38 protein-coding genes are annotated in these 51917 nt (G+C 71.7%); 11 read left to right on the plus strand and 27 right to left on the minus strand.

Features of this window, described 5'->3' with window-relative positions:
• Positions 1-312: 312 nt before the first annotated feature.
• From whiA to rsgA, 8 genes are all read right to left on the minus strand, one after another.
• Entirely contained in the window at positions 313-1293 is a 981-nt protein-coding gene (gene whiA / locus BC793_RS45855) for a DNA-binding protein WhiA (protein WP_093610439.1), read from the minus strand.
• 142 nt (positions 1294-1435) lie between these two features.
• On the minus strand, positions 1436-2455 hold the full coding sequence (locus BC793_RS45860) for a gluconeogenesis factor YvcK family protein (protein ID WP_109602946.1): 1020 nt from the start codon (positions 2453-2455) through the stop codon (positions 1436-1438).
• Positions 2452-3354 (minus strand): RNase adapter RapZ, encoded by a 903-nt coding sequence (gene rapZ, locus BC793_RS45865; protein ID WP_109602976.1) that lies wholly within the window; start codon positions 3352-3354, stop codon positions 2452-2454. Before rapZ ends, BC793_RS45860 begins: the two co-directional genes overlap by 4 nt.
• A gap of 75 nt (positions 3355-3429) precedes the next feature.
• The gene (gene uvrC, locus BC793_RS45870) at positions 3430-5385 is read right to left on the minus strand and encodes an excinuclease ABC subunit UvrC (RefSeq protein WP_109602947.1); all 1956 of its coding nucleotides are present in this window, start codon (positions 5383-5385) and stop codon (positions 3430-3432) included.
• Between the two features lie 144 nt (positions 5386-5529).
• Positions 5530-6054: a Rieske (2Fe-2S) protein gene (locus BC793_RS45875; RefSeq protein ID WP_109602948.1), complete on the minus strand. Its 525-nt coding sequence runs from the start codon at positions 6052-6054 to the stop codon at positions 5530-5532.
• 224 nt (positions 6055-6278) lie between these two features.
• On the minus strand, positions 6279-9215 hold the full coding sequence (uvrA, locus tag BC793_RS45880) for an excinuclease ABC subunit UvrA (protein WP_109602949.1): 2937 nt from the start codon (positions 9213-9215) through the stop codon (positions 6279-6281).
• Between the two features lie 102 nt (positions 9216-9317).
• Positions 9318-11123 (minus strand): YfhO family protein, encoded by a 1806-nt coding sequence (locus tag BC793_RS45885; protein WP_239170714.1) that lies wholly within the window; start codon positions 11121-11123, stop codon positions 9318-9320.
• Between the two features lie 273 nt (positions 11124-11396).
• Positions 11397-12446 carry a ribosome small subunit-dependent GTPase A gene (rsgA, locus tag BC793_RS45890; RefSeq protein WP_109602950.1) on the minus strand — a complete coding sequence of 350 codons (1050 nt, stop codon included), beginning with the start codon at positions 12444-12446 and terminating at the stop codon, positions 11397-11399.
• Between the two features lie 196 nt (positions 12447-12642).
• Between rsgA and BC793_RS45895 the strand changes: the two genes are divergently transcribed.
• A complete protein-coding gene (locus BC793_RS45895; protein ID WP_109602951.1) occupies positions 12643-13287 on the plus strand; it encodes an MBL fold metallo-hydrolase in 645 nt (214 codons plus the stop codon).
• A gap of 6 nt (positions 13288-13293) precedes the next feature.
• Here the strand turns inward: BC793_RS45895 and BC793_RS45900 are convergent, their stop codons facing one another.
• The 9 genes from BC793_RS45900 to BC793_RS45930 form a co-directional block, all read right to left on the minus strand.
• Positions 13294-13704 (minus strand): type II toxin-antitoxin system VapC family toxin, encoded by a 411-nt coding sequence (locus BC793_RS45900; RefSeq protein ID WP_109602952.1) that lies wholly within the window; start codon positions 13702-13704, stop codon positions 13294-13296.
• A 2-nt stretch (positions 13705-13706) separates the two neighbouring features.
• Positions 13707-13964, minus strand: coding sequence for a type II toxin-antitoxin system Phd/YefM family antitoxin (locus BC793_RS45905; RefSeq protein ID WP_109602953.1), 258 nt, complete (start codon positions 13962-13964; stop codon positions 13707-13709).
• A 40-nt stretch (positions 13965-14004) separates the two neighbouring features.
• Positions 14005-16893 carry an ATP-binding protein gene (locus BC793_RS45910; protein WP_109602954.1) on the minus strand — a complete coding sequence of 963 codons (2889 nt, stop codon included), beginning with the start codon at positions 16891-16893 and terminating at the stop codon, positions 14005-14007.
• 98 nt (positions 16894-16991) lie between these two features.
• Positions 16992-17147 carry a hypothetical protein gene (locus BC793_RS50035; RefSeq protein WP_158319566.1) on the minus strand — a complete coding sequence of 52 codons (156 nt, stop codon included), beginning with the start codon at positions 17145-17147 and terminating at the stop codon, positions 16992-16994.
• 58 nt (positions 17148-17205) lie between these two features.
• Entirely contained in the window at positions 17206-19350 is a 2145-nt protein-coding gene (locus BC793_RS45915; RefSeq protein ID WP_109602955.1) for a B12-binding domain-containing radical SAM protein, read from the minus strand.
• The gene (locus tag BC793_RS45920; protein ID WP_109602956.1) at positions 19347-20672 is read right to left on the minus strand and encodes a TfuA domain-containing protein; all 1326 of its coding nucleotides are present in this window, start codon (positions 20670-20672) and stop codon (positions 19347-19349) included. The genes BC793_RS45915 and BC793_RS45920 overlap by 4 nt, the downstream gene beginning before the upstream one ends.
• Positions 20665-21888, minus strand: a complete 1224-nt coding sequence (locus BC793_RS45925; protein ID WP_158319567.1) for a YcaO-like family protein — start codon at positions 21886-21888, stop codon at positions 20665-20667. Before BC793_RS45925 ends, BC793_RS45920 begins: the two co-directional genes overlap by 8 nt.
• Positions 21889-21944: 56 nt before the next feature.
• Positions 21945-22292, minus strand: a complete 348-nt coding sequence (locus tag BC793_RS50040; RefSeq protein WP_158319568.1) for a hypothetical protein — start codon at positions 22290-22292, stop codon at positions 21945-21947.
• A 214-nt stretch (positions 22293-22506) separates the two neighbouring features.
• A complete protein-coding gene (locus BC793_RS45930) occupies positions 22507-22872 on the minus strand; it encodes a hypothetical protein (RefSeq protein WP_109602958.1) in 366 nt (121 codons plus the stop codon).
• Positions 22873-23080: 208 nt separating this feature from the next.
• On the opposite strand from BC793_RS45930, the gene BC793_RS45935 reads away from it, so the two are divergent.
• From BC793_RS45935 to BC793_RS45960, 6 genes are all read left to right on the plus strand, one after another.
• Complete coding sequence (locus tag BC793_RS45935; protein ID WP_146246758.1) at positions 23081-24067, plus strand: hypothetical protein; 987 nt, start codon at positions 23081-23083, stop codon at positions 24065-24067.
• Between the two features lie 107 nt (positions 24068-24174).
• Entirely contained in the window at positions 24175-26457 is a 2283-nt protein-coding gene (locus BC793_RS45940) for a TOMM precursor leader peptide-binding protein (protein WP_109602960.1), read from the plus strand.
• A 16-nt stretch (positions 26458-26473) separates the two neighbouring features.
• Positions 26474-27940 (plus strand): SagB family peptide dehydrogenase, encoded by a 1467-nt coding sequence (locus BC793_RS45945; protein WP_146246759.1) that lies wholly within the window; start codon positions 26474-26476, stop codon positions 27938-27940.
• Positions 27937-28746, plus strand: coding sequence for an HlyD family efflux transporter periplasmic adaptor subunit (locus BC793_RS45950; protein WP_109602962.1), 810 nt, complete (start codon positions 27937-27939; stop codon positions 28744-28746). The genes BC793_RS45945 and BC793_RS45950 overlap by 4 nt, the downstream gene beginning before the upstream one ends.
• On the plus strand, positions 28743-30917 hold the full coding sequence (locus BC793_RS45955; RefSeq protein WP_203896641.1) for an NHLP family bacteriocin export ABC transporter peptidase/permease/ATPase subunit: 2175 nt from the start codon (positions 28743-28745) through the stop codon (positions 30915-30917). The genes BC793_RS45950 and BC793_RS45955 overlap by 4 nt, the downstream gene beginning before the upstream one ends.
• 13 nt (positions 30918-30930) lie before the next feature.
• Positions 30931-33768, plus strand: coding sequence for an ATP-binding cassette domain-containing protein (locus BC793_RS45960; protein WP_109602963.1), 2838 nt, complete (start codon positions 30931-30933; stop codon positions 33766-33768).
• A gap of 1 nt (position 33769) precedes the next feature.
• Here the strand turns inward: BC793_RS45960 and BC793_RS45965 are convergent, their stop codons facing one another.
• The 3 genes from BC793_RS45965 to BC793_RS45975 all read right to left on the minus strand — a co-directional run bounded on the left by BC793_RS45965 (position 33770) and on the right by BC793_RS45975 (position 35865).
• Positions 33770-34519, minus strand: coding sequence for a MerR family transcriptional regulator (locus tag BC793_RS45965; protein WP_109602964.1), 750 nt, complete (start codon positions 34517-34519; stop codon positions 33770-33772).
• A 152-nt stretch (positions 34520-34671) separates the two neighbouring features.
• Positions 34672-35340 (minus strand): hypothetical protein, encoded by a 669-nt coding sequence (locus BC793_RS45970; RefSeq protein WP_109602965.1) that lies wholly within the window; start codon positions 35338-35340, stop codon positions 34672-34674.
• Positions 35341-35355: 15 nt separating this feature from the next.
• Positions 35356-35865, minus strand: a complete 510-nt coding sequence (locus tag BC793_RS45975; protein ID WP_109602966.1) for a SigE family RNA polymerase sigma factor — start codon at positions 35863-35865, stop codon at positions 35356-35358.
• A 181-nt stretch (positions 35866-36046) separates the two neighbouring features.
• Between BC793_RS45975 and BC793_RS45980 the strand changes: the two genes are divergently transcribed.
• A complete protein-coding gene (locus BC793_RS45980; RefSeq protein ID WP_109602967.1) occupies positions 36047-37363 on the plus strand; it encodes an acyltransferase family protein in 1317 nt (438 codons plus the stop codon).
• Here the strand turns inward: BC793_RS45980 and BC793_RS45985 are convergent.
• The 4 genes from BC793_RS45985 to BC793_RS46000 are packed head-to-tail and all read right to left on the minus strand — an operon-like array spanning position 37330 to position 45166.
• Positions 37330-38058: an aspartate/glutamate racemase family protein gene (locus tag BC793_RS45985; protein ID WP_109602968.1), complete on the minus strand. Its 729-nt coding sequence runs from the start codon at positions 38056-38058 to the stop codon at positions 37330-37332. The genes BC793_RS45980 and BC793_RS45985 overlap by 34 nt on opposite strands.
• The gene (locus BC793_RS45990; protein WP_109602979.1) at positions 38058-39587 is read right to left on the minus strand and encodes an NCS1 family nucleobase:cation symporter-1; all 1530 of its coding nucleotides are present in this window, start codon (positions 39585-39587) and stop codon (positions 38058-38060) included. The genes BC793_RS45985 and BC793_RS45990 overlap by 1 nt, the downstream gene beginning before the upstream one ends.
• Before the next feature lie 10 nt (positions 39588-39597).
• On the minus strand, positions 39598-44418 hold the full coding sequence (locus BC793_RS45995) for a sensor histidine kinase (protein WP_239170716.1): 4821 nt from the start codon (positions 44416-44418) through the stop codon (positions 39598-39600).
• Positions 44419-44431: 13 nt separating this feature from the next.
• Positions 44432-45166 carry a GntR family transcriptional regulator gene (locus BC793_RS46000; RefSeq protein ID WP_109602969.1) on the minus strand — a complete coding sequence of 245 codons (735 nt, stop codon included), beginning with the start codon at positions 45164-45166 and terminating at the stop codon, positions 44432-44434.
• Positions 45167-45253: 87 nt separating this feature from the next.
• On the opposite strand from BC793_RS46000, the gene BC793_RS46005 reads away from it, so the two are divergent.
• The gene (locus BC793_RS46005) at positions 45254-45874 is read left to right on the plus strand and encodes an ATP-dependent Clp protease proteolytic subunit (RefSeq protein ID WP_109602970.1); all 621 of its coding nucleotides are present in this window, start codon (positions 45254-45256) and stop codon (positions 45872-45874) included.
• A gap of 33 nt (positions 45875-45907) precedes the next feature.
• Here the strand turns inward: BC793_RS46005 and BC793_RS46010 are convergent, their stop codons facing one another.
• On the minus strand, positions 45908-46333 hold the full coding sequence (locus tag BC793_RS46010) for an uL11 family ribosomal protein (RefSeq protein ID WP_109602971.1): 426 nt from the start codon (positions 46331-46333) through the stop codon (positions 45908-45910).
• A gap of 185 nt (positions 46334-46518) precedes the next feature.
• Positions 46519-47301 (minus strand): transglycosylase SLT domain-containing protein, encoded by a 783-nt coding sequence (locus BC793_RS46015; RefSeq protein ID WP_109602972.1) that lies wholly within the window; start codon positions 47299-47301, stop codon positions 46519-46521.
• Positions 47302-47451: 150 nt separating this feature from the next.
• Between BC793_RS46015 and typA the strand changes: the two genes are divergently transcribed.
• The gene (typA, locus tag BC793_RS46020) at positions 47452-49314 is read left to right on the plus strand and encodes a translational GTPase TypA (RefSeq protein ID WP_109602981.1); all 1863 of its coding nucleotides are present in this window, start codon (positions 47452-47454) and stop codon (positions 49312-49314) included.
• A gap of 743 nt (positions 49315-50057) precedes the next feature.
• On the opposite strand, the gene BC793_RS46030 is transcribed toward typA, so the two are convergent.
• Positions 50058-51053 carry a TerC family protein gene (locus BC793_RS46030; RefSeq protein WP_109602974.1) on the minus strand — a complete coding sequence of 332 codons (996 nt, stop codon included), beginning with the start codon at positions 51051-51053 and terminating at the stop codon, positions 50058-50060.
• Positions 51054-51486: 433 nt separating this feature from the next.
• Here BC793_RS46030 and BC793_RS46035 point away from each other — a divergent pair, with 433 nt between their 5' ends.
• Positions 51487-51786 carry an antibiotic biosynthesis monooxygenase family protein gene (locus BC793_RS46035; protein WP_109602975.1) on the plus strand — a complete coding sequence of 100 codons (300 nt, stop codon included), beginning with the start codon at positions 51487-51489 and terminating at the stop codon, positions 51784-51786.
• Positions 51787-51917: the final 131 nt, after the last annotated feature.

Below are 51917 nucleotides of genomic sequence, written 5' to 3' on the forward strand. Positions count from 1 at the left end.
CTCCTCGTTTCGGTCCGCCGGATTCTGCGACCGGCGGAGGGGTCTGCATGCCGACCGTAGGGACGGCCGACAAAAAGGCGTCCGGCGCCGCACCCAGAACTTCGATGACGGGGGGCTCGGCCGGACTGCCGGCAGCGTCGCCGTCACCCGTGACACTATCCGAGTCCACACACCCCCGAAGCGGCGGGGCGCGACCTGAACGTTACCTAAACGGATCACAGCGACGTTACCGACGACGTCATCAGCCTGGCCCGGGTGGCCGCACCCGATAAGGTCCGAAGGTCCCCCGATCGAGGTGATCGGGATCACCTCTCAGCAGGCCATCATCTCCGGGGTGACGGCCGCCTCGGTGTCCGGGATCCCGAGGTCGCGGGCCCGCTTGTCGGCCAGGGCCAGCAGCCGCCGGATCCGGCCGGCGATGGCGTCCTTGGTCAGCGGCGGATCGGCCAGCGCGCCCAGTTCCTCCAGCGACGCCTGCCGGTGCTCCAGGCGCAGCCGGCCGGCGGACGTCAGATGGTTCGGCGCGTCCTCGGAGAGGATCTCCAGCGCCCGGGTGACCCGGGCCGCGGCCGCGACCGCCGCGCGGGCCGAGCGCCGCAGGTTCGCGTCGTCGAAGTTGGCCAGCCGGTTCGCGGTGGCGCGCACCTCACGGCGTACCCTCCGCTCCTCCCAGGCCAGCACGCTGGAGTGCGCGCCGACCCGGGTGAGCAGCGCGGCGATCGCGTCGCCGTCCTTGATCACCACCCGGTCCACGCCGCGCACCTCGCGGTCCTTCGCGGTGATGCCGATACGGCGCGCCGCACCGCGCAGCGCGAGCGCCGCCTCCGGGCCCGGGCAGGTGATCTCCAGCGCGCTGGAGCGGCCCGGCTCGGTGAGCGATCCGTGCGCCATGAATGCGCCCCGCCAGGCCGCCACCGAGCAGCACACGTTGCCGCTCACCACGTGCTGCGGCAGGCCGCGGACCGGACGGCCGCGCACGTCGAGCAGCCCCGTCTGGCGGGCCAGCACCTCGCCGTCCTTGACGATCCGGACGATGTAGTGGCTGCCCTTGCGCAGCCCACCGGAGGCCAGCACGTGCACCTCGCTGGGGTATCCGTAGACGTCGGCGATCTCCCGCCGCAGCCGCCGGGCCACCGCGCCGGTGTCCAGTTCCGCCTCGACGACCACGCGGCCGGAGACGATGTGCAACCCCCCGGCGAAGCGCAGCAGAGCCGCCATCTCCGCCCGCCGGCAGCAGGGCTTGGGCACGTCGACCCGGCTCAGCTCGTCTTTGACCGCTGCCGTCATCGCCATCGTGTTGTCACCTCATGCGCCGGATCTTGAACAACTGAGCCTCGTTCACGACGGTGGAGACCGTCGTTTTCCACTTTCGGCAGCACCGGGGCCCGGGGTGGGTCGAGAACAAGCCTCGGTGTGTGCCGCACTACGTCAGTAATCAACGAGTGGCGCCCAATACTGGCACCAGGGCCGCACCCAATGACTGAGGATCATGCCGTGGGCTGCCGTCCGCAACGGCCACGGGTACCAGAACGAGGTCCGCTCCGAGCGCCTGCGCGGCGACCCGAACCGGCTCCGGCTCGCCGACCCACTTCGCGTCGGCCAGAACCGTGTCGACCCGGAGCTGTGGAAGGTACCAGTGCAGGGCCGCCAGATGATCGGCGGTGGACAGCCCGGCCGTCTCCCGGTCGGGACTGAGATTGAGGGTGACCAGCCGGCGCGCCGGGCTCGCCACGATCGCCGCGGCCAGCTCCGGCACCAGCAGATGCGGCAGGACACTCGTATACCAACTGCCCGGCCCGAAGATCAGCCAGTCGGCGGCGCGCACCGCCTCGATCGCCTCCGGGCACGCCGGCGGGTCCTCCGGCACCAGCCGCAACGACGCCACCCGCCCGTCCGCGACGGCCACCGAGTGCTGGCCGGAGACGGTGACCCGGCTGCCGTCGGCGGCCAGCACGTCGGCCTCGATGCCGACCGCGTGCCGGGCCATCGGCAGCACCCGGCCCCGCGCGCCGACCATCTCGGCGGCGTGGTCCAGCGCGGCCACCGGGTCGCCGAGCATCTCGATCAGCCCGAGCAGCAGCAGGTTGCCGACCGCGTGCCCGGCCAGGCTGTCCTGGCTGCGGTCGGCCCGGCGCTCGATCCGCGGCCCGCGCCCGGCGGCGGCGTGCTCCGGCATCGCCATCGACATCGCGGCGAACCGGTGCTGCATCAGTCTCGCGGTGAGCCGGTGCGTGGGGTGGTCGTCGGCCAGCGCGGCCAGCGCCTGCCGCAGGTCGCCGGGCGGCAGCAGCGCGTCCCGTTCGACCCGCAGACGGCCGCTGGAGCCACCGTCGTCACCGACGGTGACGATCGCCGTGATCTCCAGGTCCAGTTCGTGGGCGCTGTGCCGCAGGGCTCGCAGCGAAGCGCCCAGACCGTGTCCGCCGCCGAAGGCGACCACCCGGATCGCCGTCACTCGCGCCCCAGGTCACGGTGCGAGGTGTGCGCGGACAGGCGCATGTCGTCCAGCCGGGAGGCGAGCTCCTCGGCGATCGCGACACTGCGGTGCTTGCCGCCGGTACAGCCGATCGCGACGGTCAGGTAACGCTTGCCCTCGCGCTCGAAACCGGGGGCGGTGGCCGCGATCAGGCCGGCATACGTGGCGACGAAGTCGGTCGCCCCCTCCTGGCCCAGAACGTAGCTGCTCACCCCCTCCTCCAGGCCGGTGTGCTCGCGCAGCTCCGGCACCCAGAACGGGTTCGGCAGGAACCGGGCGTCCAGCACGTAGTCGGCGTCCGGGGGAAGGCCGTACTTGAAGCCGAAGGACAGCACGGTGATCCGCAGCCGGCGCGAGTCCTCCCCGCCGAACAGCTCCTCCACCCGGCGGCGGAGCTGATTCACGTTCAGGTGACTGGTGTCGATGATCACATCCGACTGCTCGCGGGCCTCCGCCAGCAGCTTGCGCTCGGCGGCGATCCCGTCGGCCAGCCGCCCGTCACCCTGGAGCGGGTGCGAGCGCCGCACCGACTCGAACCGCCGGATCAGCACCTCGTCGTCGGCGTCCACGAACACCACCCGCGGCGAGTAGCCGCGCTCCTTCAGCGCACGCACCGCGCCGGCCAGGTCGGTGGAGAAGGCACGGCTGCGCACGTCCAGCACCATCGCGGTACGCCGTGCGGCGCCCCCGGCGGCGAAGGCCAGCTCGGCCATCTCCAGCATCAAGGCCTGCGGCAGGTTGTCGACCACGTAGAAGCCGACATTCTCCAGCGCACGTGCCACCGTGCTGCGGCCACCGCCGGACAGACCGGTCACCACCACCAGGTCGGTCCCCGCCTCGTCGGGCTCCACCACCTCGTCGGGCCCGAGGTCCGGCATCGCTTCGGTCACCACGCCTCCTGCGTCATCACGCCCGCGCTGATCGGCGGACACAACATGGTAGGCCGCCGGGCGTCACCGCCCCGCAGTCTTCCCCGTCTCGGGTGAACGCAGCGCCGCCAGCACCGATTCCGCCGTCTTCAGACCGATGCCGGGAACCTCGGCGATCTCCTCGGGAGTGGCGTCGGCCACCCGTTTCAGCGACCCGAAGTGCCGCAGCAGAGCCTTGCGGCGAACCTCGCCCAGACCGGCCACCTCGTCCAGCGCCGACTCGGTCATCCGCTTGGACCGGCGCTGCCGGTGGAAGGTGATGGCGAACCGGTGTGCCTCGTCACGCACCCGCTGGAGCAGGTAGAGCGCCTCCGAGGTGCGCGGCAGGATGACCGGGAAATCGTCGGCCGGCAGCCACACCTCCTCCAGCCGCTTGGCCAGCCCGCACAGCGCCACGTCGGTGACACCCATCTCGGCCAGGACCGCGGCGACCGCGTTGACCTGCGGCTGACCGCCGTCGACCACGATCAGCTGCGGAGGGTACGCAAACCGGCGCGCCTTGCCGGTCAGCGGGTCGATGCCGGGCAGCTCCCCCTCGGCCAAGGGCTCGCCGTCGGTCTCCCCGGCCGGTGCGAGCGCCTTGTAACGGGCGAACCGCCGCCGCATCACCTCGCTCATCGCGGACAGGTCGTCCATCCCGCTGCCGTCGGCGTTGCCGCGGACGATGAAGCGACGATACTCACTCTTGCGCTCCAGCCCGTCCTCGAAGACCACCATCGACGCGACCACGTCGGTGCCCTGGATCTGCGACACGTCGAAGCACTCGATGCGCAGCGGCACACCCTCCATGGCGAGCGCCTCGGCGATCTCCTCCAGCGCCTTGTTACGGGTGGTCAGGTCACCGGCCCGGCGCAGCTTGTGCCGCTGGAGCACCTCGGCGGCGTTGCGCGCCACCGTCTCCATCAGCGACCGCTTGTCGCCGCGCTGCGGGACCCGCAGGCTGACCCGGCTGCCACGGTGCTCGGAGAGCCAGTCGGAGAGTGCCTCGGCGTCGTCGGGCAGCGCCGGCACCAGCAGCTCACGGGGCACGTCGTTCTCGCCGTGCTCCTCGCCGTACATCTGGGTGCAGAAGTGGTGGACCAGGTCGCCGGTGGTCAGGTCCTCCACCTTCTCCACCACCCAGCCGCGCTGGCCGCGGACCCGGCCGCCGCGCACGTGGAACACCTGGACGGCCGCTTCGAGCGGGTCCTCCGCGAAGGCCACGATGTCGGCGTCGGTGCCGTCGCCGAGGACGACGGTCTGTTTCTCCAGGGCACGGCGCAGGGCCACCAGGTCGTCACGGAGGCGGGCCGCGCGCTCGAACTCCAGCTCCTCGGAGGCCTGCAACATCTCCCGCTCGACCCGCTTGAGGAACAGGTCGGTCCGCCCGGCCATGAAGTCGCAGAAGTCGTCGACGATGTCGCGGTGCTCGGCCGGGCTGACCCGGCCGACACACGGGGCCGAACACTTGCCGATGTCGCCGAGCAGGCAGGGCCGGCCGATCTGGTGGGCCCGTTTGAAGACGCCGGCCGAGCAGGTGCGCGCCGGGAAGACCCGCAGCAGCAGGTCGAGGGTCTCGCGGATGGCCCAGGCGTGCGAGTAGGGCCCGAAATAGCGCACGCCCTTGCGCTTGGCGCCGCGCATCACCTGCAGGCGGGGGAAATCCTCGTCCAGGGTGACGGCGAGGAACGGATACGACTTGTCGTCCCGGTACTTGACGTTGAAGCGGGGGTCGAACTCCTTGATCCAGGAGAACTCGAGCTGCAGCGCCTCGACCTCGGTGCCGACGGTGACCCAGTCCACACTGCCGGCAGTGGTGACCATCTGCTGGGTGCGCGCGTGCAGCGACCAGACGTCGGCGAAGTAGGAATTCAGCCGGTTGCGCAGGCTCTTGGCCTTGCCCACGTAGATGACGCGGCCGGTCGGGTCGCGGAAACGGTAGACGCCGGGAGCGTCCGGAATGGTCCCGGGCGCTGGCCGGTAGCTGGACGGGTCAGGCACGGCTCAACACTAGTGCGACCCTCTGACAGGAATGTCCGGCCGAAAGCCCGCCGGCGAGGGTGACCAACATCTCGATCATGGTCCGGCTCCGCGCCGAACGGCGACGGAGCCCGACCATGATCCGTCAGAGCAGCCGGGGTACGGCTACGCCATGACGACGTTGTCGCCGTCCAGGGTCACCGGAGTCTCGGTGAGGGGCTTCTGCGCCGGGCCGGCGGTGGGCGCACCGGTCTCGATGGAGAAGTCGCTGTTGTGGCAGGTGCACTTGATCTGACCGCCCTGGATCTTGCTGACCGGGCAGCCCTGGTGCGTGCACAGCTTGCTGAACGCCTTGAAGGTGCCCTCGCTGGGCTGCGTGACGACCAGATCGTCCAGGATCACGCCGCCGCCCACGGCCACCTTCGACGCGGCCACCAGGACCGTGCCGCCGGCGGAGCCGCTGCCGGCGCCGGTGCTGCCGGCCTCGGTGCCCTCGCTGCCCGCCGGGACCGGGTTGTTGTTGAAGTCGGTGCCGTTCGGGTTGGTGCCGCTGGAGTCCGTGCTGCAGGCCCCCAGGGCCGCGGCCATGCCGAGCCCGCCGGCACCCATCAGGACGACGCGGCGTGTCGAGGTGGAGCCCGTACGGTCCTGCTGGATCTCGGCGTCGGTCCTCGGCTGCACGTCAGTCATTTGTCGCCCTCCACTACCTGTCTTCTGCCGCCAATGTCACGCGGAGTCGCCCCGGAATACGGATCGAGGCCCACGATCAGTTCAACGTGCCAAGCGGAGATTCTCCCGCTTCCTCCGTGTTCGACCCACCCATTTGCCGGAGCGTGCCGAACAGCGGGGCACCCGGCAGACCTTAGGAGACCAACCGGGTGCGCCGGCTGAGAGGCGTCTAAGAATCTTCTAAATCAGGCGGTGGCCTTGGCGCGCGACCGGGTGGTCCGGGTCCCGTTGGCCTTCGCGGCCCGGCCGGTGGCCGCCGAGGCCCCGGCCGGCTTCCCGGTCAGGCCCAGCATGGTGCGCAGGAACTGCCCGGTCGCGCTCTCCGCCACCTCGGCCAGTTCCTCGGGCCGCCCGGTGGCCAGCACCAGGCCGCCCTTGCTGCCGCCCTCCGGGCCCATGTCGATCAGCCAGTCCGCCGACTTGATCACGTCCAGGTTGTGCTCGATCGTGATCACCGTGTTGCCCTTGTCGACCAGGCCGTTGAGCACCAGCAGCAGCTTGCGGATGTCCTCGAAGTGCAGGCCGGTGGTCGGCTCGTCGAGCACGTAGACGGTCCGCCCGGTGGAGCGCTTCTGCAGCTCCGAGGCGAGTTTCACGCGCTGCGCCTCACCGCCGGACAGGGTCGTCGCGGGCTGGCCCAGCCGCACGTAACCCAGGCCGACCTCGACCAGGGTGCGCAGGTGCCGGTGGATCGACGGCAGGGCCGAGAAGAAGTCGGCGGCCTCCTCGATCGGCATGTTCAGGATCTCGGAGATGGTCTTGCCCTTGTAGTGCACCTCCAGGGTCTCCCGGTTGTACCGGGCGCCCTTGCACACCTCGCACGGGACATAGACGTCCGGCAGGAAGTTCATCTCGATCTTGATGGTGCCGTCACCCGAGCAGTTCTCGCAGCGGCCGCCCTTGACGTTGAACGAGAACCGGCCCGGACCGTACCCCCGGACCTTGGCCTCGGTCGTCTCGGCGAACAGTTTGCGGATGTGGTCGAAGACACCGGTGTAGGTGGCCGGGTTGGACCGCGGGGTCCGCCCGATCGGCGACTGGTCCACCCCGACGACCTTGTCCACCTGCTCCAGCCCGGTCACCCGGGTGTGCCGGCCGGGAACCTGCCGGGCGCCGTTGATCTGGTTCGCCATGACGGTGTGCAGGATGTCGTTGACGAGCGTCGACTTGCCCGAGCCACTGACCCCGGTGACCGCGATGAACTGGCCCAGCGGGAACGGCACGGTCAGGTTGCGCAGGTTGTGCTCGCGCGCCCCGTGCACCACGACCTCACGGCCGTCGGTCTGCGGGCGGCGGGTGGCCGGCACCGGGATCGACTTGCGCCCCGACAGGTAGGCGCCGGTCGGAGACTTCTCGCTCGCCAGCAGACCCTCCACCGAGCCGCTGTGCACGATGTGGCCACCGTGCTCGCCCGCGCCGGGGCCGATGTCGACGACCCAGTCCGCAGTCCGGATGGTGTCCTCGTCGTGCTCCACCACGATCAGCGTGTTGCCCAGGTCACGCAGTCGCTTCAGGGTCTCGATCAGCCGGAGGTTGTCCCGTTGGTGCAGGCCGATCGACGGCTCGTCCAGCACGTAGAGCACGCCGGCCAGGCCCGAGCCGATCTGGGTGGCGAGCCGGATGCGCTGCGCCTCACCGCCGGACAGGGTGCCGGCGCCACGGTCCAGGGAGAGGTAGTCCAGGCCGACGTCGATGAGGAAGCGCAGGCGTGCGTTGATCTCCTTGAGCACCCGCTCGGCGATCATCTTCTGCCGCTCGTCGAGTTCGAACGAGGCGAGCAGGTCGGCGCAGTCGCCGACGGACAGGTTGCAGATCTCGGCGATGTTCTTGCCGGCCAGCGTCACCGCCAGCACTTCGGGCTTGAGCCGGGCTCCACCGCAGACCGAACAGGGCACGTCGCGCATGTAGCCCTCGTACTTCTCGCGCGACCAGTCGCTCTCCGTGTCGGTGTGCCGCCGCTCGATCCACTGCACCACACCCTCGAAACCGGTGTAGTACGAGCGCTCCCGCCCGTACTTGTTCCGGTACCGCACGTGGACCTGGTCGTCGGCGCCGAACATGATCAGTTTCTGGGCCCGGCTGGGCAGCGCCCGCCACGGGGTGTCCAGCGTGAAGCCCTCGGCGCTCGCCAGTGCCTCCAGCAGGCGCAGGAAGTACTCCTGGGTGGTGCCGCCGGCCCACGGCTGGATCGCGCCCTCCCGCAGGCTCTTCTCCTCGTCGGGGATCAGCAGCTCCGGGTCGACCTCCTTCTTCGTGCCGAGGCCGGAGCACTCGGGACACGCGCCGTACGGCGCGTTGAAGGAGAAGACCCGCGGCTCCAGGTCCTCGATGGCGAGCGGGTGGTCGTTGGGGCAGGCCAGGTGCTCGGAGAAGCGGCGCTCCCGCTCCGGGTCGTCCTCGGCCAGGTCGACGAAGTCGAGCAGCACGATGCCGCCGGCCAGCCCCAGCGCGGCCTCGACCGAGTCGGTGAGGCGCTGCTTGCTGGACGCCTTCACGCTGAGCCGGTCGATCACCACCTCGATGGTGTGCTTCTCCTGCTTCTTCAGCTTCGGCGGCTCGGTGAGCGGGTGCACCACCCCGTTGACCCGGGCCCGCGCGTAGCCCTTGGCCTGCAGCTCGGCGAAGAGATCGACATACTCCCCCTTGCGGCCGCGGATCACCGGGGCCAGCACCATGAAACGGGTGCCCTCGGGCATCGCCAGCACCCGGTCGACGATCTGCTGCGGGGTCTGCCTGCTGATCCGCTCCTTGCAGACCGGGCAGTGCGGGATGCCGGTCCGGGCGAAGAGCAGCCGCAGGTAGTCGTAGACCTCAGTGATCGTGCCGACGGTGGAGCGCGGGTTGCGGTTCGTCGACTTCTGGTCGATCGACACCGCCGGGGACAGGCCCTCGATGAAGTCGACGTCCGGCTTGTCCATCTGGCCGAGGAACTGCCGCGCGTACGACGACAGGGACTCGACGTAGCGCCGCTGTCCCTCGGCGAAGATCGTGTCGAAGGCGAGGCTGGACTTGCCCGAACCGGAGAGACCGGTGAAGACGATCATGGCGTCGCGGGGCAGGTCGAGGTTGACGTCGCGCAGGTTGTGCTCGCGAGCGCCACGGATTGTCAGTCGGTCGGCCACGGCCAGCCCTTCCGCTTTTGGATCGCACCCGTACAGGTGTATGAGTCGAGCAGACACTCTAGCTACGGGGTATGACAATTTCCCGCACCGGCCTGCTCACTCCTACGAGTTAACTCTCCAGATCTCGGCGCCGCCCACCAGCTGTGGCTGACCGAACAGGTCGACCAGGAGCGTCCGGAGCGCCGGGGTGTGCTTCTCGTCCGGCACCAGCACCAGGACCGCCGCCCGCCAGTACTTCAGGTCCGCCTCGACCTGTGCCCGGCGCCACGGGGTGATCTCCGGGACCTCACCCGTACGGCCGACGTTCTTGAACATCCACGAGGTGTAGCGCGACGGCGCCGACCACGAGCCGGTGTTGTTCTCCGGCGGTTCGGCCGGGCCCATGAAATACCCGCGCGGCGTGGCGTAGTCGAGGTTGTTGAGGGTGGCCCAGCGCTGCCCGGTCCGGCCGGTCGTGACCTCCGGCATCGGCACCGTGATCAGGGTGCGGCCCTCCGGCACATACTGCTTGTAGAGCCCGGCGGTGATGAACTCCGGCATCGGCGTGCCCTCGAACACCGGCAGCGGCCGCGGGATCAGCGGCACCAGGGCCAGCACCAGCCCGATCTTGAATCGCCGGCGGGTCTTCTCCGGGTACTCCCGGATCCGGTCGTAGGCGAAGGCCAGCAGGACCCCGGCGACCATGGACGGCACCATCGCGAACCGGCTGACGCTCACCAGGTCGATCACCGGAACGTGCTTGATCAGCGCGAACGGCAGCGGCACGTCGGTCCGGAAACCGGCCACCTGGAGCTTGGGGCCGAACGACATGACCAGCAGCACCATTCCGGCGATCGCGGTGGCCCGCATCGCCGAGTTACGCCACAGGATCACGATCGACACGATGATCATCACGAGGCCGAACGGTCCCCAGAACGTGTTGTCCTCGGTCGCGCTCACGCTCAGCCGGCGGGTGATCGCCCCGATGCCGAACAGCGAGTTCCGCGCATAGGCGCCGGGCGACGCCAGGTCCATCACGTACTTGGACGGGTCGAACGGCTGCCCGTGGTAGGTGCCCTTGCCGAAGAACTGGCGCCACAGCGGGTAGGCGGCCAGCACACCCGAGGTGAGCGCGGCCACCGCGAGCCCGCCGACGAACCGCTTCCACACCCGCTTCGCCTCGGCCCGCTCCATCAGCGCGTAACTGACCGCGAAGATGCCGAGCGTCAGCGCGACGAAGAGCAGCGCCTCCTCGTTGATGAAGATCTGCACGACGATCAGCAGGCCGAGGATGACACCGCCGCGCCAGGCCCGGCCGGGCTCCCGCAGTCGCAGCACCTGCCAGACGATGAACGGCAGCAGGTAGTTGTTGACGAAGTTCACGTGCCCGTTCGCGTGCGACACCATGGCCGGCCCGAAACCGGCGAAGGCGGCGCCGATCGCGGCGGCCACCCGGCTGCGGCCCAGCGGCCGGGACAGCACCCAATACCAGGCGGCGGCGGTGCCGGCCAGGCCGAGCGTCATCAGCAGCACGACCGTCACGCCGCCACCGAGGAAGTGCGTGACCGGTGCCAGCGGCAGCGCCAGCGCGAGGATGGACGTGTTCGCCATCATGTTCACGCCGAACGGGACGTTGAACCGGTCCTCGTAGAACAGCGGACCGCCGTCGAAGACCACCCGCTCGGCGTGCGCGAGCATGAACAGGAAGATCCCGTGGTCGGAGTCGTTGCCCTGGAGCACCCGGCCGTTCGGATCGATCCACAGCTTGATCATCACGAACACGCCGAGGAGGAGGAACCCCAGCATCAGCCCGGTCTCGGCCCAGCGCCACCGCACCCTGGGGGTCTCCGGAGCCGCCTGCTCGGCGTCCTCCGCAACCTGGGTCGCCTGCTTATCGGTCATCTCATCCGCCGCGTGCACCGGGCGCATTCTGCCAGAACGGCGCTCGTGCTCCACATCGCCGCCCGCCGGCGTCCCCGCGACGGCGGACGTTCACACCCGCTTCAGCCGCGCGTCCCGGTCTGCCCGGTTCCGCCGCGACCCCGCGGCTGGTCCTCACCGCTGTCTCAGCGGCGCTGAGACAGCGGTGGGAGCCAGCCGGACAACCACGCAACCGCCCGGCGGCCGCCTGACCGCCGGGAGTGGGCAGCCACGTCCGCCCGGACTGCCGGGGGACGCCGCGTAGACCGTACGGAATGAGGTTCACAACAGCCGGGAACTCGGGGGCGCGGGGATCCGCCGGGGCCGCGCCAACCTCGCGGATCGCCGACCGCTCTCCACCTCGACCTCGTGGCGGAGTTTGTGCCAGCTGGCCAGGCGCCGCGGCGGCAGTGAGCCGTCGGCGAGAGCGGCCTGCACCGCGCAGCCCGGTTCGGCCTCGTGCCGGCAGTCGTCGAAACGGCAGCCGCCGGCCAGGCCGATCACATCGGCGAAGGCGCGTTCCAGGCCACCCTCGGTGTCGAGCAGACCGACACCCCGGATGCCCGGCGTGTCGATCACCGCTCCGCCGTCCGGCAGGACCACCAGATTGCGGTACGCGGTGGTGTGCCGGCCCTTGCCGTCCGCGTCCCTGATCGCCTGCACCGGCATGACGGTGGCGCCGGCCAGCGCGTTCGCCAGAGTCGACTTGCCGGCGCCGGACCGGCCCAGCAGGGCCAGCGTCCGCCCGGGGCCGACGTGCCCGCGCAGCTCGGCGAGGCCGGTGCCGCGCTGGACGCTGACCGGCAGCACCGGGACGCCGGGCGCCAGGGCGGCGACCTGCCGGGCTATCGCGGACGGGTCCCGGGTGGTGTCGGTCTTGGTGAGGACCAGCAGCGGGTCGGCGCCGGACTCCCAGGCGAGGGCGAGCAGCCGCTCCACCCGGGCGTCGTCCGGCTCCGGATGGATCGGCTCGACGACGGCGACGGTGTTCATGTTGGCGGCGAGCACCTGGCCGGACGCGTCCTTGTCGGCGGTGCGCCGGATCAGTGTGGTGCGCCGGGGCAGGACCAGTTCCAGGGTGGTCCGCCGGTCCGGCCAGCGGCGCAGCACCACCCAGTCACCGGAACACGGCATCAGGGCGGGGTCACGGGCGATGTCGATCATGACGGAGCCGCCCAGGGTGGCCCGGGTGACGCCGTCGGTGGTGAGCACGGTGCAGACGCCGCGGTCGGTGCGCAGCACCCGGCCCGGCGTCGCGTCGGCCCGGTCGAACCGCTGGTAGAGGGATGCGAAATGGTCGTCCCAGCCGAGCTGGGACAGGGGGTACGACATGGGAACCCTTTACGGTCTCAAGAGGGCGGCACGGCCTGCTGATCAGGCGAAGGCCCCCGGGTGAAGGGACGCGGCAACTGCGAACGGCACGGTCCTCACCTCCTCCGCGGGTTGATCGTCGCGTCTGCCACCGACGGTACGACCGCGGTCACCGCGGGCGAAAGCGATTTCCGCGGGACCCGGATAGGGTCGGCGGGTGAGCACTGACTACACAGGTGACGTCGTCCGTGGCGGCGAGCCCGCGGTCCGCGATCTGGGTGGCGGCCTGACCCTGACGAAGGTGTCGGTCGGCCCGATGGACAACAACGCCTATCTGCTCAGCGCCGGCGGCGAGCAGCTGCTGGTCGACGCGGCCGACGACGCCGGCACCCTGCTCGATCTGATCGGCCCGGCCGGGCTGCGCACCGTGGTGACCACCCACCGCCACGGCGACCACTGGCAGGCCCTGGCCGAGGTGGTGAAGGTCACCGGCGCCGAGTCACTGGCGCACGCCGACGACGCCGCGGAGATCCCGGTGGTCACCCGCACGCTGACCGACGGCGACACCGTCGAGGTCGGCGGCCACGTCCTCGACGTGATCCACGTGGTCGGCCACACACCCGGCTCGATCGTGCTGTCCTACCGGGGCGAGCACCTGTTCACCGGCGACAGCCTGTTCCCCGGCGGCGTCGGCAACACCCGCGGTGTGAAGAAGAACTTCGAGTCCCTCCTCGGCGACGTCGAGCGGAAGATCTTCGGCCGCTTCGGCGACGCCACCTGGTTCTACCCGGGCCACGGCAGAGACTCGACCCTCGGCGCCGAGCGCCCGTCCCTCCCGGAGTGGCGCACCCGCGGCTGGTGACCCCGTTCAGTCGAACGGGTTGATCACCGGGACACCGGTCGCCGCCACATCCGCGACGTTGCGAGTGACGAGAGTCAGACCGTGGACACGTGCCGTCGCGGCCATCAGACCGTCGATGATCGGCGGTGCCGGAGTCATCGCACTCATCCGGCCCCACTCCTCGGCGATCGGGGCCGTCACGGGCAGCAGACGTTCCCGGTACGAGATCGTCAGCCCGGTCAGCCAGCTCTCCAGGATGTCCGCCTGCCCGGGGTCGCGCGGGCGAAGCCGGTCGATGCCGCGCCGGATCTCCCCGACCACCAGGGTGCTGAGGTAGACGACAGCACGAGAATGAGCGGCGTGCCACTCCGCGACCCGTGAGTGCGGGGATTTCTTGCGGAGCTCGGAAACCACGTTCGTGTCGAGCAGGTAGGCCAAGGTCAGCCGGCCAGGTCGATGTCGCGCGGCTGCTCCCGCGGCCGGTCGATCTCGGCGTCGAGGTCGATGTCGTCGACGGGGTCGGCGCGCAGGTACTCCATCAGGCCGATCTGCTCGCCACGGAGCCGCCGGTACTCGGTGATGTCGATCACGACCGCGATCTCCTCACCGTGTTTGGTGACGATCTGCGGCTCGCCCGCCTCGGCAGCGCGTAGCACTTCGCTGAACCGTTGTTTGGCTTCCTGCACCTGCCAATGCATGACGTCTCCGTTCTGTCTAGACAGACTAGACAGTACCCGGTCAGGCGGTGCGGAGGGTCCGGGCCAGGTCGCGGAGGGCGGCCCGGTCCGGGCGGTCGGTCTTGGCCATCAGGCGGGCCACGTGCTTCTCGACCGTGCGCGGTGACAGGTGCAGGCGGCTCGCGATCTCCTGGTTGCCGAGCCGGGCCGCGATCAGGTCGAGCACCTCGTACTCGCGGACGGTGACGCCCCGCTCCCGCAGGGCGGCCGGGATGTTGTCCACCCCGTCGCGCCGCTGACCCACCGAGACACCGGCCTGGCGCAGCAGTGCCCGGCACGCCCGCGCCACCGCGGCGTGCTCCGACTCGTGGAAGTACTCCTCGGTCCGGCGCAGCCAGGTGACCGGGTCGCCCCAGCCGTCGGCGAGCGCCGCCTCCGACGCCAGCCGCAGCGTCAGGTTCCCGGCCAGGGGGTACGGCTCCGCGGCCCGGATCGCCTCCGCCGCCGAGGCTGCCGCACCGGCCCGGTCACCGCGCCGCCCGAGCAGCACCGCACGGGCCATCTCGGCGAACTGCCGGTTCCAGCGCAGGCGGCGCACCCCGTCCGAGCCGTCGTCCAGGGCGGCCGGGTCGCCGAGGTCGCCGGTGAGGGCCCGGAGCAGCAGGTCGAGACCGGCCCGGCCGTTGATCGGGGACAGTGCCGGGTTGCCGCCGTCGGCCCGCAGCGCGCCGCCCATCTCGTCGGCGGCCCGCGGCCGGTCCTCCTCCAGCAGGGAGCAGAACACCCGGGCCAGGCCGTACACCTTGGCGTCGGTCGGGGTGTCCGGCCGGTAGCGCCGCAGCTCGGCCAGCCGGTTCTCCATCTCCCGGCGCTGGCCCTGGTGGGCGGCGACGACGGCGCTGGTCTGCCACAGGTGCCCGGCCGTCTCGACCATCCCGAGCCGGGTGGTGGCCGGCAGTGTCTGGGCGACGATCTCCTCGGCCTCGGCGTAGCCGCCCTGGAGGGCGACCTGGAGGGCGATGCTCGCCTCGGCCTGGTGTGCGGCGGTCACCGCGCCGATCGACCAGGCGTCCCGGCGGACCTGGCGCAGCCGGCGCAGGTTGCCGTCGCGGGCCGCGTCGTCGTTGCCGAGCCGGACCAGGGCGTGCACCTCCCACAGCCGCAGCCCGTGCCGGACCGCCAGCTCCCGGGAATGCTCCAGGCAGGCGGTGGCCTCGTCGGTGTTGCGCTGCCGGACCAGCATGCCGAGCAGTTGCCACGCCTGGCAGGCCACCACCGGCAGGTCGTGGCGCTCGGCGATCGCGGCCGCCTGCCGGGCCAGGTCCTCGGCCTTGCCGACCTGTTCCGGGCCGGGCAGCTCGATGATCAGGTGGGCGGCCACCACGTCGATGGCCGCGGTCTCGGTCGGGGTGGCGTCCGCGCCGAGCTGCCGGCGGGCCTCGGCGACCTGGGCCAGCCCGTCGGCGGTCCGGGCGGCGAAGACGGCCGCCCAGGCCAGCCGGGTGTGCAGGACGGCCAGCCGCTGACGGCTCAGCCCGCCGCCGAGACCGTCGAGTTCCGGCATCATCCGCATGGCCCGGTCGATCCGGCCGGCCTCGACGAGCGCCTGCACCAGGCGTTCGCCGGCGTCCGCGTGCAGGGCCGGGTCCGCGGCCAGGGCGATGGCCTGCTCGAGCAGGTCGACGGCGGAGGCCGCGGCACCGTCGGCGAGCGCCCGGGACGCCGCCTCGATCAGGTGACGGCCGGCGCCGTCGTGGTCCCCGGCCTGCCGGCGCAGCCGGGCCGCCAGCTGGCAGAGCGTGCCGGGCAGGCCGGGGTGCAGTTTCTCCACCGTCTCGGCGGCCTGCCGGGCCAGCTCCGTGATGGTGCCGGCCGGACGGGACTCGATCAGGGCCTCGGCGGTGACCGGATGACGGAACGCGTACCACCCGGGGGTGTCGGCGATCGGCTGGATCAGCTCGGCGGCCAGGCCGTGGTGCAGCCGGGCGGTCAGATCGTGCTCGCTCAGGCCGGTCATCGCCGGCAGCGCGGCGGTCGGGAACCGTTCGCCGAAGACGGCGGCCGCCGGCAGGAGCCGGCGCAGCTCGGGCGGGCTGTTCTCCAGCCGGCGCGCCAGGCGGCGGGACAGCGACCCGGGGATGCCGGCCGGCGGGCGACCGGCCAACTGCCACCCGTCCGGCCCGGCGACCAGGTGACCGGCGTCGAGCAGGCCGTCCAGCAGCTCCCCGGCGAGCGCCGGGTTCCCGGCGCTGGGCTGCCACACCAGGTCGAACAGGTCGTCGCCGACCCGGGTGACCGGGCAGTCCAGCCGGCCGGCGACGAACTCGCGCAGCTCGTCACTGCTGAGACGGGGCAGCCAGAGCAGGTCGGCGGCGCCCCGCTGGGCGGCCGACCGGGCCACGTCGAGCGCGTGGCACTCCTGGTCGAGCAGGCCGGCCACCATGGTGACCGGCTGATCGGCCAGGTTGTCGGCGAGGTAGTCGACGATCGTCAGGGTCTCGGCGTCGGCGTCGTGCAGGTCGTCGAGCAGCAGCAGGCAGCCCCGCTCCCGGCCGGCCAGCGCCAGCAGCCGCAGCACGCCCTCGGCCAGGACGATCAGCGACTGCTCCTCCGGACCGACGGCCGGATCGCGCCACTCCGGGATCAGCCGGCCGAGGACCAGACGGTACGGGCCGAGAGCGTCCGCGGCGTGGGCGCCGGCCGAGCGGGTGAACTGCAGGAGCGCCTCGGCGAGCGGACGGAACGGTGTGGTCGGGGTGATCCCGCTGGCACGCCCGCGCAGCACGACCATGTCGGTCCGGGCGAGCCGGCCCACCTCGGCGAGCAACCGGGACCGGCCGGCGCCGCTCTCACCGCGCAGGAAGATGCTGCCGCCCTGACCCTGCCGGGTACGGGACAGCGCGTCGCCGATCTGTGAGAGCAGGCTGGTGCGTCCGCAGAAGGTCGGCATCAGCGGGTAGCTTATTGCTCACCGGATGTAGATGTCCATCGTTGCCGCCGCCTTCGGGCAGCCGGCGGCGGCAACGGGCGCCGGGACGGCCGGTAGGGCTATTTCGGCAGGCCGATGCAGCAGCCGGTGCCACCGCTGGCCTGTGCCGGCGCGCCCACCGACACGGCCCCGGCCACGAAGCTCGCGGTGGCCACCAGCACCACGGCCAGGCGCAGCCGGTTCTTCGGGCCGCGTGTGCTCTTCTTCTCGTTCATGGTGGTGCCTCCCCCGGGCCGCTGGCCCCGCCGTGTCTTGGCTGATGGGAAGACCCTGTCACGCGGCGGCACGTCCGGGCATGGGTGCGTTGCACGTATGTTTGCTGTCTCCCGGCGCGGCGGTGACCGGCACCCGGCGGATCACCCGGCGCGCGATCAGGTAGTCCCAGATCCGGTCGGCGGCCGGTTCCGGCAGCATCCAGGCCCGCCGGCGCGCGTCCGCCAGGGTCACCGGCCCGGTGAAGATCCTGAGGAACGGCAGCGTGCGGCGGGGCAGCAGCAGGACCCGCCCGTCGGCCCGGCGGAACGCCACCCGCCCGGCCGGATCCTCCGGGGTGTTGCCCTGGATCTCGGCGAGCCGGGCGAGCACCTCCGGATCCGGGTCGGTCAGCAACTCGCCGTCGACCACGAACTCCCGCTCCTCGTCCTCCGGCCCGCGCCGCACGCTGCGTTCCAGCAGATCGCGGACGCCGGTGCCGTACCGGTCGTGGTAGAAGAACGTGTGCGGGGTGTCCGTGCTGCTCACCCACGGTCGCGGGTATTCACCCATGTAGAGACCGAGCTTGTCGGCCAGCACCTCGTCGCGCGCCCGCTCGGTGATCGGCTCGTCGAACAGCAGACTCCGGTTGATGTCGGCGCCCTCGAAGGGCCGGATCCCGGTGATCCCGAACCGGTCGGGCTGCTTGGCCACGATGGCACCCGGGGTGAGCACGAACTCGCCGAGACCACCGAACGTCCACAGGTCACGGTTGTCCCGCAGGAAGCTCACCGAGTCCCGGGCCTCCTGGAGGGTCTCGGTCGGAAAACCGGTGAAGCCCATGATCTGTACGCCGATCCCGGCGCGATGCATCGAGGCCATCGTCTGCCGTACCTGCGCGGGTCTGGTGCCCTTGTCGATCAGGTCGAGGATCCGCTGGTTGCCGGACTCGAAACCCACCGAGATCGCCGTGCAGCCGGCCCGTTTCAGCAGCTCGCACCGCTCGTCCGACCAGTATTTCTCGAGCCGGATCTCGGCGCCCCAGCGCACGTCGATGCCCCGCTCGACCACCTTCTCGGCGAACCGCAGGATGGCCGCCGGCGCGAGCACGTCCACCGAGAAGTAGACGAACTGCGCGAAGGTCGACAGCTGTTCGACGTCGCGGATCATCCGGTCCACGGTGTCCTGCCGCCACGGGCTGGTCGGCCCGTCGGTGTTCAGCCCGTAGTCGCAGAACGTGCACTTGTTCCAGTAGCAGCCCCGGGTCGGCGAGTAGTACACGAACCGGGTCGGGCTCAGGTAGCTGTCCCACGGCAGGTTGCTGAAGTCCGGGGTGGGCAGCTCACCGAGCTTCTCGTAGTGCAGCATCGGCAGTGCGCGGACCGCGCCGTACTTCGGGTGCAGGCGCACGTTGGGGTGTTTCGTCGGCAGTGTGCCGGCGCCGAGCGCGTCGAGGATCTCGGTGTACGCGCTCTCGCCCTCCCCCACGACGAGCCCGTCGAAGTCGCTGAAGAGCTCGAACAGCCGCCGCGGCTCGCGCAGGTTCTTGTAGCAGTCGGAGACCTCGGTGCCACCGGTGATCAGGAAGACGTCCGGCATCTCCTGACGGATCAGGTGGGCCAGCCACAGCGCGAACGGCAGCTGCCACTGGTAGGTGATGCTGATCCCGATCAGGTCGAAGTTCCCCCGCCGCAGCCGGGGCAGCAGCGACTCCTGGTAGTACGGCAGGAACGGCCGGCTCAGGCGGGACAGCACCGCCGGGTCGGTCAGGGCACGCAGCGACCCGACCTCGATCTCGCGGGGCGCATGCAGCTGGAAGCCGTTCTCGAACTGGCCCGGGTAGCCGGCGGCGCCGAGACAGTTCATCCACGCCGACACCCCGTCGACCGCACGGTGGTAGGCGTCCAGGTCGTAGAACCGCTCCGGGTCCTGGAAGGTGGCGACCGCGTCACGGATCCCCTCCGGGTCGGGGGTACCCGCCTGGAGCAGGTGGGCGCGTTCGCCGAGGTCGGCGGTGGCCCGGGCCCGGCTGAGCGCCTGGTCGAGCCAGGCCAGCGCGGACGGGGTGTACGAGTGGTGGAAGGCCTCGATGTTGGCGTCGATGACGGTGGCCGGGCGGTGCCCCACCGACCGGGCGTACGAGTCGAGGTAGTTCAGCGAGTGGTATCCGGACGTCGGGTCGGTCAGCGGCGGGTAGATCAGGGCCGCGTTCGGGCTGTCGATCACTGGTGCACCACCTCGAGGGGTCGGGTCGGGGGGAACCAGGGGGCCCGGAGCACCCGCAGGTAGCCGATGAGGAAGCCGGCGAGCTCACGGAGCTGCTCCCGGTCACGGAATCCGCGGTCCCAGGCGGCGGCGGTCAGGCCGGCCGGGTCGCAGCCCCACTGGGCGGCCAGGACCGCGTCGGCGACCTGGGCCCGGAAGCGGGCCGGCCGTCCCTGCCGCCGGGACAGGTTCGCCTGGATCGCCTTGGCGGTCACGACGACCTGGCGGGCGACGGCGAGGACGTCGTCACGGCGCAGCTCCGGCGGGATCATCGCGACCGAGATCTGCCGGGTCTCCGCCGTGCCGAGACTGCGGACCAGCAGCCGCAGCGTCGCCTCCGCCGCCGGCAGAGCGGTCTCGTCCCGGGTCAGCCACGAGCCGTCCGGGACCGGGATACCACGGCCGAGCCGGCCGGCGGCCGACAGGGCCAGCTGTTCCAGTCCGGGATCGTCCGGCCGGGCGCCGCTGAAGCCGGCCAGCACCCGGGCGCGGTGCAGCTCGGCGAACTGCGGGTGCAGCACCCGCAGGGTCACCAGCAGCTCCAGCTCACTGACCCCTTTGGTCTGCTCGTACCGGGAACGCCAGCCCTCCAGGTAGGTGGTGTGCACGTGCCGGACCGGCTCGTCGGCGGGGCCGGCCGGGCACAGCGCCGGGTCACCGGCCGCCGCGGCCCGTAGCAGCCGCCGCGCGTCGTCGGCCTTCGCGTCGACCGGGTGGTCCGCCAGCCACAGCTGGAGACGGTCCATCGCGGCGCCCGCGTGCAGTGCCAGGGAGCGCCAGGTCAGCAGCCGGAACGGCAGTTCGGCGGCGGCCGCCAGGATCGCGGCACCCTCGTCCGGGCCGATCGCGCCGGCCCGGGTCGCGTCCCGGACCGCGATCCGGATGTTGACGAGCGGCTCGCTGAGTGGCCGGTAGCCGTCCTCGTCGAGGCCGTGCACCACGGCCACCTCGTGGTCGCCGGTGACGACGCCGTCCCGGTACAGCGCGAACACGTCACCGACGCCGCGCATGCCGTACCGCCAGAGCTCGGCGGCGCGCAGGGCGCCCATGCTGCTGCTTCCGGCGACGGTGACGCCGCGTTCCAGCAGCAGCAGGATCTCCCGGTGCCGGACCGGCGGCCGGTGCATGAAGAAGCCGTCGACGATCAGGACCCGGTCGCCGGGGCCCGGGGCGAGACGAAGCAGGTCGCCGTGCCCGACCGGCGGCAGGATCCGGGCGCCGGGCAACAGTGCGGCGGCCTCGGCGGCGGGCAGGCTGGGCCCGAGGAACAGCAGGTCAGCCACGGCCGGCCCCCGGCCCCTGAGGGAGGTCGGCCGCCGGCCGCTGGGAGAGGGCGGCGTCGTCGACCAGGCGCAGGCCCGGTGCGATCACCCGGCTGACCGGGATGCCGATGTCGTCGTGGGTCAGGTCGACGACGAACGGCTCGTGGCCGGTCCAGTCCCGGACACGGCCGGCGACGAGCCGCACGAGGGCCTCCAGATCCTGGCCGAGGGCGGTCACCGCCGGGTCCGGCGGGCGGACCGGCTCGCGGGGCGCGTCGACGACCGGCGGCGGGTCGGCGTACGGGTCGGCCGGCGCGTACACCTCACCGGCGATGTCGTCGCGGGCCCCGCCCACGGTGACCAGCCGGGACTGGGCGGCCTCGGCCAGCGCCCGGCCGACCGCGCGGCCCGGGTCGACGTGGCATCCGAAACCGCCGAAGGTCATCGGGATCGAGTTGTCCCAGATCGACGCGCCGTAGCAGGGCAGCCCGGCCGGGCCGGTCAGGTCCACCACCTCGACCCAGCTGGACGAGCCGCGGATCGCCGCGAGCACCTGGACGGCCGACGGGTCGGCACAGGTGTCCGGGTCGACGTAGCGGCGGTCGGCGAGGGCCGAGACCGCATACGGTGTCATGCACTCCCGCTCGACCAGCTCCAGCAGCGCGTGCAGGGTCGCCTCGGCCGCGGTGTTGCCGGTGGCCAGCCCGCTGCTGGTGGGGGTGAACAGGACGTCGTTCGGCGCGGACGGGCCCAGGTTGCCGCCGGGCGCGACGGTGAAGTCGAGGTAGACCAGGTCGTACGGCACCAGGTGGGTGCGGCCGGTCAGCAGGCCACGGCCGGGGATCCAGTCGAGTACGGTCCGGCCGGTGAGCGGGGACCGTGGGGCCAGATGCAGGCGGCGCGGGTCGTAGCCCAGGTCGAGGTCGTCGGCGGGCGCGCGGACGGCCGGAGCGATCCGGGGGTTCTCGGAGTGCCAGCCCTCGATGCTCTCCATCGTCGCGGCGACCCGGGACTGCACCGGGGTGAGACCGGTGCCGACGGTGACCGCCAGGCATCGTCCGGTGGGCCGGTACGCCACGTGCACCGGCAGCCCGACCTCGTCCAGGCCGGTGATGTCGGCGACCCGGGTGATGCCGAAGTGCGACAGCAGCGGGCGGATCCGCTCCCAGGTCTGCTCGGCCGGCGCCGCCCGGTAGGACCCGGACCGGGTCGGGTGATCGTTGACGATGGTCGGCACGAGTGTCCTCCCCGGTGGTGGCGGCCGGCGCGACGGGGGCCGCGCCGGCCGGCCGGTCACTTCGACTGGTAGAGGTTGATGTTGTTGTTGCCGCCGGCCGCGATCAGCTCGAGGTCGTCGTCGGTGAGCTCGCTGAGGTCGATCGGGGCGTGCTCCGGGACGCGGAGCACGTGCGTCCCGGGGGTTCCGTTGAACGCCTGGAGGATCTCGGTGCGGGTCAGCAGTTCCTCCGGCTGGGTGCGGTCGACCGTCACGGTCGCGGCCGGGTCGACCGGCAGGCCGGCCTCGACGGCGAACCGCTTCGGGTCGGCGAGCAGAGCGGCCAGCGCCGCCTCGTCGCCCCAGACCTTCGCCAGCAGGCTCTGGTAGGCACGGTCGAACTCGGAGAAGTCTTCGGTGCTCATGACACACGTCCTTCCGGGTGCAACTACGAATGTGGAACGGCCCGGTGGAGCCGGTGGGGCCGTGGTGCCGGGCCGGGAAGCGGCGGTGGCGTGACATCGACGCTAGGAACCGCCGGACCGGCCGGGCAAGACAAGTGCGGGCGACGGCACGGGACGGTGCCAAGGTGCTCCGACAGCGGTGCCGATCGATGTCATCGTCGCGGTACGGACCGGATCAGGTGCAGCAGCAGGGGCAGCAGCAGGCACCGGTCGGGTCCACCCCGGCGACCACGCTGTCCAGTTCGTGCTCGGACAGTTCGTGCTCGTCGAGCTCGTCCAGGGCCGGCACGTAGAGCAGGAACGGCCCACCGGCGGCGAGCGCGTCCGCCCAGGCCCGGACCTGCACGTCGATGTCCGGGTCCACGTGCTGCGCGTCGCGTACCACCACGACCGGGATCTCCGGCGGCAGCAGCAGGTCGTGCTCGGCGAGCAGCCGGTGCGGGTCGTCGGCGAGCAGGCGTTCCTGGTCCGGTTCCGACCACACCCCGGCGACCAGCCGGCCGTACGCGGTGATGAAGAGCGCTCGTTCTGACGGGTCCATGGTGTTCTCTCCGCTCTCACGGGGCCTCGAATGCGCCCATCGTCGGCGCGGACGGTGACCCCGGCAGAGCACGGCATCGATCGGTGTCACGGTGCCGCGTGCCGGGGCACGGTTCGGTGCCGTGCCCGGCCCGCCGCCGCAACCTCGCCGAATACTCGGATCACGGCGGAGGGCGCCGGACGGGCATGACGAGGATCAGGTGGTCGATATGGCAAGCCGGACGCGGGGCGGACTCGGGCGGATGGTGATCCCGGCGGTCCTCTTCCTGGCCGTCGCCGGGTGCGCGGACCCGGGTGCCGAGCCGGCGGCGGCCGGTCCGGAGGCGGCCGGACCGAGTGCCGCCGGTTTCGACCCGGCGGCGGTGCTCGCCGAGTTCGACGCGGCCGACTCCGCGGCGTCGAAGAGCGGCGACGGCGAGAAGCTGGCCGTCTGGGAGACCGGTCCCGCCCTGCAGAACAGCCTGGCCGGGGTGAAACGGGCCCGGCTCAGCAAGCGGGTGCTGCCCGGCTTCAGGCATCAGGACCCGGTCTTCGCGGTGTCCGCGGACTGCTTCGTGACCTCGGCGAAGATGGCCGTCGACGGGGAGGACCGGCCGCGTGCCGACGCCGGCCACTTCGTCCGCGACGACGCCGGGCGGTGGCAGCTGAGCCACCACGTGATGATCTCCGACGAGCTGGTGGCGGCGACCGGGGCGTTCCGGCAGGCGACGGCGCACCCCACCGACGAGCTGCTGGACGCGGCCCGCCGTACCGCCCTCACCGGTGAGGTCTTCCAGCGCAGTATCGCCGGGCCGGCCGACACCACGGTCCTCGCCCCCAGCGCCGTCCTGGACGATCAGCTGGCCGCCGGATGGTCCATCTACACGTCTCAGATGGAAGCCGCGTCGATGAAGGTGGACCGGCGGCTGACCGCCTCCGAGTGGGCCCCGTGCGCGGCGAAGACCGGCGACGGGGTGATCGGGTTCCTGACCCTGAACGTGGTCGACACCATCGTCTCCACGAAGGACGGCGACGACGCGGTCCTGGCCCCGCCCGCTCCGGACCTGCTGGCCACCGGCCGTACCACGGCGGTGAAGGCGCACACCATCACCGTCTCCCGGGTCGAGGTGTTCCTGCTCGAGGTGCCGCTGGACGGGGCACCGGCCGCCGTGCTCGGGCTCACCGACGCCGCCACCGAGATCACCGCCACCGACTAGAGGCCCGCGATCCTGTCGATCCACCGCGGCCGGGATCGGTGCCATCGATGGAGACGGCCGGGGCCGCCGACCGAGAATCGCCGTTATCCGGCTGCGAGGTGAGACCGATGCATCAACCCCGATTCCGCCACGACTACCTGCCGATCCGCCTCGCCGAGCCGTACCGGGACCATCTCGTGGTGGTCGGTGAGACCCGCAACGTGATGATCGACGACCCGGTCGCGGTGGAGCTGGCCGCACTGCTGGACGGCACCCGCGCTCTCGGCCAGGTGGTCGGTGAGCTGGTCGGCCGGCATTCGGCCGGCGCCCTGGCCCGTGCCCTGCGCCGCCTCGACGGGCTGGACCTGCTGGCCGCCGGGCCGTGCACGACCCCGCGTCCGGCCGCCGCCGCCTGGGACGCCCGCAACGTGGCGCCGGACCGGGCCGAACAGTGGCGGCGCGACGGACGGGTGCTGCTGGTCGACGCCGGCTCCCCGGCCGTCGCCGGCCTCGCCGCCCGGCTCGGCGACCTCGGGCCGCCGGTGACGGTCGTCCCGGCCGGCGACCCGGACCGCCTGGACGCGGACGGGCTCCTCGTGGTCGCCCCCGGCTCGATGATCGATCCCCGGCTGGCCCGGCTCAACGAGGCCTGCCTGGCCACCGGCCGGCCCTGGCTGCTGGTCCGGCCGCACGGGCACGTGCTGCTGCTCGGCCCGCACTTCCGGCCCGGCACGACCGGCTGCTGGGAGTGCCTGCGGCGCCGGTGGACCGACAACGAGGAGGTCGTCAACTTCGTCGTGGAGCAGCGTGGCGACCACGACCGGCCCAGCCCGGCGTGGGCGGCGCTGGACGCCACCACCGCGGTTCTGGCGGGGCTCCTCGCCGCCGAACTGCCGGTGCTCGCCGTCGCCGGCGGGTCCCCGCGGGTCACCGGGCGGATGGTCGCCCTGGACACCCGCGACCTGACCACCGGCACGCACACCCTGGTCCGGCTGCCGCAATGCCCGGCGTGCGGCGACCCGGCCCGGCTCGGCGGCACCGGACCACGGGTCACCGTGACGCCCGACCCGCTCACCGCCGACGACGGGACCGGCAGCCGGACCCGGCCCGCCGCGGAGACCCTCCGGCTACTGGAGCACCAGGTCAGCCCATACCTGGGAGTGATCACCCGGCTGTCGCCCACCGGCGGGGACAGCGACGGCGGGGTGATGTTCGGCTACACCGCCGGACACAACTTCGCCCTGGCCCGCGGGCCGGAACGGCTGCGCGGCAACCTGCGCGGGCTCAGCGGCGGCAAGGGGCGCACCGAGACGCAGGCCCGCGTCAGCGCGATCGGCGAGGCGATCGAACGGTACTGCGGGGTGTGGCGGGGCGACCGGCCCAGCCGGCGCGCCGCCTACGCCGGCCTGGGGCGCGAGCGCGCCGTGCCGATGTCCGAGCTGCGGCACTTCTCGGCACGCCAGTACGCCGAACGGGACCTGACCAACCCCGGCTCCGGGCCGTTCCACCACGTACCCGTTCCGGCCGGCGACGACGTGGTGATGGAGTGGACCACCGGCTGGTCGCTCACCCACGACCGGCCGTGCGACCTGCCGGCCGCCTACGTCTGGTACGGCCACCCGGACGCGTCCCGGCTGTCCCTGGGCCCCGCCGACTCCAACGGCTGCGCCGCCGGCGGCACCCTCGGCGAGGCGATCCTCCAGGGCTTCTACGAGCTGGTGGAACGCGACGCCGTCGCGCTCTGGTGGTACCACCGGTCCCGTCTGCCCGGCGTCGACCTCGCCGCCTTCGACGACCCGTGGCCCGCCGCCGTCCAGAGGCACTACCGCACCGTCCTCGGCCGCCGCCTCTGGGTTCTGGACCTCACCGCCGACCTCGGGATCCCGGTGTACGCCGCGGTCAGCGAACGCGACGGCGGAGGGCAGGTGCTGGTCGGCTTCGGTGCGCACCCGAGCGCCGCGGTCGCACTGACCCGGGCGGTCAGCGAACTCAACCAGTTCCTGCCCCTGGCCGCGGCCGTGGCCGGCGCGAACGGCGGCCACCACGGCGCCGAACCGGAGACCGCCCGCTGGCTGACCACCGTCACCACCGCGGACCAGCCGTGGCTCCGCCCCGATCCGGATCAGCCGCCGACGACGCCGGCGCCCCACCCGTCCCCGGTCACGGCGGACACCTCGGCCGCGGTGACCGCCGCCGTCGACACGGCCCGCGCCGCCGGGCTGGAGCTGATCGTGGTCGACCAGTCCCGCCCGGAGCTGGAACTGGCCGTGGCCAGGGTGGTCGTGCCGGGGCTGCGGCATTTCTGGCGCCGGCTCGGCCCGGGCCGGCTCTGGGAGACGCCGGCCGTCCTCGGACGGGCGCCACTGGCCACCGGCGAGGACTCGATCAACCCGTTGAGTGTCTTCTTCTGATCGTCCGGAGGGGCCCGTGCCATCGACCACCGCAGTGCCCACCGAACCGGAGACCGGCGCGATCCGCCGGGTCCCGGTCCGGGAGGAGTACCGCTTCCGGGACCGGACCACGCTGAGCAACGGCGCCGGTGACTCGATCACCGTCCAGTACGGGCGGTTCCAGCTGCACATGGAACGTCTCGGGCTCGGTCGCCGGGCCATGCTGCTGCGGCTCGCCGACGAATGGCTCGACGACGACGCCGTACAGCATCTGGTCGCCACGGTGGAGGGCGAGAACCGCATCCTGCGGGCCCAGGTGCTGCTCCGCCGCCTGATCACGCACGCCTGGTTACGCCGTCGCGTGTCGGCCGGCAACCGGCCGCTGCTGGAGATCGACCCGCAGGGCCTCGGCGCGTCGGTGCTGCCGCCAGCGGCCCGGCACCGGCCCGGCGTCCGGTACCGGATGTCCCGCCTGGCCCGGATCGACGCCGACGGTGCCGTGCTGTCCGCGCTCAACCCCACCCGCGCGGTGGCCGTCGGCTGCCCGGACCCCCGGGTCGCCGGGCTGCTCGCCCTGGCCGCCGCGCAGGGCTGTGACCTGGACCGGGCGGCCGCGGTGCTCGGCGTGTCCGCTCCGGTGGCCGGCCGGGTCGTCGACGAGCTGCTCAGCGCCGGGATCCTGGAGGAGCCCGGCCCGGCGTCCGCACCGGGTGTCTTCTGGTCCCCGGCCGAGCTGGAGGTGCACCACCGGTCCCGGGTCGGCCGGCACGCGCTGCCGGTCGGGGGCACCCACCGGTTCCGGGATCGGCTGCCGGCCGAGCCGCTGCGGCGCGGCTTCCCCGGCGCACCCGCCACCGACCTGCCGGAACCGGACCTGGACGCGGTCGCGGCCGCCGAGCCCACGCTGACCGACGTGATCCGGGCCCGGCGGTCGATCCGCACCCATGACGACGCGCATCCGATCACCCTGGACCGGCTCGCCGAGTTCCTGTACCGGGTGCAGGCCACCCGCCCGGCCGGGGAGCACGACGGCATCGAGGTGGGGCACCGGCCGTACCCGGGCGGGGGTGGCCTCTACGAACTGGAGATCTATCCGCTGGTGCTGAGCTGCGAGGGTCTGTCGCCGGGGCTGTACCACTACGACGGGACGGCGCACCAGCTGCGGCTGCTGGCCCCGGCGGGGCCGCTCACCGAACGGATGGCCGGGTACGCCCGCGCGGCCGCCGCGATGACCGGGCCACCCCAGGTGCTCCTCGTGATCACCGCCCGGGTCGGCCGGCTGATGTGGAAGTACGAGGGGATCGGCTACCCGATGATCCTCAAGCACTCCGGCGTGCTGACCGAGCTGATGTACCTGGTGGCGACCGCGATGGGGCTGGCGCCGTGCGCGCTGGGCTCCGGCGACTCCGCGGCCTTCGCCGAGCTGTCCGGGATCGATCCCCTGGCCGAGCCGGCGGTCGCCGACTTCGCGCTGGGCTCCGCGGCACGCCGGGAGCCGGCATGAGGTTCCGTAGGCAGGCGCTGCGCCACCTGGAACAGCCGGAGAACCTGGACCGGGTCGCCCGGCTCACCACGGTGCCGAGCTGGCTGCTCACCGTCGCGCTGGTGGTCACGGTCCTGGCCGCCGGCGCCTGGACCGGCACGGCGACCCTGGACAGGGAGGTGACCGCCGGCGGGGTGCTGATCCACCCGCACGGCGTCTCCGACTTCGACGCCGCGGAGACTGGCCGGGTGGTCAAGGTCTGGGCCGACCGTAACGAGCCGGTCGCCAAGGGCACCCCGATCTACAGCGTCCAGGACGACTCCGGCCGGATCGTCACGGTCCCGGCGCCGTGGGACGCCTACGTGGTGAGCCTGCTGATCGCCGAGGGGCAGGTGATCGAGCGCGGTGCCCGGGTCGCCGAACTGGAACGTCTGGACGCGCCCGGCGACGCCCTCCAGGCGGTGCTGTTCGTGTCGGCCGCGAGCGCGCCGATGCTCTCCGCCGGGCAGCCGGTCCACGTCGACGTGGCCGCCGTCTCCACCACCGTCTTCGGCACCCTTCAGGGCGAGGTCGGTACGGTCGGCGCGTTCCCGGAGACCGAGGACTCGCTGCGGGCGTTCCTCGGGTCGGGCCGTGACGTGCGGCCGTTCCTGGCCGACGGCAGCGTGGTCCGGGTCGTGGTGCTGCTGCACACCGATCCGGAGTCACCGACCGGTCTGCTCTGGTCGAAGGCGTCGCCACCGTTCCGGCTCACCTCGATCAGTGAGGTCGACGGCCGGATCGTGGTCGGCCGGGACCGCCCGCTGGACTGGGTGCTCGGCCGGTGAGCGCCGTCATCGACCTGGACGCCAACGCCCCGCGGCTGCCGCGCCGCCGCCGGGTGCGTACGCCCACGCTGATCCAGATGGAGGCGGTCGAGTGCGGGGCGGCCTCCCTCGGCATCGTGCTGGCCCACCACGGCCTGCACGTGCCCCTGGAGGAGCTGCGGGAACGCTGCGGGGTGAGCCGGGACGGCTCGAACGCCTCCACCGTGCTCAAGGGCGCCCGCCACTACGGGATGACCGCCAAGGGCTTCCAGATGGAGGTCGACAAGCTGGCGTCGGTGCCGCTGCCGGCCATCCTGTTCTGGCGGTTCCAGCATTTCCTCGTCCTGGAGGGGATGGGAGCCGGGAAGGTCTGGGTGAACGACCCGGCGACCGGCCCGCGGCCGATCACCTGGGCGGAGTTCGACGAGGGCTACACCGGCATCGTGCTGACGCTGACCCCGGATCCGGAGCGGTTCCGGCCCGGCGGCAGCCGCTTCCGGGCGTGGGCCGCGCTGGCCGCCCGCTGGCGGGGCCTGCGGGCGGTCGCCGCCCAGGCCGTCCTGCTGGGCCTGGTGATCGCCGTGGTCGGCCTGACCATGCCGGCGGTGGTCCGCATCTTCGTCGACCACGTCCTGCTCGGCGGGGGCGGTGCCCTCTCCGGGCTGCTCGCCGCGATGGGGGGCGCCGCGGTGGTGACACTGCTCGCGGCACTGGCACAGGAACGCCTGATGGTACGGGCGGAGACCGCCATGGCCCTGAGCACGGCGGCCCGGCTGTTCCGGCGGCTGCTGCGCCTGCCCGCCGCGTTCTTCGACCAGCGGCAGGCCGCCGATCTGACCCGCCGGATCCGCAGCACCGACGTGGTGGCCGACGTGGTCACCCGGCGACTGACACTGACGTGTGTGGACGTGGCGCTCGTCGTCGCGTACGGCGGCCTGCTCTGCCTCTACGACCCGCTGCTGGGCGCCGTCTCGGTGCTGCTGTGCGGCCTGAACGTGCTGGCCCTGCGCTACGTGTCGGCACTGCGGACCACCGCCGTGGCGAGTCTGCAGGCCGAGCGCAGCAGGCTGTTCAGCACCGTCCACACCACCATCCAGATGATCGAGACGGTCAAGGCGGGCGGCGCCGAGCAGCACAGTTTCCAGCAGTTCAGCTCGCGGGCCGCGGCGGTCACCAACGACCAGCAGCGGCTCGGCCGGCCCACCGCGATCCTCTCGGTCGTGCCGGCGCTGCTGGCCACCCTGAACACCGCGGTCCTGCTCGGGCTGGGCGGCCCGCGGATCCTCACCGGCAGCCTCAGCATCGGTGTGGTCCTCGGCATGCAGACGCTGGTCGTGGCGATGAACCGGCCGGTCGCCGCACTCACCGCGGTCGGCGCCCAGGTGCAGGAGATGTCCGCCGACCTGAGCCGGCTGCGGGACGTGGAACGCTATCCGGCCCCCGAACCGCCGGAGCCCCAGCCGCCGGAGCCGCTCGACGGGCATCTGCGCATCGAGGGCCTGACCTTCGGCTACAACCCCCTCGCCGCGCCGCTGCTGAGCGACTTCGACCTGGATCTGCCGCCCGGTGCGCGGGTGGCGCTGGTCGGCCGATCCGGCAGCGGCAAGTCGACCGTCGGGCGGCTGGTGTCCGGTCTCTACCGGCCGTGGTCCGGGCGGATCACCGTCGACGGGCGGGAACGGGAGCGCATCGATCCGGGCCTGTGGGCCGCCACCGTGGCGATGGTCGACCAGGAGCAGATCCTGTTCGAGGGCACGGTGCGGGAGAACGTCACGCTCTGGGACTCCTCGATCCCGGACGAGGACGTGGTGGCCGCCCTCACCGACGCCGCGGTTCTCGACGTCGTGCTGTCGCGGCCCGGCGGCCTGAGCGCCCGGGTCGACGAGGGCGGCCGCAACTTCTCCGGCGGCCAACGGCAGCGCCTGGAGATCGCCCGGGCGCTGGTACGCCGTCCGCGGCTGCTGGTGCTCGACGAGGCGACCAGCGCCCTGGACCCGCAGACCGAGCAGACCATCGACCACCACCTGCGCCGTCGCGGCGCCACCTGCCTGATCGTGGCGCACCGGCTGTCGACGATCCGCGACTGCGACCTGATCGTCGTGCTGGACGGCGGCCGGGAGGTCGAACGCGGCACCCACGACGAACTGGTCGCCCGGGACGGGCACTACGCGCGACTGGTCCGGGACGAATAGGAGGACAGGCCGGATGACAAGCGACCGGACGATCGAGACGGTGACCGGGGGCGGCGGGCAGCTCGTCGTGGACGCGCCGAGCGACCTGTTCCTGGTCCGCACCCGGGCCGGCGGGATCCGGTCGCGACGGCACTTCGTGGCCCGGATCCCGGTCGGTGGCCTGGTGCCGGACGTCACCGGGACCGGCGTGTGGCGGCTGCTGGCCGTACCCCTGCCGGGTGGGCGTCTGGACCGGCTGCCCGGGCCGCCGGACGGCGCCGGTGCGGTGGATCTGGCGCTGTCCGCGCTGGCCGGCGCCGTCCGCGGCGACCGGGAACCGCCCCGCGACGCCCGGGTGCTCGGGGCCGGGCAGGTCGAGGCCGCCGCCGTCGGCACCGTGTTCACCGGCACCGCCGCGGTGTGCTGGCTCCGGGGCACCGGCGGCCGGCTGATCCGCAACGACGGCGGCCCGGACGAGACGTTCGACGAGGGTGCACCGGTGCTGCTGGCCGGGCGCGACTGGGTGCGCCCGGAGCGGGGCGGCGCCGTGGAGGCGTGTTCCAGCGACGATCTGCTGCGCTCCGGTGAGCTGTGGGAGGCGGTACGGGACCAGGCGGTACGGCTGCTGCGCCTGGTCGAGCGGCAGGGCGCGGCGGCCGACGCGGCGCTGCTGACCTCGCTGACCGCCCGGGAGCGCGGGAACCGGGCGGCGGTGGCCCGCGCGACCCGGATCGCCGCGGGTCTGGTCGGTGCCCGGACGGTCGCCGAGCCGGCCGGGCACGGGGAGCGCTTCCGGCGGGCCGCGGCCGCGCTGCGCCTGATCGCCGGTGCGGGCGGGCCGCCGATCGTGGAGCCGGCCGGGCGGCGTGACGAGCCGGCCGACCTGGCCGAGGCGGTCCGTGCGGTGGCCCGCAGCTCCGCTCTGCACCTGCGCGACGTGCAGCTGCCGGAGGACTGGTGGCAGCACGATCTCGGCCCGCTGCTGGGCCGGCGCACGGTCGAGGGCGCCGGCACCACGGTGGTGTGCCTGATCCACCGGCGTGGCCGGTACCGGGAGGTGGACCCGGAGACCGGCATCGTGCTGGCCACCGGGCGGGCCGCCGCCGACGGGGTGTCCCGGACCGCCACCCAGGTGCAGCGCCCGCTGCCGGCCGAGGCGTCGGTGCCGGCGGTGTTCCGGCTGGGCGGTGCCGGCGGCGGCCCGGATCTGGCCGCCCTGGCCGGGTGCGGGCTGATCGTCGCGGCGCTGGCCCTGGCCGCACCGATCGTGACCGGCCGGGTGCTGGGGGCGCTCGCCGAACGGGTGTCGCTGTCCGGCCTGACCTGGTCGGCGCTGCTGCTGGTGGCCTGCGGCGGGGTCGCCGCACTGGTCGGCGCGGCCACCAACCTGCGCATGCTGCGCGGCGAGGGCCGGGTCGAGTACGGCGTGCAACTGGCCCTCTGGGATCGCCTGTTGCGCCTGCCGGTGCGGTTCTTCCGGGACACCGGCAGCGGGGAGCTGGCCAACACCCTGCTCGGGGTCACGTTCGCCCGGGAGGCGCTGTCCGGGGTGATCCTGCTGCTGCTGACGTCGTCCCTGACCGCGGTCACCATGCTGGGACTCGTCTGGGTGCTCAGCCCACCCCTCGGCCTGGCCTCCACCTGCCTGGCCCTCACCGGCCTGCTGCTGGTCGGCGTGCTGGGCCGGGTGGTGATCCGGCGCCAGCGGCGGGCCCTGCCGGCCGAGCACAAGGCGGTGTCCACCGCCCACCAGCTGATCAGTGGAATCTCGAAGATCAAACTCGCGGGAGCCGAGCACCGGGCGTTCGCCCGGTGGTTCGAGCAGACGGCGTACGCCCGGAGCACCCTCAACCAGGTGCGCGGCGTGCAGGCGGTACTGCGGGCGGTGGCCACCGTCCTACCGATCGCCGGTCAGCTGCTGCTGTTCACGATCCTCGCCGGCCCGCTCGCCGGCACCCTGGCCCCGGAGGACTTCTTCGCCCTCAACGTGGCCTTCCTCATGCTGGTCGGCGCGCTGCTGGTGATCGTGTCCGGCAGTGTCGAACTGCTGGCCGCGCTGCCCCGCCTCGCCGAGCTGAGGCTGGTCCTGGACGGGCGACCGGAACGGACCCCGGACCGGATGGACCCCGGCGACCTGCGCGGCGAGATCACCCTCCAGGAGGTCGGTTTCGGGTACGGCCCGGACGCCCCGAAGGTGATCGACGACGTGACGTTGCGGGTGCCGGCCGGCGCGTTCGTGGCGATCGTCGGCCCGAGCGGCTGCGGCAAGTCGACGCTGCTGCGGCTGCTGCTGGGTTTCGAGACGCCGTCGCAGGGCTCGGTCTACTACGACAACCAGGATCTCGCCGAGCTGGATCTCCAGGCGGTCCGCCGGCAGTGCGGGGTGGTCCTCCAGGACGGCCGGCTGTTCGCCGGGACGCTGCGCGACAACGTGTGCGGCGCCGCCGCGTACAGCCTGGAACGGGTGCTGGAGGCGGCCCGGCTGGCCGGTCTCGACGAGGACATCGCGCACCTGCCGATGGGGGTGGCGACGATGGTCCCGCACGGCGGCGGCACCCTCTCGGTCGGTCAGCGACAGCGGGTGCTGATCGCCCGTGCGCTGATCCACCGGCCCCGGATGCTCTTCTTCGACGAGGCGACCAGCGCGCTCGACAACCGCACCCAGGAGCGGGTCACCGAGAGCACCCGGCAGCTCAGCGCCACCCGGCTGGTGATCGCGCACCGGCTGTCCACGGTGCGGCACGCCGACCTGATCGTCGTGATGGACAAGGGGCGGATCGTGCAGCAGGGCACCTTCGCCGCCCTGATGGCGGCGAAGGACGGCCTGTTCTTCCAGCTGGCCCGCCGGCAGCTGGTGGCCGGGGAGGACTGACTCAGCCCAGGTCCATCACGGCGGCGGTCTCCACCAGCATGACGGTGGACTGGCCGGAGCGGCGGCCCACGATGTCCACCACCGACGTCGGGCCGCGGTTCTCGGCCACCACCCGGAACGCCTCGCTGAGCAGGTCGATCAGGCCCTGCGCGAGCAATTCGGCCGAGTCGCTCCACTCGTCCCAGGTGACGGCGCGGGGCCGGGCCGGATCGCCGGGCAGCGACAGGATCCGGTCGCCGGTGGCCCGCAGCAGTTCCTCGACCGGGCGGCCGATCCGGTCCAGCACCTCGACCAGCACCTGCACGGTCTGCCGGGCCGGTAGCCCGGACCGGTGCAGTTCGAGAGCCGCGCGCAGGGCCCGTGGGCGGACCATCTGGACCGTCCCGTTCTCCTTCCACGCGACCACGCCGTGCCGGGTGAGCGCGTCGACCAGCGCCGGGGACTCGGCGGCGAGCCGCTGCATCAGGGGCGCGAGACCGTCGGTGCGGGGCTGCCCGGCGCGTACGCCGAACATCGCCTCGATCGCGGTGAGGTTGAAGCCCTGCCGTTGCAGCGACAGGATGGTCTCCAGCCGGCGCAGGTGCTGTTCCTGGTAGACGACGGTGCGGCCGCGCCGGACCGGCGGGGCGAGGATGCGGCGGGCCTGGTGCGCCCGGATGTTGCGGGGCGACATCCCGACCTGGCGGCTCAGCTCCTCGATGGTGAACTCCTGCTGCGCCGTCGCCGGCCCGTCGACACGCTGGACGGTCATGCCGCCACCCCCGGTTTCCCGCCCTCGCTGGGCACCGGACCATCGTCACGTGCGGGTTCGCCTGGCCACATCGGGGCGGGGCACGTACTTTTCTCACCGGGGAGACCGGGACGCTTTCCCCGTCCCGGTCTCCCCTTCCACCACGGTGGGGGTCAGCCGTGGGAGACCTTGGCGTTCTCGTCGACGTGGATGCCGGAGGCGAACTCCAGCACCTCCTTCTCACCCCAGCCCAGGCCGTCCCAGACCTGGACGACCATCCAGCGGTCCGCGCCCAGCTTCACGAAGAGGGCGTGCCCGTCGGTCTGGTCGATCATCTTGGTGAGCAGGCCCGTCGATCCGTTGACGGTCACCTGCTTGCCCTTGAGCTCCTCGGGCGGAGCGACCTCCTGGAGCTGGGCGACGATCTTGCCCTCGAAGCTGTTCGGGTCCTTGTTCTGGAAACCCTTCGGGGCGATGACGATGCCGGAGGCGTCGGCGCCCTGCAGCTCCCAGCCGTCCGGAACCTTGTCGAGAGTGAAGCCCTGGGGCTGCTCGCCCTGGTAGGCGACCAGCTCGGTGACGGCGACCCGCGGCGAACTCGTCGCCGGCCGCTCACCGCCGGCCTGCGGCGACGACGGCGTGCCGGCCGGGGACGACGCGGTGCCGGCGATGACCGCGGCGGCCACCGCGGCCACCGCGAAGACGGATCCGGCGGCGGTCTGGAGGGTACGGCGGCGGCGCAGCGCCGTCTGCCCGCGAGCGAGGTCCGCCACGATCTGCTCCCGGGTCGGTTCGGTGGCCGGGCCGGCGATCCGCGCCAGCCCGTCCTGAAGGTTCTTCATGTCAGTTTCTCCTGGTCACAGAAGTGCAAGGGAGGGGTTGGTGCCGAGGACCGCACGCAGCCGGTCGAGCGCCCGGGCGGTCTGGCTCTTCACCGTTCCCTCGGAGCACCCGAGGGCGTCGGCGGTGTCGGCGACGTCGAGGTCGTAGAAGTAGCGGAACACCAGCGCCGCCCGCATCCTCGGTGGCAGCTCCCGGAGGGCCGCGCGCAGGCCGTCCGAGACGTCACCGTCGATGTGCTGGGCGGCTGCCCGGTCGGGAACCTCGGCCATCGACCGTTCACTGCGTCGCCACCACCGCCGCCGCTCGTCGGTCAGCGCGTTCACCAGCGTCCGCCGGACGTAACCGTCCGGGTTGTCGGCACGCTGGAAGGACGGCCACGCGACGTACAGCTTCGTCAGGGTGGACTGGACCAGGTCCTCGGCCAGGTGGGCATCACCCGCCGTGAGCAGAGTCGCGGTACGCACCAGCGCGGCCCTCCGGCTGACCACGAACTGATGGAATTGCTCATCACGCTCGTTCTTCACACGAGCCCCTCCTTCGCTCTCACGCCTCCTTGACGACTCCCTCTCCCACCGGGTTGCACGGGCGCTGAAAATCGACCCAGCGTGACAAAGGCCCGACCCGGTGTCATACGGCCGTTCAGGTTGATCTGAACGGACTGTGTCCCGGCTTTGATGAGCCCGTGAATGTCAGTAGTCTCGCCGGGTGTCCACCGAAATCCGCGACCGGGACGCCGCTGTCCCCACACCGGCCCCCTCCCCCGCTGCTCAGGCCGTGACTCCGCCGGCCGCGCGCCTGCGCTGGCTGGACGCTCTGCGGGGCATCGCGGTACTCGCCGTGGTCTACGAGCACTTCGCCGCGTACCTCTTCCCCGGTGTGAAACAGGCCACCGTGCAGTGGGTGCACGCCGGCACCTTCGGCGTGGTGCTCTTCTTCCTGGTCAGTGGCTATATCGTGCCCGCCTCGATCGAGCGGCGCGGCAGTCTGCGGCACTTCTGGATCGGCCGGGTGTTCCGGCTCTACCCGGCGTTCCTGATCACCATCGCCGGCGCGGCGGTGGTCGCGCAGATCGCGTCCCGCCCGGGTGTCCCCCAGGACCTGTTCGACAAGACGACGACGACCGTCCTCGGGCACCTGACCATGCTTCAGGACATCCTCGGTGTCGCGAACGTCCAGTACCAGTTCTGGACCCTCACCTACGAGATGCTCTTCTACCTGATCGTCACCGTGGTGTTCGTGTTCGGCGTGCACCGGTTCAGCGCCGAGATCGCCCTGCTGCTGTCGGCGGCCGCGATCGCGCTGGGCTCGGTGCTGCCGGTCCGGTCGTTCGCCGGTGATCCGCTCGCGCTGCGCAACCTGGTCCTGATCACCGGCCTGGTCCTGCTGGCCGGGGTGACCGCGGTCAGCAGCCGGCGGCGGGCGATCGTGGTGGCCGGTGCGGTGCTGCTCGGCTCGGGCGTGCTCGTGCTGCTCGGCGGCAACCAGGCCAAGGGCGGCTGGGAGGGCTTCGTCATCCTCGCCGTGATGTTCACCGGCACCGCGCTGTACCGCGCCGAGCAGGGCCAGATCTCGCGGTGGCGGGCGGCCCCGGCGGTGATCGCGGTCCTGGCGGCGACGGTGATCGGCACGTACGGCTACGGCGACATGTGGAACATGGTCGGCAAGTTCCCCGCCGACCGTTCCTGGACCGGCGGCCTGCTGCTCGCCTTCGCCGTCTTCGGCCTGGGCATGGCGCTGCGCAGGCAGCGGGTCCCCGGCTGGCTGTCCTGGATCGGCGCGATCAGCTACTCCGTCTACCTGCTGCACTACCTGGTGCTCGCGCTCGCCGGTGACCTGCTGCGCGGCAGCGTCGAGGAGCCGCTGCCGCTGAAGCTGGCGCTGACCGCCGGCTACCTCGCGGCGGTCCTCGGCGTGAGCTGGCTCTGCTACCGCCTGGTCGAGCTGCCGTTCCAGTCGATGGGCCGCAAGCTCTCCCGGCGCATGGACGGTCAGGCCCCGAAACCGGCCAGCACGCCGGCGTAGGGCTTGGCGGGCGGCGGGGCGTACTCGTCCCGCTTGGACGTGCGCACGCCCATGGTGACCAGCGACTGCACCAGGAGGGTCGCGGCCGTCACCCCGTCGATCACCGGCACCCCGACCTGCTGTGACACCGCATCACAGAGGTCGGCCATCCCGGCGCAGCCGAGCACGATCACGTCCGAGCCGTCGGCGTCCAGGGCCTGCCGGGCCAGGGCGACCACCCGGGGCAGGACGGTGGGATCGGACTCCAGCTCCAGGACCGGGATCTCGCAGGCGTGCACTCCCCGGCAGGCGCCGGCCGGGACGTACCTCCCGGCCAGATCGTGGGCGCGTCCGGCCGTACGGCCGAGGGTGGTGACGACGCTGAAACCGCGACCGGCGAGCGTCGCCGCATGCATCGCGGCCTCGGCTATGCCGACCACCGGACCGGCGGCGACCTCCCGCGCCGCGTCGAGGCCGGGGTCGCCGAAGCAGGCGATGACATACCCGTCGACGCCGGACCGCTCGCCCGCGATGATCTCGGCGAGCAGGCCGGGCACCGCGAGAGCCTCGTCGTAGTGGCTCTCGATGGAGACCGGGCCCATCGCCGGGGTGACCGCCTCGACGACGGTGCCCGGGCCGGCGACGGCCCGGGCACTCGCCTCGATCAGCGTGGTCATCGACGCCGTGGTGTTGGGATTGACGACCCGGATCCGCATCAGGACTTGATCTCGTCCGGTGCCGGGTTCCCGGCCGGCGATGACACCGGGGACCGGCGGACGAGGCCGAGGTAGACCACGAAGCCCAGGCCGCAGCCGATGAACCAGCTGTACTGGGCGAGGTCGCTCATCTTGCCGAGCACCGGGATCATCGCGACGAGCGCGCCGACCGCGGTGGCGATGATCGCCGGCGGGTGGTAGCCCTTGTGGTAGTGGTAGCGGCCGGCCGGGGACATGGTGAACATCGCGTCCACGTCCACCCGCTGCCGCCGGATCAGGTAGTAGTCGGCGATCAGGACACCGAAGAGCGGCCCGATGAAGGCGCCCAGCGTCTCCAGGGTGTAGTGGATGACCTCCGGGTTGTTGTAGAGGTTCCACGGGGTGAGCAGCACCGACCCGACCGCGGCGATCATGCCGCCGGCCCGCCAGGAGATCTTCTGCGGGCTGACGTTGGAGAAGTCGAACGCCGGCGAGATGAAGTTGGCGACGATGTTGATGCCGATCGTGGCGATGGTGAAGGTCAGCGCGCCCAGGACGATCGCGAACGTGCTGTCGATCCGGGCGACCGTGGCCACCGGGTCGGTGAGCAGCTCCCCGAACACCGGGACGGTGAGACTCGCCGTCACGACGGTCAGGATCGAGAACATCAGGAAGTTCACCGGCAGGCCGAGGAAGTTACCGATCCTGACCTTCTTGAACGAGGCGCCGTAGCGGGAGAAGTCACCGAAGTTGAGCATCGGTCCGGAGAAGTACGACACGACCAGGGCGACGGCACCGAGCATGACCGGGATCGCGTCGACGCCGGTGACCGTCACCTCGCCCAGGTTCAGGTCGATCGCGCCCCAGCCGGCCTTCGCGATCAGATATCCGGCGAGCACGAACATGACCACGTAGACGGCCGGGCCGCAGAAGTCGATGAACTTGCGGATCGTCTCCATGCCGGTCCAGAACACCGCCGCCTGCAACACCCAGAGCAGCGCGTACGTGCACCAGCCGAGCAGTGGCAGACCGAGGAACCCGTACTGGTCCACGTCGGCGTAGGGCATCAGCGACGGCCACAGTTTCAGGAGCACCACATCGAGGGCGGCCGAGGCGAGGTACGTCTGGATGCCGTACCAGGCCACCGCGATCGACCCGCGGATGATCGCCGGCACGTTCGCCCCGAGCACCCCGAACGCCACCCGGTTGATCACCGGGTAGGGCACGCCCGTCACCTGTGACGGCTTGGCCACCAGATTGCAGAAGAAGTAGACGATCGTGATGCCCACGACCAGCGAGATCAGTACCTGCCAGCTGGACAGGCCCAGCGCGAACAGACTGCCCGCCGTGACGTAGCCGCCGACGCTGTGCACGTCGGACATCCAGAACGCGAAGATGTTGTAGGAGCCCCACCGCTGTTCCTTCAGCGGCGCCAGATCCTCGTTGGTGAGCCGGGGATCGTATCCGGGTTTCACGATGCCGCTGCCGACCGGCATGCCGGCGGCTTCGACCAGGTCCTCGTGGTGTGTGCTGGGGATGGTGTCGGCCATGGCCGTCACGCTATGAACCCGCTGTTTCACCCGGATGTGCGGAACTGTATATCTTGCGGGACTGCAAACGGACTATGAACGTCGATCCGCCCTCCTCGCCGGGGCGGTAGTCGACCTCGCCGTGGTTGGCGCGGGCCAGTTCCCGCACGATGTAGAGGCCGAGCCCGGTGCCGGTCACCTTTCCGGCGGTCGACGAGGCCCGGGCGAACCGGTCGAAGAGCCGGCCGCGGAACTCCGGCGGCACTCCCGGCCCCCGGTCCCGGACCTCGATGGTGACGGCGGGCTCGCCGCCCCGGGCGACGACCTCGGTGGCGCCGCCGCCGTACTTGGCCGCGTTGCTGATCAGGTTGGTGAGGATCTGGTCGAGGTGGCTCGGCTGCACCATCGCGACCAGGTCCCGCGGGCAGGTCACCGGTACCCCGCCGGTGGCCGTCGCGGTCAGCGCCGCCTCGATGTGGTCGGCGACCGGGACCGGGGCGGGTATGGCGGTGAGCCGCCCGGCGTCCAGGCTGACCAGGTCGAGCACCTCCTGGACGATGGTCGCTAGCCGCTGCGTGGTGCGGTGGACGCGGACGATGACGTCCCGCACCGGGCCGGGCAACTCGTCTTCCGACAGCGTCAGGTCGAGGTTGCCGAGGATCATCGCGAGCGGGTTGTTGATCTCGTGCCCGAGCATGCCGATCAGGTCGGCCTTGAGCTGGTTGGCGGCCTCCAGGTCGGCGGTGCGTTCCCGGACGGTGTCCTCCAGCGAGTCGTGGAGCAGCGCGTTGTCCAGCGCCACGGCGAGCTGGCCGGCGATCAGCCGCACCGCCTCCAGGCGGCCGGTGGAGAAGACCCCGCCCTGCCGGTGGTTCTCCAGGACCAGGACGGTGTCGTCGGCGTCCCGGCTGGGGACCGGCACGGCGAGCAGGGCGCAGGCCTCCAGACCGGCGAGGTACGGGTCCCGCGCGAACCGGTCGTCGGCACAGGCGTCGGCCACCAGCAGGGGCCGGCGCGTCCGCCGCACGTACCGCAGAGCGGAGACGAACCGGTCCGGCCCGGCGCCGGACGGGCCGGACAGGCGCACGTGGGTGGCCCCGGTCATCGCGCTGAGCACGTCGCCGACCTGTTCCTCCAGCCCGGCCAGCGAGGTGGCCGAGTTCAGCGCCCGGGAGGCCCGCAGGATGGCCATCAGGTCGATCCGGTCGGCGCCGGAGCCGCCGCCGGAGACACCGGTTCCGGTGGCGCGCAGGAACGGGTGCCACGACTCCAGCCGGTCCACCGGTGCCACGGCGCCCCACGCCCGGTAGGTGTCCCGGGCCTCGGCCAGCAGCCGGTGCGCGGTGTGGGTGAGTCCCCGTTCGAGGTGGAACCGGGCGGCCCGCTCGGCGAGAACGGCCCGGTGCCACGGCCGGCCGGCCACCTCGTGCAGGCCGGCGTCGAAATGCCGGGCCGCGGTGTCCGGGTCGCCCCGTGCCCACGCCCGCTCGGCGTCGACCAGGTGCAGCAGCGGCCGGAAGTTGCGGGGTGCGTCGGTGGAGCGGCGGGCCAGCCAGTCCCGGACGTCGGCCAGTTCGGCCGCGACCCCGGTGTCACCGTCGCGCAGCCGGGCCGCCAGGCTCAGGCAGCGCAGCACCCGGGCCAGCGCGGACGCGTAGAAGCCGCGGATCGCCTCGCAGTACGCCATGGCGGCGGCCGAGTGCTCCGCCAGGGCCGCGTCGTCCTGCCGGAACAGCGCGATCAGCCCGTGGTTGACGTGGTAGGTGGCCAGCGCCGGTGGATAGGAGAGGACGGGCACCTCGTCGACTGGCTCCTGGCCGCGTGCCGCCCGTACCAGATCGCGGTAGGTGGTGAGGTTGAACCCCGCGATCCGGTTGCCGGTCCGCTCGGCGGTGGCCAGGCCGGCGGCGATCTCCTCGGCGACGGTGTCCAGCGAGTCGGCGGTCTCCAGCACCACCGACGCCAGCCGGGCGCTGATCAGGCCGGCCACCTGGACGTCGCCGGCCGCCAGCAGGTCGTCGCGGGTCTGCTGCCCGGCCTCGACGATGTCCTCCAGCGGCTCGAACCAGTGCGCGGCAAGGAACAGGTGCATGTACCGGGCGATCGCGGTCTCGGCCGCCCAGCCGTGCTCCCGGCCGACTTCGACGACGTACCGGCACAGCCGGTAGCCGGTGCGGTAGTCGTCGAACAGCGAGATGGTCGCGCAGATCGCCGACCCGGCGGCGCCGACCACGGGCGGGCACACACCCTCCCGGCGCCACAGCCGGTACGCCTGGAGCAGCATCCACGAGTGCTCCATCGGCCCGAGCTGGTAGGTGGGCACGAGCAGCCGGTTGATCAGGCGGCCGACCGCCAGCACCGCCGGGTCGACGGTCTCGGCGGCCTGCTCCAGGTCGCCGACACCGGCCCGGAGCGCGGCGACCTCGCGCCGCACGAGCGGCTCCGGGTCGTCCGGGGGCTCGATGCCGAACCGGCGCAGCACGTCCAGGCCGAGGGCGTACGCGGCGCGGTTCTCGTTGCGCTGGGACAGGACGTTGATCTGGATCGCCGTGGCCTCGGTGAGGGTGACCGGGTCCGGGGACCGCCCGGCCAGCTCCCGGTAGACGCGATCGGCGTCGTCGAGCCGGCCCAGGCAGTAGTAGGTGATGTGCCGGTCCACGGCGACGGCGTTGCGCGCGAGGTCGTCCCCGGCCCCGGCCAGCAGCTGTTCCGCCGCGTCGAGCAGGTCCACGGCGACCGGATAGTTGGTGAGCCGGATGGTCCGGCGGGCGGCGGCGTGCAGCAGGGCCGCCGCCTCCCGGCGCTCCTGCGGGCTCTCCACCAGGCTCACGACCGCCAGATACTGTTCGGCGGCGGCCTGTGGGAAGTCCCGGGACAGGCCGCGGGCCATGGCCAGTTGCAGAGCCCGGCGGCCGGGCTCCGGCAGGCACTCGCGGGCCGCCTGGAGCACCAGGTCGTACCGGAATCGGACGGTGTTCCCGGCCCGCAGGACGAACCCGTCGGCGACGGCCTGGTCCACGTGCCGGTTCAGGTCGTCCATGGGCGTGCCGCTCGCGGCGGCCAGCAGGTCGACGGCGACCTCGCCGCCGAGACAGGCCAGGGCGGCGTACCGGCGGCGGCATCCCTCGGCCTGCTGCGCCAGGCGGCGGGCGGGCAGCTGGGCGAGCTGGTGGCGGGAGACGAAGGCCCGTACCTCGCCGGCGTCCCATCGCCAGCCCCCGTCGGCCGGCCGCAGCAGGCCGTCCGCCCGCAGGGCGTTGAGCAGTTCGACGGTCGCGTACGGATTGCCGCCGCTGCTCTGCCGGATCAGGGCGCTCAGGGCGGGCGCCTCCTCCGGCGGCATCCGCAGCACCGTCGCGACCACCGCCGCCGTCTCGGCGGGGCCGAGCCCGTCGAGGTGGATCTCCGGCCCGGCCATACCGTCGTGCCGCCAGCGGTCGACCGATTCCCGTACCGACGGGTGGCCGTCGCGGAAGGTGATCACCAGCAGCAGTCCGGGGATCGGCCCGGCGGCCAGGATCGACTCCAGGACCTGCATCGATCCGCCGCTCGCCCATTGGAGGTCGTCGAGGACGAGCACGATCCGGCGCCGGGCCGCGAACGCCCGCAGCAGGGCCACGGCGGCGGCGCTGACCCGGCCGCGGGCGGTCACCGGGTCGCCGGGGTGCGGCCCGGAGCCGGCACCGAGCAGGTCGGTCATCTCCGGGATGGCGTTGCGGGCCACGGCGACGTTGGCGCCGAGCGCCACCGGGATCCGCTGCCGGGCGTCGGCGACCTCCGGCTCCGGCGCGGCGAGCAGCAGACGGGTCAGCACCCGCAGCGACCGGGTGATCCCGCCGGTGTCGGTGCCGGTGCGGAACTGGTCGAAACGCCCGTCCGCGAACCATCCACCGCGGGCCGTGATTATCGGCCGCAGATAACGGGCCAGCGCGCTCTTGCCGATCCCGGGCGGGCCGCTGATCAGCACCGCCGGGGTGCCGCCGTGCATCGCCCGGTCGAGGGCCGCGGTCAGCGTGCCGATCTCCGGCTCCCGGCCGATCAGCTCGGGCGGCGGGGCGAGGAAGGCCGGGAAGTCGCGTTCGCCGAGCGCCCATCCTTCGTCCGGGCCGGCCCGGCAGCGCGCCAGGTCGTAGACCAGCCCGTCGGCGCTCTGGTACCGCCGTTCCGGGTCCTTCTCCAGCAGCCGCATGATGATCTCGCTGAGCCGGGGCGGCAGGCCGGGCCGCCGCTGCGCCACCGGCACCGGCGGCCGGACGAGGGTGTCGCGGACCAGTTCGAGGGGATCGTCGCCGCTGAACGGCGGCTCCCCGGCCGCCAGCGTGTAGAGGGTGGCGCCCAGGCCGTACAGATCGGCGCGCGAATCGGCCACCGGCCCGATCCGGCCGGTCTGCTCCGGCGCCAGGTATCCGAGGGTGCCGACCGGCCCGCCCGGCTCGTCGGTGTCCGACCGCCCGAGCAGCGCCAGGTCGAAGTCGATCAGCACCGCCCGGCCGGCCAGCACCACGTTGGCCGGCGTGATGTCGCGATGGACGACGCCGGCGCGGTGCACGGCGGCCAGCGTCGCCGCCAGGTCCGCGGCGATGGTCAACAGCAGGGGTACGGCCAGACGCCCACGATCCGGTGGCACGCCCCCGTCGTCCTCCAGGACCAGCGTCTGGCGCAACTGTCCGGCGGCCAGCCGGGGCACTCCCGGAATCCCGGCGAGCCGGCGGAGCACCTCCTGCTCGTGCCGGATGCGCCGGACCGCGCCGGGGCCGTTGGCCCGTTTCCGGATCAGGGCGCCGTGGCGGTCGGACGGGCTCCGGCGAAGGACCAGTGTCCGTTCGCTGCGATAGAGCACCACCTCGCCCACAGACCGATTTTTCTCATGTTTGGGACCTGGGTGGTGCCTCTTCCGCAAACAGCCCTATGTGCTGCGGCAATGCTGCGATGAACCCTTGTAACCGATGGTGATGTCGGGCACAGACCCGGGCCAGTTCCTCGGCGTCGCGCCCGAGGAAGGCGGCCAGCATCCCGGCGTGATCGGAGTGCAGTAGTTCCCGGTCGGAGCCGGTCAGATGTGACATCGGCCGCAGCGGCTCGGTCATGTTCCACGCCGACTCCAGCATGTGCAGCAGGCGGCGCATCCGGCACGGCCCGATCAGTGCCAGATGGAACCGCCGGCTCTCCCGGTGGTAGGCGGCCCCGCTGTCGTCGGCCTCGATCGCCGCGTCCAGGGAACGCAGGGCCGACCGGGCCAGCCGGTCGTCCTCGCCGGTCGCCCCGGCCACCGCCACCCGCAGCGCCGCCGACTCCAGTGCCTCCCGGACCAGGTAGATCTCCCCGAACTCCCGGGCCGTCATCATCGCCACCCGGTAGCCGCCGTTGGTCCGGTGGTCGACCAGGCCCTCGCCGATCAGGGTCATCAGCGCCTCCCGCACCGGGATCCGGCTCACCCCGAACGCGGCCGCCACCGCATCGACCGGGATCGCCGAGCCGGGTGGCACCTCGCCGTACAGGATGATCGTCCGCAGCTCGTCCACGATCGCGCTCCGCACGCTGCCCGCCTGCCGGTCGGCGAGCCGGGCGAGCAGGGCCGATCGGCGCCGCGGTCCGGACATGGCCGGACCCTAACCGCCCCCGGTTATCGGCACGTTTCACGATGCCGTGGTTAGGCTGGCGGCAGGCCGTGACACCGGAGGTCGACGATGCCCTTGTATCCACACCAGCCGCATCACCAGCCCGAGTGGCCGCCGCCGCACCTGCCACCGCCCGGACCGGGCCTGCCCGGCTGGCTGGAGGAGCGGCTCTTCGACCAGCGGATCGTGATGCTGCGCGGGCATCTGGGCGCCGAGACCGCGACCGGGATCGCGGCCGCCCTGCTCACCCTCGACTCGGCCGGCCCCGAGGTGGTGCACCTGCACGTGTCGAGTCCGGGTGGTGATCTCAGCGCCGCGCTGTCGGTGGTCGACGTGCTCGATGCGCTGGCCGCCCCGGTGCACGCCCTGGTCACCGCGGAGGCCGGGGGTGCGGCGCTGGCGGTCCTGGCCGCGGCGGATCAGCGGGCGGCGTACCGTCATGCGCGTTTCAAACTCGCCGAACCCCGCGCCGCCGGGGTCACCGGGACCGCCGACGAGGTCGCGGCCGCCGCCGGGCAGCACCTGCGGGAGCTGGAGGAGGTGCTGGTCCGGCTCGCCGCGATCACCGGCAAACCGCGCAGCCGGATCGAGGACGACCTGTCCACGGGCCGCATTCTGAGCGCGACAGAGGCGCTGGAGTACGGCCTGATCGACGAGGTGGTGGCACCGAAGAAGAACGGGCCCCGGTGAAAACCGGGGCCCGTTCTCAGAAGTTCAGGAACTTCAGGAAGCGACCTTGACACCCATGGAACGGGCGGTGCCGGACACGATCTTGATCGCGGCGTCGAGGTCGTTCGCGTTGAGGTCGACCAGCTTGCGCTCGGCGATCTCCTTGACCTGCTGGGCACTGAGGGTGCCCACGGTCGTGGTGAGCGGGTTGGCGGCGCCGGACTGGATACCCAGGCTCTTCCGGATGAGGAAGCTGGTCGGCGGCGTCTTGTAGGCCAGCGTGTGGCTGCGGTCCTCGTAGACCGACACGATGACCGGGATGATCTCGCCCCGGTTCTTCGCGGTGGCCTCGTCGTACTCCACCTTGACGGCACGCATGTTCGCGCCGGTCGGGCCGAGCATCTTACCGAGGTCGACCATCGCGGCGTTACCCGCCTCAAGCGCGAGGGTTACCTCATGGGTCTTCTTCTTGGGAGGCATTGGGTAAGGCTCCTTAGGGTGAGCTGCGGGCCGAGACAACGCAGCTCGCCAGCATCAACGACACACGACAACCCCGAGACCTTACTACCGTTACGACGAGAGGGTCAAAACGGCTGGTGTGCGGGGTCTCGGGTCCGCCACCCAGTGTAGCTCCCGGCTCCGGGGCACCCGGGACCGGCCCGGCGTCAGAACCGGTCGCAGTCACACTCGCGCATGTTCGCCCGGATCAGGTGCACGTACTCCGGGTTCGACAGCTTCCTACCCGCCAGGTAGGTCTCCTCGGTCGACCCCGGGCCCATGTTGTACCCGTTGATCACCAGGTTGAGCAGGCACGGCGACGCGTCGGTCCTGCACTTCGCGGTGCTCAAATCGTAGTTCTCCGCGAAGTACTTCTCCCCGAAGTACTTCGTCAGCCACGCCAGATAGTTCGCGCCGATGATCGCGTTCTGCTGGTAGTCGCCGGAGTCGTAGTTCTTCTCGAACCGCTGGTTGACGAAGTCCCGGGTGTCCGGCATGACCTGCATCAGACCGTATCCACCGTCACAGTTGCGGATGTTCGACACCCAGCCGCTCTCGTGCCACGCCACCGACCGGATCAGGTCGGCCGGCACCCGCAGCTTCGGCGCCGACCCCGGCCAGTACACCTTCGTCGCCGCCGCGTTCAGGGCGGTCTTCGCCTTCGCCCGGGACACCGCCTTGCCGACGTAATCGGCGCACGGCGGCAGCTGCATGTTGAACGGGTCCTCGGTCGGTGACGGCTTGGGCTTCTTGGTGGCCTTCGTCTTCGCCGGCGTGGGTTTCGCGGTGGTCGGCTCCGGCTCCGGCTCCGGTGACTCCTCGGCGACCACCTCGGTCGACGGCGTCGCCGCCACCGGCGCCGCGGCCTGTCTGTCATCCGCGCCGGCCAGACCACACCCCGCCGCCACCACCAGAACCGTCGCCGCAGCCGCGATGTTGAGCCTCTTCATCGACGCGAACCTCCCCCGTGAGACATCGACGGGGAACGCTAACAGGGCCGAGTTGATCACCGCAGACCCGAAAACAGGACAGAAGAGCACAAGATTCGGGTCTTGACCCCGTGTCACGAACGGCAACCTGAGCCGGGAACAATGGACGTCATGCAGACCCGCACCGACCTACGCAACGTCGCCATCATCGCTCACGTCGACCATGGCAAAACCACCCTGGTCGACGCCATGCTGCGCCAGGGCAGCCAGTCCCACGCGCGTGGCGAGATGGCCGACCGCGTCATGGACTCCATGGACCTGGAGCGGGAAAAGGGCATCACCATTCTCGCCAAGAACACGGCGATCAGCTACCGGCCCGCCGAGGGCGACCCGGTCACCATCAACATCATCGACACCCCGGGCCACGCCGACTTCGGTGGTGAGGTCGAGCGCGGCCTCACCATGGTCGACGGTGTCGCCCTCCTCGTCGACGCCTCCGAGGGCCCGCTCCCGCAGACCCGCTTCGTGCTCCGCAAGGCGCTGCACGCCAAGCTGCCGATCATCCTGATCATCAACAAGGTCGACCGGCCCGACGCCCGGATCAAAGAGGTCGTCGACGAGACGTACGAGCTGTTCCTCGACCTCGACGCCGACGAGCACCAGATCGAGTTCCCGATCGTCTACGCGTGCGCCCGGGACGGCATCGCCTCGCTGACCCAGCCGAAGGACGGCACCGTCCCCGAGGACAGCACCTCCCTCGACGTGCTGTTCAGCACCATCCTCAACACCATCCCGGCCCCCAAGTACACCGAGGGCGCCCCGCTCCAGGCCCACGTGGTCAACCTCGACGCCTCCCCGTTCCTCGGCCGTCTCGCGCTCTGCCGCGTGCACGAGGGCACCATCCGCAAGGGCCAGACCGTCGCCTGGTGCAAGACCGACGGCACGATGTCCAACGTGCGCATCTCGGAACTGCTGGTCACCGAGGGCCTCGAGCGCAAGCCCGCGGAGAGCGCCGGCCCGGGCGACATCATCGCCCTCGCCGGTATCCCCGACATCATGATCGGTGAGACCCTCGCCGACGCGGAGAACCCGATCCCGCTGCCGCTGATCACGGTCGACGAGCCGGCCATCTCGATGGTCCTCGGCACCAACACCTCGCCGATGGTCGGCAAGGTCAAGGGCGCCAAGGTCACCGCCCGCATGGTCAAGGACCGGCTCGACAAGGAGCTGATCGGCAACGTCTCGCTCCGCATCCTCCCGACCGACCGCCCCGACGCCTGGGAGGTGCAGGGCCGTGGCGAGCTGGCCCTGGCCATCCTGGTCGAGCAGATGCGCCGCGAGGGCTACGAACTGACCGTCGGCAAGCCGCAGGTGGTCACCAAGGTCGTCGACGGCAAGGTGCACGAGCCGGTCGAGCGGGTCACCATCGACGCCCCCGACGAGTACATGGGCGCCATCACCCAGCTGCTCTCCACCCGCAAGGGCCGGATGGAGGAGCTGATCAACCACGGCACCGGCTGGCTGCGTATGGAGTGGCTGGTCCCGGCGCGTGGCCTGATCGGCTTCCGCACCGAGTTCCTCACCGAGACCCGCGGCACCGGCATCATGCACCACCTCTACGAGCGTCACGAGCCGTGGTTCGGCGAGCTCCGCACCCGCCAGAACGGCTCCCTGGTCGCCGACCGCGCAGGCGCCGTCACCGGCTTCGCGATGATCAACCTGCAGGAGCGCGGCCAGCTCTTCGTCGAGCCGGGCACCGACGTCTACGAAGGCATGATCGTCGGCGAGAACTCCCGCGAGGACGACATGGACGTCAACATCACCAAGGAGAAGAAGCTCACCAACATGCGGGCGGCGAGCGCCGACAACACCGAGAAGGTGATCCCGCCGCGCCGACTGTCCCTGGAGCAGTCCCTCGAGTTCTGCCGCGAGGACGAATGCGTCGAGGTCACCTCGGTGGCGATCCGCATCCGCAAGGTGGAGCTCGACCAGACGGTTCGTGGGCGGACTGCTGCCCGGCGTAAGCACCAGTAGGTTCTGTTCTTCCGGTTCCGGCCCACCTGCTTTCAGCAGGTGGGCCGGTTCTCGTTCGCGGGCCGGCCGGTTCCGTTTCGTGGGTCGGCCGGTTCCGTTTCGTGGGTCGGCCGGTCCCGGTTCGAGGGTCGGCCGGTCCCGGTGCGCGGGTGCGACGGTTTTCGTTCGTGGGCGAACTGGTTCCGCTTCGTGGGTGCGACGGTCCTGGTTCATGGGCGAGCCGGTTGCGGTTCGTGGGTGCGGCGGCCCTGGTTCGTGGGTGCGGCGGTTCTGGGTGGCGGCCGGCCCAGTCCGGGCGGTCAGGCTTGATCCCTTTCCGGTCCCCACCCCGCCATCGGCTCTCTTTCTCCACCAGCGGATCTCCGGTGGTCCGTCGATCTTGGCCGGCTGGCCGCCACCGCTGTCTCACGCGCCTTGATACAGCGGTGACAGCCAGCCCGGGTGGTCCGGCTGGTCCTGAGCGCTGTCTCGGGTGGCCTGAGACAGCGGTGGAGGCCAGCCGGTCATGATCCGCCGCTACGCGGACTGTCCGGAGCTCGCCTCCCGCCGCGGCGGTCGTGCAGGCCGCCCACGCCGCCCACGCCGCCCACGCCGCCCACGCCGCCCACGCCGCCCACGCCGCCCACGCCGGAAATTCTGGCGGCCTCGCGGCCGTGCTGCGGGCCGGGGTGTCTGTGGAGGTCCATACGACGACGGGCCCGGGCGATGTCAGTCGCCCGGGCCCGTCGTGGGTGGTTCTGGGGTTACTTGTTGGTGATGATCTCGCGCTTCTTGTCCCGCGAGGTCTTCATCAGGCTGGCTACCGTGGCGATGGCCAGGGTGCCGAGGATGACCAGCAAGGAGAGCCAGATCGGGATCTCGGGGGCCCAGTGGAAGCCCTCGCCGCCGTTGATGAACGACAGGCTGTTGGTGTGCAGGGCCTCGAGGACCAGCTTGACGCCGATGAAGGCGAGCACCACGGCCAGGCCGATGTTGAGGTAGACGAGACGTTCCAGGAGACCGCCGAGCAGGAAGAACAGCTGACGCAGGCCCATCAGCGCGAACACGTTCGCGGTGAAGACCAGGTACGGCTCCTTGGTGATGCCGAAGATCGCCGGAATGGAGTCGAGGGCGAAGATCAGGTCCGTGGTGCCGATCGCGATCATCACGATCAGCATCGGGGTGAAGAGGCGCTTGCCCGTCTCCGTGATGACGCTGAACCGGCCGTCGCCGAATTCGGAGGAGAGCGGCAGGGCCCGCTTGGCCCAGCGGATCAGGATGTTCTCCTTGAACTCCTCGTCCTCGTTCTCGCCCTTCACCAGCGTGATCGCGGTGTAGACCAGGAACGCACCGAAGATGTAGAACACCCAGGAGAACTGTGTGATCAGCGCGGCGCCGGCGGCGATGAAGATGCCACGCATGAGGAGCGCGAGCACGATACCGATCAACAACACCTTCTGCTGAAGGTGCCGTGGCACGGCGAACCGGGCCATGATGATCACGAAGACGAAGAGATTGTCGACGCTCAGCGAATACTCGGTGAGCCAGCCGGTGTAGAACTCACCGGCCGCCTGGCCACCGGCGCTGACCCAGACCCCGATACCGAAGATGACGGCGAGCCCGACGTAGAACGCGACCCATCCGCCGGCTTCCTTCATGCTGGGCTCGTGCGGCCGGCGCCCGATGATGAGCAGATCGACGGCGAGAACCGCGATCAGCGCGACCAGGGTGGCGACCCAGACCCATGCAGAAACGTTCAACTAAGGACCTCCGGCAGACACGGGTCGTCGCTGCGCCCACCCCCCGCAGGGAGATTGAGAACAGCGACGTGCGACTGTCGGAGGTCTCTTCCGCCACGGGTCGTGCATCCGTGACCACCGGCCCCGGGCCCACCCCGAAGGGCGTTCCGTGTTGACGAGACCGGAGCGGGGGAATACTCCCCTCCCACAGGAGCCATTGTTACGCATCCTCGGCGTGAACGGCACACCGGGAGCCCAGAGAGTGGTACGGCTCGCGGTCGAAACTCCCCATCCGGGCAGAAAAGACATCCGCCGTACGTCAACGGCCTGGCTGATGCCGCCGCTTCCTGAGCCTACGCCGTGACCAGCGATAATCTGCCCGGTTCGCGATCCATACATCCCGTGGGGCATCCTAGTACGGTGCCGATCTGGTGCGTATGGGACGCTTGCGGGCATGGTTCTCGAAGTCACACTGATCGACGTCCTCCCGGGCCGGGAGGGCGACTTCGTCGATGCCTACGAAGTGGCCCGGCCGCTGGTGGCGACCGCCCCCGGCTGCCGTTCGGTCCGGCTCCGGCGCGCCGTGGAATCCCCCCAGCGCTTCGTGCTGCTGGCCGAGTGGGACAGCCTGGAAGCCCATGAGCAGAATTTCCGCCGTTCTGACCGTTTCGCCCAATGGCGCGCTTTGATCGGCGGTTCTCTGGCCCAACCTCCAGTGGCGGAGTACTTCACCGACGCAGGCAGCAAGCGCTAAAAATCCCCGACCGCACCTACCCACCGGGGAGACGGCCCTGCTAGTACTGCAACCCGATGTCGTTGCTTACGGCGGTTCGAGTCGTTTGCGGTAGTGACAGGCTCGAGCTTGTTCCTGGCGTCGGCGGCGAT

Source organism: Actinoplanes xinjiangensis (genome assembly GCF_003148685.1).
GTDB classification, from domain to species: Bacteria; Actinomycetota; Actinomycetes; order Mycobacteriales; family Micromonosporaceae; genus Actinoplanes; species Actinoplanes xinjiangensis.

Excerpts from the sequence above, each read along its gene's own strand:
- whiA (WP_093610439.1), bottom strand. The coding sequence starts at position 1,293 with ATGGCGATGACGGCAGCGGTCAAAGACGAGCTGAGCCGGGTCGACGTG.
- rapZ (WP_109602976.1), bottom strand. The coding sequence starts at position 3,354 with ATGCCGGACCTCGGGCCCGACGAGGTGGTGGAGCCCGACGAGGCGGGG.
- BC793_RS45875 (WP_109602948.1), bottom strand. The coding sequence starts at position 6,054 with ATGACTGACGTGCAGCCGAGGACCGACGCCGAGATCCAGCAGGACCGT.
- BC793_RS45885 (WP_239170714.1), bottom strand. The coding sequence starts at position 11,123 with ATGCGCCCGGTGCACGCGGCGGATGAGATGACCGATAAGCAGGCGACC.
- rsgA (WP_109602950.1), bottom strand. The coding sequence starts at position 12,446 with ATGTCGTACCCCCTGTCCCAGCTCGGCTGGGACGACCATTTCGCATCC.
- BC793_RS45905 (WP_109602953.1), bottom strand. The coding sequence starts at position 13,964 with ATGCATTGGCAGGTGCAGGAAGCCAAACAACGGTTCAGCGAAGTGCTA.
- BC793_RS45910 (WP_109602954.1), bottom strand. The coding sequence starts at position 16,893 with ATGCCGACCTTCTGCGGACGCACCAGCCTGCTCTCACAGATCGGCGAC.
- BC793_RS50035 (WP_158319566.1), bottom strand. The coding sequence starts at position 17,147 with ATGAACGAGAAGAAGAGCACACGCGGCCCGAAGAACCGGCTGCGCCTG.
- BC793_RS50040 (WP_158319568.1), bottom strand. The coding sequence starts at position 22,292 with ATGAGCACCGAAGACTTCTCCGAGTTCGACCGTGCCTACCAGAGCCTG.
- BC793_RS45930 (WP_109602958.1), bottom strand. The coding sequence starts at position 22,872 with ATGGACCCGTCAGAACGAGCGCTCTTCATCACCGCGTACGGCCGGCTG.
- BC793_RS45935 (WP_146246758.1), top strand. The coding sequence starts at position 23,081 with ATGGCAAGCCGGACGCGGGGCGGACTCGGGCGGATGGTGATCCCGGCG.
- BC793_RS45940 (WP_109602960.1), top strand. The coding sequence starts at position 24,175 with ATGCATCAACCCCGATTCCGCCACGACTACCTGCCGATCCGCCTCGCC.
- BC793_RS45950 (WP_109602962.1), top strand. The coding sequence starts at position 27,937 with ATGAGGTTCCGTAGGCAGGCGCTGCGCCACCTGGAACAGCCGGAGAAC.
- BC793_RS45960 (WP_109602963.1), top strand. The coding sequence starts at position 30,931 with ATGACAAGCGACCGGACGATCGAGACGGTGACCGGGGGCGGCGGGCAG.
- BC793_RS45965 (WP_109602964.1), bottom strand. The coding sequence starts at position 34,519 with ATGACCGTCCAGCGTGTCGACGGGCCGGCGACGGCGCAGCAGGAGTTC.
- BC793_RS45970 (WP_109602965.1), bottom strand. The coding sequence starts at position 35,340 with ATGAAGAACCTTCAGGACGGGCTGGCGCGGATCGCCGGCCCGGCCACC.
- BC793_RS45985 (WP_109602968.1), bottom strand. The coding sequence starts at position 38,058 with ATGCGGATCCGGGTCGTCAATCCCAACACCACGGCGTCGATGACCACG.
- BC793_RS45990 (WP_109602979.1), bottom strand. The coding sequence starts at position 39,587 with ATGGCCGACACCATCCCCAGCACACACCACGAGGACCTGGTCGAAGCC.
- BC793_RS46000 (WP_109602969.1), bottom strand. The coding sequence starts at position 45,166 with ATGTCCGGACCGCGGCGCCGATCGGCCCTGCTCGCCCGGCTCGCCGAC.
- BC793_RS46005 (WP_109602970.1), top strand. The coding sequence starts at position 45,254 with ATGCCCTTGTATCCACACCAGCCGCATCACCAGCCCGAGTGGCCGCCG.
- BC793_RS46010 (WP_109602971.1), bottom strand. The coding sequence starts at position 46,333 with ATGCCTCCCAAGAAGAAGACCCATGAGGTAACCCTCGCGCTTGAGGCG.
- BC793_RS46015 (WP_109602972.1), bottom strand. The coding sequence starts at position 47,301 with ATGAAGAGGCTCAACATCGCGGCTGCGGCGACGGTTCTGGTGGTGGCG.
- typA (WP_109602981.1), top strand. The coding sequence starts at position 47,452 with ATGCAGACCCGCACCGACCTACGCAACGTCGCCATCATCGCTCACGTC.
- BC793_RS46035 (WP_109602975.1), top strand. The coding sequence starts at position 51,487 with ATGGTTCTCGAAGTCACACTGATCGACGTCCTCCCGGGCCGGGAGGGC.